This is a genomic window from Streptomyces sp. NPDC034049 (assembly GCF_055575575.1).
On the sequence record NZ_JBVISJ010000016.1, the window covers coordinates 57515 to 115185 of the forward strand.

Here is a 57671-nt window from a genome sequence, read left to right on the forward strand (position 1 = left end):
CTGCCCGGTGACGGTGCGGACGGTGGTGTAAGCGGTGGCCCCGTCCGCGCGGCTCTGGATCGTGAAGTCGACCGGGAAGCCGGCCGTGCCGCCCCCGGCGGCCGGGGTGTCGGTGCGGGGGAAGAGGCGTACGGCGTCGAGGTCGGTGTCGGCACCGAGGTCGACCTCGACCCAGACGGGGTTGGCGCCGATGTCGGCGGAGGAGAAGTCGTTGCTGGTGTAGCCGCGTGCGCCGCTGACACCGGTGAGCTTGCCGTCGGTGAGCCGGCTCCTGCCCCACTCGCCGTTCTCCAGGCTGTTGTTGCTGGTGACGGGGCGGCCGAGCGCGAGGTCGTCGAGCCGGCCCGCTCCGGTGACCGTGAACGTCCACGCGCCCGGCTGGAGGAGGAAGTAGACGTACGAGGCGTCCTTGCCGTCGTAGGTCAGCCCGCCGACGCTGCCGGTGGCGGAGCCGCCGCTGAAGACCGTGGTGTCGCCCGCCTTGACGACGGGCTGCGCGCCGCCGTAGGTGGGCACGCCCACCCGGGCGGTCGTGCCGCCGGGTGACGTGAGCGTCAGCGTCACCTTGGTGCCGTCGCGGGTGATCCCGAAGCGGACGTCGCCCTTGCCCGTCGGCACGACGGAGTTGATCTTCGTCAGGGTGCCGGTCTGCGGGACGACCTCGTACCGGCTCCAGCCGGGCTCGGTGGGGCGGACGCCCGCGGCGTAGGCGGACAGGGCGTACAGGGGGCCGCCGTTCCAGGCGTGGTTGTCGGTGCCGGCGGCCTTGTCCCACAGCTCCCACAGGGTGTGGCAGGCGGGGTCGGTGACCTGGGCGGCGAAGCGGTTGCGCATCCGCTCCTCGGCGACGGTGGCCGCGCCCATGAGGTAGAGCGCTTCGAGGACGTAGAACTCCATGTAGGGGCTGGCGTTGAGGTGCGTGCGCAGCACCTCGGTGACGGCCTTGTACCGGGAGGCGGGGGCCAGGCCGGCGACGACGGCGAGTCCGTTGCCACGGTCGTCGGTGTCACCGGTGTAGCCGGGTGAGCGGTACTCGCCCCGGGAGGAGTTCCACAGGACGCGGTCGAAGTTGGCCTTGATGCTGTCGCGCCGGGACTTCCACCCCGCCACGTCGCCGGTGTTGCCGCTGAGGTCGGCGAGCTTGGCGGCGGTGTCCAGGGCGAGGTAGTACCAGCAGTTGTCGAGGACGCGGGCGTCGATGTTCGAGCCCCAGTCCTCCCAGTCCCAGTCGCCCGCCCGGTGGTTGACCAGGCCGTCGCCGTCCAGGGTCCACAGGTCGAGGTACTTCTTCACCGCCGGGTAGGCGCCGGTGACCGCGCTCTCGTCACCGGTGTAGAGGTAGTACGTCCAGAAGGACCACACCGAGGCGAGCATCTGGACGGGCAGTTCGGCGGTCCAGATCGTCGTGGGGGCCGGGGAGTACAGGGCGCCGCTGGACTTCTGCCAGGCGGCGAGCTGGGCGATGGCCTTCTTGCCGAGGGCGTGGGACCTGGTGTCGAAGGTGTAGAAGCCCTCCTTGAGCTGGTTGACCACGTCACCCCACCACTGGGCACGCTCACGCGTGGGGCAGTCCATGTAATTGTCGCGCATGTTGACGTACATGGTGCGCGCGGCCTTGGTCCACAGGGTGTCCAGGAAGGCGTCGTTGCTGCTGAACGACCCCGCGAAGTCGGTGTCGTAGCCCGACTCCCGGTACTTCAGCTCCAGGATCGTCACATCGGCGGGGATCGTGTACCGCACCGCCGTGCCGCTCATCCACGCCAGCGACTCGAACTCCTGCACCCCGCCGGCGCAGATGTAGGTGGCGCGCATGTTGTACTGCGTGCCGGGCTCGATGCCCACCAGTCCCGCGCCGTCGTCGTAGTGGTCGGTCTGGATGCCGATCACGGCACCGGCCGGTGCGTCCACCTTCAGGAACGGGGTCACCTGGATGTTCGATGGCAGCGTGGCCGAGATCGCGGTGGATCCGCGGCCCGTGGTCGGCAGCGACGAGGCGTTGGCGTACGTCTTCAGTCCGGAGTGGCGGAACTGCGGGATCGGGCGCTCGACGAGGCCGTTCCAGGGCGCGGCGCCCACGGCGCCGAAGTCGGTCGGCGCCGTCCAGGCGCTGTCGTCGAAGCCGGGCGAGCGCCAGCCGGACATGACGGCGGCGGCACGGGCGTCGTAGTGGACGTTCGACTCGGGCAACCGGAAGTTGACCTGCGTACCGCTCGTGTTGTTCGAGTAACCGGGGTGGACTCGGTGCTTCCAGCCGGTGTCGCTGACCAGCCGGGTGGTGTTCGCGCCGGCCTCGATGTCCGACTGGAACAGCAGCCCGCCCTTGCCGCTGCTGTTGTGCGAGAAGCCCTGCTTGCCGAAGTACCACACCAGCAGCGCCACCGTGTTGCTGCCGCTCTTCAGGTACGGGGCGAGGTCGATCTCGTCGTAGTAGGTGTCCGTACGGTTGGGGCCGCGCTTGAGCCCGCCCTCGAAGACCACCAGGGTGCCGTTGACCCACAGCCAGTACTTCGAGTCCGCCGCGATCCGCGTGACCGCCTTCGAGGGTGCCGCGGCGAGGGTGAACGATCTGCGGAAGGCCACCCACTGGTTGGCGGAACCGGCCGGGGCCCAGATCCACTTCGCGCTCCAGGAGACGGCGGCGGACGCCGTGGACGCGAGCCCCGGCAGGACGAGGGAGCCCAGGGTGGGGGCGAGGGCCACGGCTATGGCCGAGCACAGGGTGGACCGGCGGGTGAGGTCGGGCATGGCGGCTCTCCTACGGCGATGACTGAGGGGCGGCTGAGAGGGGCGGCTGAGGGGCGGACTGGGAGGTGGACCTGGAGGTGGACCTGGAGGTGGACCTGGAGGTGGACCTGGAGGTGGACTGAATCGATTCAACCCGAGGTCGCATGCGGCTCATTCGTAAAACGTGCCACACGGGGAACGCCCAAACACTGAGGCGAGGGGGGCCGGATCGTCAAGGACCCTGCGAGTAACGTTCCAAAACGCCGCCGAGGCGGAGCGGTGCGTGACGACGGAGGTGGGAACCCCAGTGCAATCGACCGGCGGCTCGAAGCGAGCCACGATCGCCGATGTCGCCCACACCGCCGGGGTGTCCACCTCGGCGGTGTCGAAAGTGCTCAACAACGGCTACGGGGTGAGCCCCGCGATGCGTGAGCGGGTGCGGACGGCGATGGCCGAGCTGGGCTACCGCCCGCACGCCGCCGCGCGGGCGATGCGGGGGCGCACGTACACGCTCGGCGTTCTCCTCGCGAGTATCCGCAACGCCTTCTACGCCGATCTCCTGGACGGCGTGAACGCGGTCCTGCGGGACACCGAGTACGCGCTGTTCCTCGGCTCCAGCGGCTCGTCCGAGAAGTCCGAGAAGGAGGAGCAGACCCGGCTGATCCACGCGATGGTGGACCGGCGCATGGACGGCATGATCCTGATCGCGCCCGCCGTCCGGCGCTCGGAGGTGGTGCGTCTCGCGGCCGAGGTGCCGACGGTGGTCATCGGCCACCACGACCCCTCACCGGCCTACGACTGCGTGGTCAACCAGGACGGCACGGGCGTCGACCTGGTCATCGACCACCTCGTCGACCTCGGACACCGGGACATCGCCCACCTGTCGCATCCGACGGTGCGCGGCACCCAGTGGGAGCAGCGGCCCGAGCACCACGTCCGCGCCGCCTACCGAGGGGCGATGGCCCGGCACGGGCTGGCGGACCTGGCCCGGATCGTGCACTCCGGCTACTCGGACGAGGGCGGCTACCGGGGCGCGCGGGAACTGCTCACCTCCGAGCGCCCGCCCACCGCGATCTTCGCCGGCGCGGACGTCGCCGCGACCGGTGTCCTCCGGGCCGCGGCGGAGCTGGGCCTGCGTGTCCCCGAGGACCTGTCGCTCGCCGGCTACAACAACACGTCGGTCGCCGCGCTGGCCCCGGTGAGCCTCACCAGTGTCGACCAGGCGGGCGCGCTGATGGGCGAGACGGCGGCCCGGCTGCTGCTGGAACGCGTCGAAGGCCGACGCGACCGCGCGGTCGTGACGGCGTCGACCCCACACCTGGTGACGCGGGGCAGCACGGGGGCGCCTCGGAGTGGGTCGACGGGGCTGCCGGTGCGGCAGCCGACCCGGTGAGTCGCGTGGAACGTGGATCGTTCCACGACGGGAGGTGGGCGTGCCGGAAGTGAACGCACTACTCGAAGCGCACGGCCACTCGCGCCTCCTCGGCTGACGGCCGCAGCTGTCCCTCGCCCGAGGCATGCGTCCGTGGTGCGATGGAAGAGGGCGTGGTGCGATGGAAGGGGTGGGCGCGGAGGAAGGGGGCGGTTGCGACGGAAGGGGGCGGAGAGGAGGGCGATCATGCCCGCGACGAAGCGACCGAGTGTCGCGGCCTCGGTGTCGGTCCGTCCGCTGGCCGAGCAGGATCTGGACCGGGCCGACGAGATCTTCAGGGTGGCCTTCGGGACCTTCCTCGGGAGCCCTGAGCCGGAGACGTTCTTCGGGAGCGCCGACTACGTCCGCACCCGCTGGGCGGCGGATCCGCACGCGGCCTTCGCGGCGACCGTCGAGGGCGAGGTCGTCGGCTCGAACTTCGCCGCCGACTGGGGCAGTGTCGGGTTCTTCGGCCCGTTGACCGTACGCCCGGACCTGTGGGACCAGGGCGTCGGCAGGCGCCTCATGGAGCCGGTCATGGCCTGCTTCGACACCTGGGAGAACCGCCACCTCGGCCTGTTCACCTTCTCGCACAGTCCCAAGCACCTCGAGCTCTACCGCCGGTACGGTTTCTGGCCCCGGTTCCTCACGGCCATCATGAAGAAACAGGTAGCCGTGAGTGCGGCGGTCCCCGGCCGTGTGCTGTACGGCGAGCTGACCGCGGCTGAGCGGCCCGACGCGCTGGGCCTCGGTCGCGCGCTGACGGAAGCCGTGTACGAGGGCCTGAACGTGGAGCGCGAGATCACGGCCGCACAGGAGCAGGGGCTCGGTGACACCGTCCTCCTCGACGGCGCCGCCTCCGATCTCGACGGTCTGGCCGTCTGCCACTGCGGAGCGGGGTCGGAGGCGGGTGAGGACGTGTGCTTCGTCAAGTTCGGCGCGGTACGGCCCGGCCCGGGCGCGGCGGAGAGGTTCGAACGACTGCTGGACGCGTGCGAGCAGTTGGCGGCCGAGAAGGGCCTCGGACAACTGGACGCCGGAATGAACCTGGCCCGCGAGGACGCCTATCGCTCCATGGTCGACCGTGGCTTCCGTACCTGGCTGCAAGGCGTGACGATGCACAGGCCCAACGAACCCGGCTACAGCCACCCGGACGCGTACGTGATCGACGACTGGCGCTGACCTGCACCACCGGCACGGCAATGCCATGTGGTTCGACATACGATGATGCCTCGCGGGCCCTGAGCGCGGTGATCGGCGCAGTGGAGTAAGGACTCGTCACTCCCCCGTGGCGGCAGGCAGGTCGTGCCACCAGTGACCGCATCCGCCGGAGCAGAAGCGGTCGCGGCGCCGTTCGTCCGCGACCGCGAGTACCGCGACCAACAGCCGGAACGCCTTGCGCCGTTCATCGACAGGAGTGAGGCCGGCGATCTTGCCCAGTTGCTGGTCGATCGGGCCCCGGGTGATCAGGACCGCAGGCGTGTGCGTCGGGCGCAGCCCGGCACGCCGGATGCTCTCCGGTCCGTCCTCGGTGACGGCGCGGGCCTGCACGCAGTGATGGCACAGGAACAGGAGCACTTCGGCCTGCTCCTCCGGGCCTTGGGCGTCGAACCACTCGACGCCCTGTGCCATCGGGCGCAGACCTTGGGCGAGTTCGTTGAGGATGATGTCCCGCTCGGTCATGATCACTTCTCCTGGTCCAGCGAGACGAAGGCCTCAGCGGTGTCGTCGACGGGAGCACGGAGTTGCTTCACGGCTCGTCGGCATTGTCACGGGGGTAGGGAGTCGGAGTTCGCGTCGTGACGACGATCTCGGCGTCGAGCCCGGCCGTCCACATGAGCTCCCCCGGAGCGATGTCACCCATGGTCGGCCGGCCCTCGTAGTCGGATGGCCGGACAGAGGTAGAAGAGTTCGGGATCGCCTTCGTCCAGGCCATGGAGCAGGCCGACCGGGCTCCAGCCGACGATCTGCAAGAGGCGCTGCATGGGGTGGTTGGAGACATTGGTCGAAGTGAACAGCTTCGGTGTGGTGCACGCGGCTTCAGTGGCCTTGAGGAGATGCGTGCCCACGCCCTGTCGGCGGGCGGTGGGCGCGACCATCAGCATGGTGACGAAGCCCTGCTCGAAGAACGTGTACTCCAGCACGCTGTAGCCCAAGGGACCGACCGCATCCCGGGCAACGAGGACCCTGCCTTGTTCGCACCAGCGTCGGATACTCACCCCTCGCGCGTGGTCGCCCGCTGCGGCGACGGAGTCGATCCCGGCCAATCCGATCCAGTCAGAGGCAGTCGCACGACGCGTCACCAGCACGCCAGGATTCTCCGGAGCCATGTGGTACATCGTGGCAGCCGAGAAGGCGGGGTGCTCCCCCATGAGGAAGTCGTCTCATTTGGCGAGTCGGCGGTAGCAGATGAGGGTGCAGGCAATGGCGGCGAAAGCGAGGAAGTGTTCGGCTTTGCGCTCGTAGCGGCGGTGGAGTCTCGGCAGCCGGCGAGCCAGGTTACGGACCAGCGGATCGGCGGGATACCCCGCACAAGCGGCTCCAGGGCCTGACTGTCGTGGATGTTCGCCCCCGAGATGCCCACCGACAGTGACGGACCGGTCCGCTGGTAATCAACTGGACCCGCCAAGCTGCTCCGGACCCGCCGTGGGGCGGGCTCCCCGGGTGGCGGCACTCCCGGCCGACCCGGTCCGCCCCTGCACCTGCAACTCTCGACCCGCGCAGATGACTTCACCTCTTCAGCCCGCACGTTGGGTGCCGACACCGAGGCCATCCTGGCGGCCGTTGAGGAGGCCCTGAGCCCAGACCGCCCAAGCGGGGACTGGCCAAGCCCGTTCCGTGCCCTTCAGGATTGCAAGCCGCGGAGCGTGAACAGATACGTACCGCAGGATCCGACAGCAGCGATGTGGGGAGTGCTGGGGGACCAGGCGCAGTCATGCAGGATGTCGTCCACGCCCAGAGACGCCACGCAGGACTGGCCTTCAGAGTTCCAGATGCTCAGCACGCCGTCCATGTCGGTGCAGGCGACGTGGGTCTCATGAGGAGAGAATGCCAGTCCGGTGACAGTCCCCCTGGCGCCGTAAATCAGATATCTGACGCCTTGGAACCCATCCCTGGCGAATACCTGGATAGGTCGCGAAGAACTGGCCCCTGCCATCAACCAGCCATCAGCGGAGGCCGCCACAACATCTATGCCGGCCGAGCGCTCATCCTCTTCCCCGTACTGCTTGTCGTTCCTCAAGTTCACCGTCGGCTGGGAAGTCCAGCAAGTCGTATTCCAGAACCGGATCAATCCGTCCGAACCCGATGCGGCCAGAGTGGCACCGGAGTCGAGCAGGGCCAGCCCGCTGACAGCCCTCAGGACCCGGTCCTTGCCTCCGTCGACATCGTGCATGGTTCGGAGTTTTGCGCCCTCCCGGTTCCATATGGTCAAGGTGTTGTCGATTGACCCGGTGGCCAGCCACGCACCCGCCGGTCCGGCAAGGAGGGCGGTGACGGCCCCCTTGTGTGCCCGGAAGCTTCGGAGAAGCTCTCCTGTTCCGGTCCATATGTGTACGTTTCCCTCCACGTCCCCGCTGGCCAGCCACTGACCTCCCGGCTCGACGGCAACGGTGAGTACCTGCGCGGTATGCCCTCGTAGCACGCTCGGGTCAGCTGAACCGTCGCTAGGGTGGAGAGTTACGTCGCGGCCGGGGCCCGCGGTGACGAAACGGCTGTCTCCGGGAAAGAAGGCCACCTTGTACACCTCGCGTTGAGTTGTCGCGGCGAGGGGGGCGTCCAGCAGTTGCGAGAGTTCCCACTTTCGAATGGGTGCGCTGACCTGGGCGGTGAGGAGAGTGCGACTGTCGCGGGTGAAGCCGATGTCGGACACCGGCGAGGTGAACCCGGTGAGGACCGCGCGAGCTGCGCCGTCGCGCAGGCTCCACACACGAACGGTATCGGCACTACCGCAGGCGACCCATTCTCCGTTCTGGGAGAAGGACACCGAGGGCCAGATGGCAGGGGTCGTGGGGATCGTCTCCTCGGCAAGGAGCCGACCCGAATGCGTGTCCCAGAGTCGGAATGTGTCCGCGAATGCGTCTGCTTGAGCAAGTCTTGAGCCTGTCGAGTCGAGTGCAACACTGCTTTGCAGGACGTCTTGGTCCTGTGCGAAGAATTGCAGGCGGCGCCCGTTCGAAGTTTTCCATAGCGCGATTCCGTCGCCGGCGGCAGTCGCCAACCGTGCGCCATCGGCGGAAAATGCTGCCGCATGGATGTGCTCGTGATGATCCATCAGATGGCGGCCACGACGATCGAGAAAGGGCATGACCCCCAACATGAAGACCAACGTCAGAGCAAGTCCGATGGTCGACAGCAGAACGGTTTGGGTGCGGGACTGTTGGCTGGCCGCCAGCAAGGGGAGCAGCCAAAGAGGGAACGGAGCCCATGAACTGTGGAGCACCCGATGGGTGAGAGCCTGTGGAGTGGGCCGTACGTCACCCGACGCGTCGAAGAACCGCAGCGGGAGGTCACCACCGAGCTCCACCACGCGTGGCAGCGCCGGATCGGCCGTGACAGCCCACCGGCTCTCCGACCCGAACGGGCGAGATCCTGCAACGCTACCGCCAGGCCATAACTGGTCGTTTTCAACCGTTGTCTGTTGCCAGTTCCACAACTGGGCAGGGCCGCCCAGGGGACAACTGACCACGTGGGTGCCGTTACCCAGGATCCCCACGCTCATGACGGGCCTACGATGCAATCGTTCCTGAGCCATGCACTTGCCATCGGCTGTGTCCCAGATGCTGACCGTCCCGTCCCAGTGACCCACCACCAACCACGTACCGTCACGCGAGAGGGCGAAATGCCGGGCGCCGACCTGTGCCAGCGTGCCTCGGAAGGCAGGGTGCGGCAGGTCGGCCGGCGGCCCCATGGGAGCCAGCCAGGCAGTTCCCGTGACAGCCCGCTCAAACCCGGCGACGATCTCCTCCATTCCTTCGACACCGTGCAACCGGGTGATCAGCGTGGCGGCGAAGTGCGAATCGGACTCGCGAGGGGACAGCAGGTGGTAGGTGCGAACCAGCGCTTCGTGGAGCCGACTCGTCGCCTGCCTGGTGGCGTGCGCGAAGTCTCGTGCCAGTCCCGGAGGTCCGGCCCGGTCCATCCGAGCCTCGAGCCATCGCAGCTCGCAGAGCAAGTCATCGGCACCGCCCACCCGGGCTTGGCCGAGGTGGTAGGCGACCCACTCCCACATGTATGGCTCTTCGTCAGGCAGTTGCCACCAATGCTCCTGAGCGTGTCCCTCCAGCAGTCGCCGGTGCAGTGCGGGCAGTCGGGTACCGGTCTCGTGAACTAGATGATCATGGATTACGTCATGCAGCCGGAGCGAGCCATGGGCGCCCAGTTGGAGCTGTTGGACCAGGGAGAGCCGGGCGAGTCGACGGCACAGCACCTCGAGTTCATCCGGGGTCATGAACTCCCGCCAGTGGGTGGCTAGAGTGCGCAGAGGGACTGCGCCGCCCTTGGGGAAGACGGCGAGCTCGACGAAGCGTTCGCGGCCCTGTGGGATCAATGCGTCCAGGTAGCTCAGGCTCCTTTCGGCTGCGAAGGCCAGGCCACGCCGGGTCGGGTGCTGGTCGTCCCAGGCTGTGGGCCCGCGGCTGGCGAAGTCGTCCTGTATGCGGCGGACCGCCCGCGCCAAGGGCTCACCGAACTCGGTCCGTTCACGCAACTCGCCGTGGGCCAATTCGAGCACCAGCGGGCAACGGCCAATGCCCTCCAATACATCGCGCCAATCGATGCCTTCTGTCCCAGCGAGCTCAGAGGTGAGGAGCTGTATCGCCTGCCCCTCTGTCATCTCGTCCACCTCGATAGAGGGTGTTTCTGGTCGGATGTCCCGAGAGCGCGATGTGATCAGGACGACGCATTCGCCCCGTCCTCCGATGAAGGGGGCAAGTTGCTGCTCGTTCCACACGTCGTCGACCACCAGCAGCGTGGGCTTCGCGCCGAGCAGGTCCCGTAGCCGCTCGCCGGCCTGCTGCATGTCCAGCGAGGGTCGATGGTCCGCAACGCCGTCAGCGGACGACGGCCTGAGCAGTTCCACGGTCAAGGCGTTGACCTTCGTAAGGACCTCGACTTCGGCGAGCTGCTCGCCGAGCGACACCCAGTACACCCGTTTCCCGAACCGCTTCCGCACCTCAGGGGATTCGAAGACCATCGACGCCAGTGTGCTCTTCCCGAAGCCACCCGCACCGACCAGTCGCGCGGAGACAGGGGAGCGGCTCGCGCCCCGCGCCGTAACTCGGCGGACCAGGGGCTCATATAGTTCGGGGCGAGCCACCTCGCGGCCGGTCACCGGTGGTCGTGATGATGCCGCCAACAGCAGATCGCTGGCCGATAGGCCGGGCGCAGGGTAGTAGTTGTTCTGAACACCGACGACATCGCCCCAGATGACGCTTTCGCGAAAATCGACATGATCTCCGCCAGTGCTGGACTCTTCCCGATCAGACTCTTCCTCCGACATGGAACCCCCGTTCGGTCAGGGGCGAGTAACTGGCCCCGTTTCCGGCCCTCATCAGGCTCCCACCGTATGCCTGCTCCACCGTGCCATACCCATTCCGTGCAAATCTGCCCGTTCCGGGCAACATCGCACTTAGTGCTTCAGCTGTAGATCGCGATTTTGCTGGTGGGACCACAGGTCAGAGCATTGGCCCCGCCGCGCAGGGGGTTTCTCGCGCTGGGAGGTCAGCCCAGGTCGGGCCGGCGCAGGAGGTTTTCCAGGGTGGCGCGGTCACCCTCGCTTCGCAGGTCGTCCAAGGGAAGGCGGCCGTGCAGGGTGAGCAACACGTTGCTCGCCGATCCGTGCAGGTTTGCGGCCGTTTCGTGGTGGTCATCGATGATGCGCGAGCCCGACGCCGTCAGGTCGAGCAGCCACGATTCGCCCTCGGCGGCGTGCAGGCCGATCCGGGTCGGCTCGTGCGGCCAGGGACCGGCGGTGCCATGACTGACGCCGATGAACTCAGCGATGCCGTCGAGTGCGACAACCGCCGGGACGGGCCGGGGAGTTCCGGTGGTCAGCTGGGCGTCGAAGGTGTGGACTGCGGACTCCTGGACCTGATGGCGCGCCACTGCACCGCTCGTCGTCGGGACGTCGGAGTCGCCCCACCAGGTCGGGCAGATACAAGCGCCACTCGACAGCCGCCGACGCGTCGTCGGAGGCCAGGTGCAGCGAGACTGCGGCCTGGCAGTTGGTGACCTTGCCCGCGGTGCCGGTGTACTGCCGGGCCACACACGCCGAGGCGTCCCCGTCCTTGAGGAAGCCGGTGTCATCGACGATCAGCGCGGTCGGCTTGATCACGTGCTGCATCCGCCAGGCGAGGCGAGCGCGGACATGCGCCGCGTCCCACGGGCTGGTGGTGATGAAGTTCGCCAGGGCCTGCCGGTTGCCGTCCCCGCCCAGCCGGGCGGCCATCGGCTCCACCGACTTGCGCCGCCCGTCCAGCAGCAGGCCCCGCAGATACACCTGGCCCCACCGGTGCTGATCCGCCCGCGCGAACGGCTCGCACATCTCCGCCGCGAAGTCCTCCAGATCACACCGGACCGCGGCCAACTCCCCACCCAGCACACCCGGTCAACGACACCCGATCAAACGGACACGCCACCGGCGAATCAACCTGACCAAGCACTACTAGGAGCTGTTCGCTTTCTGGTTGGGGTGGGGAGCGGTCTTCTCGGGGTGCCACCTCGCGACGTTCCTCCCCGTCCGGCGGTCCATCTCGCGCCACTCCCGCCGCAGTCCCGCGAGGCTCGTGATGAGGAAGTACGCGGCTCCGCAGACGAGCAGTACCGGCACGAGGCCGGTGGAGGACACCACCGCCCCGGCGATCAGCCCGCCGAGCGGGGTGCCCGCCCACGCCAGCGAGTCACCGAGCGCGTTGACCCGGCCCAGCAACCGGCGGGGGATCCGCTCGATGAGGACGGCCCCGATCACCGGGTTGAGGAAACCCGCGCCGAATCCACTGACCGCGAAGACGGCCAGCATCACTCCCAGCGGAGCGTCGACGGCGAGGATCAGAAATCTCGGGGCACCGGCCAGCAGGAACCCGCCGAGGAACACGAGCCGCCGACGCAGCCGGTGTGCGGCCAGGGCCGCTATCAGGCTTCCCGCGACCGCCGCGGCCCCCATCGCGCTGCCGGTGAGACCGATCGCCGACGGCCCGTTGCCGGACTCCTTGGCCCAGACGGGCATGAGAACCGTCATGAACGCGGCGTCGAGCAAGTTGGTGATCCCCACCATGACGATCACCGTGAGCAGCAGCGGCTCGGTCCGCAGAAAGGCGAAGCCCTCGCCGAAGCGTGTCCAGTAGCCCGCCCCCGTCTCCCCTGCCGGCGGCGAGGCGCCCTCGGCGTGCTCCGCCACCCGGCGAGGCAGCGCCACCACGGTGATCACCGACCCGAGAGCGAAGCATCCCGCGTTGAGGACCAGCACGGACAACGGGCCCAGCAGCGCCACCAGCGAGCCACCGACGGCCGGGCCGACGGTGGACGCGAGCCGCTCCGTCGCGCCGGACAGGCCGGTGGCCCGCTCCAGCCGCACCCCACCGCGCTCCGCCGCCTCCGGGACCATGACTTCCTTGGCCAGGTCCCCGGGTCCCCTGGCGGCGCCGATCACCGCGACCAGGACCAGCAGCAGCGGGAACGACAGCAGGTCCAGGGCGTGACACAGGGGGACGGCGGCTACGGCGGTCGCGCTGGCGAGGTCCGTGGTCCAGGAGACGGTCCGGGGACCGGCCCGGTCCACCAGCGGCCCGATGAGCGCCTTGACCACCACGTACGGAGCCGTCTCGGCGAAGGCGACCAGGCCGGTCAGTGTGGCACTGCCGGTCGTGACCAGGACGAACCAGGGCAGTGCGACCGCCGACACCCGCGTACCGGTCAGCGACACCGCCATGGCCGCCAGCACCCCGCCCAGAGGCCGTAAGGACGACCGTCCTCCGGGCAGCGCGCCGTCGGTGCCTAAGGCGTCCCCCGTCACGACGTCCCCCTCCCCGCCTCGGTCTCCGACGCGGCGGGCGCGTCCAGTTCCGGCAGGATGTGGGCGACGACACCGATCCGCCGGGCTCCCTCCGGGGCACTCGCCGCCTCCTCGGGCGTGTCCTTCCGGTACCGGGCGATGACGTCCCGCAGCTCCTGCCGCAGGCCGACGGCCTCCTCGGGCGTGAGCCGCAACGCCCAGTCGCTCATGTCGAAGGTGTCCCGCCACGCGCTGGGCATCGTCTGCAGCTCGTTCAGCGTCTGCTGGGTGCGCAGGGTGTACGTGGTGGCGACGGACTGGAGGAACGCCATGGTGGCCTCGGGCTCACGTTCGACCAGTTCGCGGTCGTTGAGCTCCGTCGTCTGATGCACCGAACGCCACCAGCGCTCGCGCGCGTTGCCGCGCCCCGTGTCCTCCTCGACGAATCCGGCCGCGCCGAGCTGCCGCAGGTGGTAGCTGGCCGTCCCGGAGTTCACGCCCAGCCGCTCGGCGAGCCGGGTGGCCGTCGACGGGCCGTACTTCCGCAGCAGCCCGATCAGCTGCACCCGCACCGGGTGCGCCATCGCACGCAGCCCCTTGGCATCCAGAACGACGGAGGTCTCCTCGACACTCACGCCCTCGGGCCTGTTCATCGCATCGGTCACCCCATGAGGCTAAACCACAAAGAGTTCTTCGCAAAGAGTTCTTTGCGAATATTCCTTTGCGAAGAAATCTCCGCGAAGAGCCCCCTCCCCCCTCCGGTTCAGCGCCTCGGCGCGCGAGCCGCCAGCGCCTCCAGCAGCAGGTCGACCGCGTCCTCGAAGGAGCTCCCGCCCATCGCCCGCAGATCCTGGCGCACGGCCGTCAGGGCGGGGTACGCCGCCGGGTCCAGCCCTTGGTAGACCTCGCTCCACGCCCGCTCGTCGGCCTCCCGCTGCCCGCGCGGGAGCGCCTGGAGCGCCGCTTCCATCGCGGCATGGCTGAGCACGGTGTCGATGAACGTCAGATACAGGCGGGTCGCGTCGGCCGGCCCGAAGCCCGCCGCGAGCAGCAGTCCGATGCCGGTGTCGACGGCGCGGATCTCGTTCGGGCGCCGGGTCACCCGGTACGAGGCGAAGGCGGCCGCCCTGGGGTGGGCGAGGTAGCCGTCGCGGACCCGCAGCGCCATCTCGCGCAGGGCGACCACCCAGTCGTCGCCGGGGACGAAGCCCGCCATCGCGTCGCCGATGATGCGGTCGGCGATGGCGAGCACCAGGTCGTCGGTGCCGTGGAAGTAGCGGTAGAGGGCGCTGGGGTCGCAGCCCAGGGAGGTGCCGAGCCGGCGCACGCTGAGCGCCTCCGGGCCGTGCTCGCCGATCAGCCGCAGCGCGGTCTCCACGATCAGCTCCTCCGAGAGGATCACGCCCGAGCGGGTGGGACGGCGGCGGCTGCGTTCCTGCGGGACACGGCTGGACATCGGGGGCTCCTGTCGGTCGGGACGCGTACCGGCAGTGAAGGGGTGGGGGACCCTTATGTCAACAGCATTGACGCAAGACGAACGCCGGGTGTTCCATCAAAGTCCCGCGCGGCTCTACCCTCGTCACTCTCCCCACGAGGAGCCTCCATGTCATCCACCCCCTTGCGCCGCTCCCTCGGCGTGGTCGACGGCGTTGCCATCGCCGCCTCCAGCACGGCCGCCACCACCAGCATCGCCATCGGCATGGGCACGATCGCGACCATCGTGGGACTCCAGGGCCCGGCCCTCCTGCTCCTCGCCTTCCTGCCGGTGCTCGGCATCGCCACCGCCTACGCCCGGCTCAACCGCTCGGAGCCGAACTGCGGCAACGGCTACACCTGGGTCGGCCGGACCCTGGGCCCCTGGCCCGGCTTCCTCACCGGCTGGGTCACCCTCGTCGGCTCGGTCATCTTCTGCGCGTACACCAGCGCCGTCATGGGCTCGGTCGTCCTGGCCTTCGCCGACAAGGCCGGGCTGCACAGCCTGGCGGGCGTCGCCCTCGATCCGACGTCCACCGGCGTCAGCACGGCCGTCGGACTCGTGCTCCTGCTGGGTCTCACCGCCCTCGCCGTCACCGGCACCCGAGCCACCACCCGCTTCCAGTTCGCGCTGCTGGTCTTCGAGTACGCCGTGCTGATCGGGTTCTGCGGCTGGGCCCTCGTCACCGGCGAACAGTCGTTCTCGCTGTCGTGGTTCAACCCCTTCGAGATCGGCGACGGCACCACCTTCGCCCAGGGCATGGTCCTCGCGGTGTTCTTCTTCTGGGGCTGGGACGCGGCGTTCAGTGTCACGGAGGAGACCAGGAAGCCGGACGACGCCGCCAGGGGCGGCCTGATCGCGCTGTTCGCGATGCTGGGCCTGTTCCTCTTCGCCTCGGTGGCCTTCCAGCGGGAGATGAGCCTCGCCGAGCTGATCGAGAACGGTCCGCAGGCGCTGCCGTACCTCGGGCAGAAGCTGGCCGCCGAGCCCTGGGCCACCCTCCCCCTGGTCGCCCTGATGTTCTCCGCCGCGGCCTCCGTGCAGTCCACGCTGATCCCGACGGCCCGCGGCCTGCTAGCGATGGGCCGGGACCGCACGATGGGCCCGCTGTGGACCCGGGTCCACCCGCGCCACGGCACCCCGGCCGCCGGTACGGTCGTCGTGCTCGCCGTCGCGTCCTCGATCGCGCTGCTGGCCGTCGCCCTGCCCAAGCTGAGCGACATGCTGCTGGCCGCCGTCAACGCCATCGGCCTGCTCGTCGCCCTCTACTACGGCCTCACCGCCCTCGCCTGCGCCGTCCGCTTCCGGTCCGCGCGACACGAGGGGCTGCGCACGGCGGTGCTCGCCGTGGGGGTGCCCGCGGTGTCCGGGCTGATCCTGCTCGGCCTCGGCGGCTACCTCGGCTACTCCTACCTGACGATGAGCGACCACTTCGAACTGAGCCCCGACAACGGGTGGTTCATGTTCTCCCTGCCGGCCGTCATCGTCCTGGCGGGTCTGGGGATGGCAGCGGTCGCCAAGTACGTCCGCCGGTCGCCGTACTTCGCCACCGGCCGCGGCACGGACGCCGAGGCCCTCACCCTGCCCATGGACCGCACGCCGGCCTGACCCGCAGGCCCGAGCGGCCCGCACGCCTGTCGCGCCCGCAGGTCCGGCCGGCCCGCACGCCCGCCGGCCCCTCGGACCCGTCCGGCCCCATGCCCGTCCGCCCTGTCCGCGCCCCCGCCCCCACCTCCACATCCGCATCCGCATCCGCCAGGGAGTTCCCCCGCATGCCCCAGCCCCAGGCCACGGCCCCCGCCGACCTCGTCCTCACCGGCGGGCCCGTCCACACCGTCGATCCCGCGCGCAGCCGGGCCACCGCCGTGGCCGTGCGCGGGGGACGGATCACGGCCGTCGGCCACGACGAGGTGCACGCCCTCGTCGGGCCCGGCACCGAGGTCGTCGACCTCACCGGGAAGCTGCTGCTGCCCGGCTTCCAGGACGCCCACGTCCATCCGCAGGGCGCCGGCCTGGAACTGGGCCAGTGCCACCTCGCCGACACGGTCGACCCCGCCGAGTACCTGCGGCGGATCCGGGCGTACGCCGACGCGCACCCGGACGCCGAGTGGATCACAGGCGGCGGCTGGTCCCTGGAGGCCTTCCCCGGCGGCGCCCCCACCGCCGCCGCGCTCGACGCGGTCGTCCCCGACCGGCCCGTCTTCCTGCCCAACCGCGACCACCACGGCGCCTGGGTCAACTCCCGGGCCCTGGAGCTGGCCGGGATCGACGCCCGCACCGCCGACCCCGCCGACGGCCGTATCGAACGCGACGCCGAGGGCCGGCCGACCGGCACGCTCCAGGAGGGCGCCGTCCACCTCGTCGGCCGGCTGGTGCCCGACCCCACCCCCGAGGAACAGCTCACCGCCCTGCTGCGCGCCCAGGCGGTGCTGCACTCCCACGGGGTCACCGCCTGGCAGGACGCCATCGTCGGCGCGTACGCCAACATGACCGACCCGGCACCCTCGTACCGCGCGGCCCTGGACCGGGGGCAGCTCACCGCCCGCGTCGTCGGCGCCCTGTGGTGGGACCGGGAGCGCGGCGCCGACCAGATCCCCGAACTCCTCGCGCGCCGCGAGGAGTTGAGCGGGGGCCGGTTCCGGGCCGGCACGGTGAAGATCATGCAGGACGGCATCGCCGAGAACCACACGGCCGCGATGCTCGACCCCTATCTCAGCGGCTGCGGGTGCGCCTCGGACGGCAGCGGCATCAGCTTCGTCGAACCGGGCGAGCTGAAGAAGTACGTCACCGAACTCGACGCGCACGGCTTCCAGGTGCACTTCCACGCCCTCGGCGACCGCGCGGTGCGTGAGGCGCTCGACGCCGTGGAGGCCGCCCGCACCACCAACGGCCCTCGCGACACCCGCCACCACCTGGCGCACCTCCAGGTGGTGCATCCCGACGACGTACGACGGTTCCGGGCGCTCGGCGCCACCGCCAACCTGCAGATGCTGTGGGCGGCCCACGAGCCCCAGATGGACGAGCTCACCCTGCCGTTCCTCGGCCCGGAACGCGGCGCCCGGCAGTACCCGTTCGGCGATCTGCTGCGCGCCGGGGCCACGCTCGCGGCGGGCAGCGACTGGCCCGTCAGCAGCCCCGACCCGCTCCAGGCCGTGCACGTCGCCGTCAACCGTGTCTCCCCGGACGCCCCGGAGGGCACCCCGGAGTTCCTGCCCGCCCAGCGCCTCGACCTCGGTACCGCCCTCGCGGCGTACACGGCGGGCAGCGCCTACGCCAACCACCTCGACACCCTCACCGGCAGCATCACCGTCGGCAAGGCGGCCGATCTGGTCGTCCTCGACCGTGACCCGTTCGCGCACCCGGCCGACGAGATCGCGGCCACCCGGGTCCTGCAGACCTTCGTGGACGGGATACGCGTCCACGCGGCACCCGACGCCTGACCGTCCCCGGCACGCGGCACCCGAGGACCCGCGCCCCACGGCTCGCGGGCGCGGGTCCGGCCGTACGGAGATGGGTCCGACCCCTTGACGCCGGCCCTATGACTGCGTAGACATGACTACGCAGACATGACAGCGCAGTCAGAAAGGTGATGTCTGACATCATTGGGTCGGTCCGTGCGGTCACCGGGAGGCATCATGACGCGAGGTACAGGGCGGGGCGGGAGCCCCGCGGCACCTAGCAGCACGGATGTGGCACGGCTGGCCGGGGTCTCGCAGAAGACCGTGTCGAGGGTCTTCAACGACGAACCGTACGTCTCCGCCGACGTGCGCAGACGGGTCACGGAAGCCGCGGAGCGGCTCGGTTACCGGCGCAACAACGCCGCCCGGGCGCTTGCCTCCGGGCGCACCCGCTCCATCGGGGTGGTGACGCTGGGAACGGCCCTGTACGGCCCGGCCTCCCTGCTCATGGGGGTCGAACGGGTCGTCCGGGACACCGGTTACGCGCTCCGCGTGGTCAACACCGTGGAGGGCGACCCGGCCGGGATCGCCGGTGCGGTGGACTCGCTGCTCGACCAGGGCGTGGACGGCGTCGTCATCTCCGAGCCGATCGACGAGGCCGGCGAGAACGGCGACACCCCCCGTCTCTCCGTGCCGGTGCTGGTCATCGGCGCCCCGCCGTTCGTCACCGCCCCCGCGGTGCTGAACGCGGGGGACGGGGCCGAACTGATGGCGCGGACCGCCACCGAACACCTGCTGGCGCTGGGCCACACGACGGTCCATCACCTCGCGGGTCCGCAGCGGTGGTACGCGGCCCGGGACCGGCTGGAGGGCTGGCGGGCGACCCTGACGGCACATGGGAAGGACGTGCCCGAGGTCGTCACCGGCGACTGGTCGGCCGCGTCCGGCTACACGGCCGGCCGCGTGCTGGCCGAGAACCGGGACGTCACCGCCGTCTTCTGCGCCAACGACGACATGGCGATCGGTCTGATCCGCGCGCTGGCGGAGGCCGGCCGCCGGGTGCCGGAGGACGTCAGCGTCGTCGGCTTCGACGACATCCCGGTCGCCGCCTATGTGACTCCTCCCCTGACCACGGTGCGCCAGCCGTTCGACGCCGTGGCCCAGGAAGGGCTCAAGCGGCTCGTGCACGCCATCGAGAACCCCGACGCGGACCCGCTGCCGCCGAGCGATCCACCCATCGACCTCGTCGTCCGCGCCTCGACCGCGCCGCCACCGAGCCGGACGCCCCCGGCCCGCGGCCGACGCACCGCACCCCGCCGCCGGGCCACCCCCGCCCCGGTGCCCGCGGACGGAGGTGGCCCGGCACAGCACTGAACCCCGCCCACCCGCACCTCATCACGGCCGTCCCGGCCGACGCGTGACCCCGAGAACGAGCCGCATCACCCCTCACGCCCCGCCGCCCCCGCGCGCCCCGCACCGGGTCGACGCCGGGCCGCCCCCGTACCCCGCTGTGCGTCCCGAGCCGAGTCCCCACACCTGCCTCGGTCGTCCACGCCCCTTTCGCCCGACCTGACGGCGTCGACGCCGGTCGGCGCGTCCTCGCGGATCCCGCACACCTCCGCACGCCTGTGTCCGGCGTGCCACCACCCTCGCCACCAGCCGGAGTTCACCATGCCCAGAAACCCCTTCGCAGCCGCCTCCTCCTCTCCCATGAGCCGTCGGCTGTTCCTCACCACCACGGGTGCCCTGTCGCTCGGGGCCGCCCTGACCGCCTGCGGCGGCGGTGACTCCTCCGGCTCCTCCGGCTCGGCCGCGCCCGTCAGCCAGGCCGACATCGACAAGGCGATGAAGACGCCCACCGAGCTGACGTTCTGGACGTGGGTCCCGAACATCGCCAAGGAGATCGCGCTCTTCGAGAAGAAGTACCCGGCCGTCAGGATCAAGGTCGTCAACGCCGGTCAGGGCACCCCTCAGTACACCAAGCTGCGCACGGCCCTGAAGGCCGGCAGCGGCGCCCCGGACATGGTGCAGATCGAGTACCAGGCCATCCCGACGTTCACCATCACCGAGAGCCTGCTGGACCTGCGCCCGTACGGCGCCGCCGAGCTCAAGGACCGGTTCGTCGACTGGACGTGGGGTCAGGTCAGCGGCGCCAAGGGCGAGGTGTGGGCGATCCCGCAGGACACGGGACCGATGGGTCTGCTGTACCGCAAGGACATCTTCGACAAGCACGGCATCGACGTGCCGGGAACCTGGGACGAGTTCGCCGAGGCGGCCCGCAAGCTCCACAAGGCCGACCCGGACGTCTACCTCACCAACCTCGCGGCCAGCCAGCCCGCCGCCTGGCACGGGCTGCTGTGGCAGGCCGGCGCAAAGCCCTACGCGACCTCCGGCAAGGGCGACATCACCATCAGCGTCGACGACGCGGTCTCCAAGAAGCTCGGCGCGTACTGGGGCGGACTGGCGAAGGAAGGCGTGATCAGCACCGACCCGGACTTCACCGACGGCTGGTACGCCGGGCTCAACAAGGGCAAGTACGCCACCTGGATCACCGCCGCCTGGGGCCCGGCCTTCCTCTCCGGCTCGGCCAAGGCCACCGCCGGCAAGTGGCGCGCGGCCCCACTCCCCCAGTGGGACGCGGCCGAGCCCAGCGCGGGCAACTGGGGCGGCTCGACCACCGCCGTCATCCGCTCCACCAAGAACCCCGTCGCGGCGGCCGTGTTCGCGCAGTTCCTCAACAGCGACCCCGCCACCGCCAAGATGTTCGCCACCGAGCAGTTCTTCTTCCCGGCGACCAAGGCCCTGCTCACCGACGCCGAGTTCGTGTCGGACGCGCCGTCCTTCTACGGCGGCCAGCAGGTCAACCAGGTCTTCGCCGACGTCAGCGCCACCGTGGACCCCGCCTTCCAGTGGCCGCCGTTCCTCGACCAGGCGGCGACCGACTGGACCGAGACCGTGGGCAAGTCCCTCGCCGACAGGAAGGACACCGTCGCCGCCCTCGGCCAGTGGCAGTCACGGCTGACCACGTACGCCAAGGGCCAGGGCTTCACCGTCAAGGGATCCTGAGATGGCCGCCACCACGCCTGCCACCACCACCCCTGCCACCGCCCCGGGCCGTTCGCGGCCCGGGGGCACCCGGCGCCGCCGCTCGGCGGGCCCCCTCTTCGTCGCGCCCTTCCTGGTGCTGTTCCTGCTGCTCTTCCTCGCGCCACTCGTGTACGCCGCCTACCTCAGCCTCTTCCAGACCCGGCTGATCGGCGGGACGGTCTTCGTCGGCCTCGACAACTACGCCCAGGCCTTCGGTGACTCCCAGTTCCTGCACGGAGTCGGCCGTGTCGCGTTGTTCTTCGTGGTCCAGGTCCCCGTGATGCTGCTGCTGGCCCTGCTGTTCGCGCTCGCGCTCGACAGCGGTCTGCTGCGCCTGTCCCGGGTGATCCGGCTGGGCATCTTCGTCCCCTACGCCGTCCCCAGCGTGGTCGCCGCGCTGATGTGGGGCTATCTGTACGGCCCGGACTTCGGGCCGTTCGCCCAGCTGGGCCGCAACCTTGACCTGCCGGTGCCGAACTTCCTCGGCGAGAGCTGGATGCTCGGCAGCCTCGCGAACATCGTGACCTGGGAGTTCGTCGGCTACAACATGATCATCCTGTACGCCGCCCTGCGCACGGTCCCGCACGAGCTGTACGAGGCGGCCGCGATGGACGGCGCCGGTGCCTGGCGCATCGCGTGGTCCATCAAACTCCCGGCGCTGCGCCCGGCGTTGCTGCTCACCCTGCTGTTCTCCGTGATCGGCAGCTTCCAGCTGTTCAACGAGCCGAAACTGCTCAAGGACCTCGCCCCGGACGTGATCAGCAGCTCCTACACCGCCAACCTCTACGCCTACACGCTCGCCTTCACCGGCCAGCAGGTCAACTACGCGGCCACGGTGTCCTTCCTCCTCGGCCTCGTCATCGTGATCGCCTCCTACGGCGTCCTGCTCACCGCCAACCGCAGGAGGACCCCGTGACGACGACCACCCCCGCGCCCACGGTCACCGCGACGGCGAGCAAGCCGGCGCGTGTCGCGAACCGCAGGAGCCGCCCGGACCGTCGCAGCACCCCGCTGACGATCGCCATGCTGGCCGCCCTGGCGTACTTCCTGCTGCCCCTCTTCTGGTTGCTGATCGCCTCGACCAAGAGCACGCAGGACCTGTTCAACAGTTTCGGCCTGTGGTTCTCCGACGCCCCGCAGCTGCTGACGAACATCAAGGAGACCTTCACCCAGAGCGACGGCGTCTTCGTGCGCTGGCTGCTGAACACGGTCCTGTACGCCGGGGTCAGCGCGGTCGGAGCGGCGCTGCTGGCGGCCGCCGCGGGATACGGCTTCGCCAAGTACCGCTTCCGCGGCGACCGTCTCGCCTTCAACCTGGTCCTCGGCGCGGTCATGGTGCCCACGACCGCGCTGGCCATCCCGACCTATCTGCTGTTCGCGCAGGCGGGTCTGGCCAACACCCCCTGGGCGATCATCCTGCCCTCGCTGGTCAACCCGTTCGGCCTGTATCTGATGCGCGTCTACGCGGCGGACTCCGTTCCCGACAGCGTCCTGGAGGCCGCCCGGATCGACGGCGCCGGCGAGGCACGGATCTTCTTCCGGATCGCCCTGCGGCTGATGGCCCCGGGCGTGGTGACGGTCCTGCTGTTCACGCTGGTGGCGACCTGGAACAACTACTTCCTGCCGCTGATCATGCTCAACGACCCCGATCTGTACCCGATCACCGTCGGCCTGGCCTCCTGGGCCGCGCAGGCGCAGAACGGCGGGGCCGGCGCCAGCAGCGACATGCTCGCGCTGGTCGTGACCGGGTCCCTGATCTCGATCGTCCCGCTGGTCGTGGCCTTCCTCATGCTCCAGCGGTACTGGCAGAGCGGTCTGGCCGCCGGCGGTGTCAAGCAGTAGGGCCACCGGCCCTCGTACCACTCCCCCACTCTTTCTCCCGGAGGTTCTTCTTCATGGCGGCTCTGCCTGACCGCGTCCTGTTCGGTGCCGCGTACTACCACGAGTACCAGCCGTACGAACGGCCCGCCGAACGCCTCAAGACCGACCTGGACCTGATGGCCGAAGCGCATGTCTCCGTCATCCGGGTCGGCGAGTCGGTGTGGTCCACCTGGGAGCCGGAGAACGGCACGTTCGACCTGGACTGGCTCCAGCCGGTGCTGGACGGCGCCCACGAGCGCGGCATCTCCGTGGTATTCGGCACCCCGACCTACGCGGCGCCGCCGTGGCTGGCCCGGCAGTACCCGGAGATCACGGCCGAGCGGCGCACCGGCGAGCGCATGGGCTGGGGCGCCCGCCAGGAGATCGACTTCACCCACCCGGCCTTCCGCTTCCACGCCGAGCGGGTCATCCGCAAGGTCGTCGGCCGGTACGCCGACCACCCCGCCGTCATCGGCTTCCAGGTCGACAACGAGCCCGGGCTGCACCTCTTCCACAACCACGGTGTCTTCCAGCGCTTCGTGGACCATCTGCGCGAGAAGTACGGCGACGTGGAGACCCTCAACCGGGAGTGGGGACTGGTCTACTGGTCCCACCGGCTCTCCACCTGGGCCGACCTGTGGACGCCGGACGGCAACGAACAGCCCCAGTACGACGTCGCCTGGCGGGAGTTCCAGGCCCGCCAGGTCACCGAGTTCATCGGCTGGCAGGCCGACCTCGTCCGCGAGTACGCCTCGCCCGAGCAGTTCGTCACCACCTGCATCTCCTACACCCGTCAGGGCGTGGAGGACGACGAGTTGACCGACCGCCTCGACATCGCCTCCGGCAACCCGTACTACGACATGCAGGACGGTCTGCTGCTTCCCGATCCCACCCCCGACGGCCACGAGCAGAAGTGGAAGACGACCGGCGTGTGGGCGCTGTACCAGACCGCCGACTGGATGTTCTCCTCCCGTCAGGAGCCGTTCCTCGTCACCGAGACCAACGCGGGTTCGATCGGCATGGCCTGGGACAACCGCCCGGGCTACGACGGGCAGTGGCGCCAGGCGGCCTGGGCTCTCGTCTCGCGCGGCGCCCGGATGATCGAGTACTGGCACTGGCACACCCTGCACTTCGGCGCCGAGACGTACTGGGGCGGCATCCTCCCCCACACCGGGCAGCCCGGCCGTACGTACGCCGAACTCGCCCGGCTCGGCGCGGAGTTCGAGACGGCCGGACCGCTCGTCGCCGGACTCGAACCGGACGCCGACATCACCCTGGTGTACTCGACGCCCAGCAAGTGGCTGATGCAGAAGTACCCGCCGCTCGCCACGCCGGACGGCGAGCCGGACGCGGCCGCCTACCACCGGATCCTCGACCCGTTCTACCGGGGCGCGTTCGAGGCGGGCCGGCAGGTCCGGATCGTCCACGCACGTCAGCTGCACGACCCGAGCGGGGAGCGCGGGGGCCTCGCGCCCGAGGAGGCCGTCCGCCGCCATCCGGTGCTGGTCGTCCCGGCGCTGTACCTCGCCGCCGACACCACCCTCGACTGGTTCGCCGCGTACGCGGAGGCCGGCGGCCATCTGGTCCTCGGCCCGCGCACCGGCTACGCCGACCACGAGGCCAGGGCCCGCACCGAACCGGCCCCCGGCCGGCTGACGGAGCCGGCCGGCGTGCACTACGACGAGTTCAGCAACCTGACCCGCGAGATCCCGGTGCGCCCGGCACCGGGCAGCCCGCTCCGGCTTCCGGACGGCGCGGCGGCGACCCGCTGGGCGGACGGGCTCACCGTCGACGACGCCGAGGTGCTGGCCGCGTACGACCATCCGCACTTCAGCCGCTGGCCCGCGCTCACCACACGCCGGCACGGGGCGGGGCGGATCACGTACGTCGGTACGGTGCCCGACCGGCGCCTCGGGCGCGCGCTGGCCGAGTGGCTGGCGCCGACCGCGCGTCACGGCTGGGCGGACCTGCCGGAGTCGGTCACCGCGACCACCGGAACGGCGGCCGACGGGCGGCGTGTCCACATCGTCCACAACTGGAGCTGGGAGCCCGCGAGCGTCCCGGCCCCGACCGACCTCGCCGACGCGCTCGACGACACGTCCGTCGCGGCGGGCACCGCAGTGGAACTCGGCCCGTGGGACGTACGGGTCCTCGTCGCCACCGACCTCGACTAGGAGAGACCATGCACAGAAGACGAGCCGCGAGAGCGCTGGGGACCTTCACGGCGGCGTCCGCGCTGCTGCTGGTGCCCCTGGCCGGTGCGGGGGCGTACAGCCCGACCGGTGGGGTGATGTACCAGCTCGGCGGCGAGGCCTGTCTGAAGGGGCGGGGCAACTGCGCGGTCTACCCCAAGTCGGCGCAGTTGCCGACCGGTCGGCTGGTCGCGTCGTTCGAGAAGTCCACCGTCGTGAAGTCGACGGGCAGCGCCGACCGGCAGACCCTCCCGGTGTACAAGAGCGACGACGACGGCACGACCTGGCAGCCGCTGTCCGAGGTGAAGGCACCGGCGTATCTGTCGAAGGACCCCCGCTACGCGAAGTACACGAGCAACTGGACGAACCCGTACCTCTACGTACTCCCGCAGCGCGTCGGCACGTTGCCGGCCGGCACGCTGCTGCTGGCGAGTGTCGTGTCGGGCGACGACGCGTACTACGAGGAGCACAAGGCCGCCGACCCGGACTGGACGCCGTCCAACGACGGAGACCGCGCCGACATGGCCATCGCGCTGTACTCCAGCGCCGACGACGGCAGGACCTGGAAGGTGGTCAACGTCGTCGCGACCGGCGGCTGGCAGGGCGGCAGCGCGGGCGCGGTCGGACAGAACATCGCCGACGCCAACACGCACCGGCAGGTGGATCCCCTCTGGGAGCCGTACCTGATGGTCCACAAGGGCAAGCTGGTCTGCTACTACTCCGACGAGAACGACTACCTCGGCTTCGACCCGGTCACCGGCGTCCCGAAGCTCGACCCGGCGAACGACACGGCCGAGGACTCGCACGGGCAGATCCTGGTCCACAAGACCTGGGACGGCCGCAGCGCCAAGTGGAGCGCTCCGGTCGTCGACATCGCCGGGTCGACCGAGGACATGGGCGGCGGGAAGTCGGAGATCGGCGGTGGCCGGCCCGGCATGACGAACCTCGTCCCGACGGCGGACGGCAAGTGGCTGCTCACCTACGAGTACTGGGGCGGCGGGGCCAACACCCGCTACCGCGTGGCGTCCGACCCGCTGACGTTCTTCCGCGGCTCCCCCACCGGCATGGGTGTCGACGCGCTGCCGGTGGTGGCCGGCTCCCGCCCGCTCGCACAGGGCGGCAGCCCGGTGCTCATCCGCCTGCCCGACGGGCGCCTGGTCTACAACGCCGCCGGCAGCGGCGACGTCTGGGTCAACGACAGCGGGCGCGCCGACGGCGTGTGGACGCAGTACCAGACGACGTCGCGGGCGGGCTACAGCCGCAACCTCCAGTACGTGAAGGACACCGGCCGGGTGGTGATCCTCAACAACCAGGGCACCTCGACGATCGCGTTCGCCGAGGTCGACCTCGGTGGATCCGCCGGTGCCTACCGGAAGCTGGTGAACCGGAGGACCGGTCAGGTCATCGGTACCGGGAACAACCCCACCGACGCGAACATCGGCAACGGGGACGTGCCCGACGTCGTCCTGGAGGACGCCGGGGCGGCGGCGGACCCGGACACCCAGTACTGGCACGTCGTCACCAAGTCCGACGGCGGTGTGACGCTGCTCAACAAGGCGGGCGGCCGGTCGGCGGCCGTCTGGACCGGCAACGCGACGGCGGGGCAGCGGATCGGCCAGTGGGTCGACGACAGCGCCACGGGCACCTGGGACGTCGTCAGGACCGGGGACGGTCACATCAGGCTGCGCTCGGCGAAGAACAAGGACCTCTACCTGACCGGCGGTTCCGCCGACGCGCCGCTGACCCTGCGGACCGCGTCCACGGACGGTTCGCAGGACTGGAAGCTGGTCCGGTAGCCGGGCCGGCGACCGGCTCCATGGCGGGCCCGGAGCCTTGACCGGGTCCCGGCGGTGACTGTCAGGATGGTCCGATGACCGACGGACTCCGCTGGGTGTGCGAGGCGTACCCCTTCGGCCACACCCTCGTCTTCTGTGAGGGTGTGGCCCCGGAGCAGGTGCTGCTGCGGCTCGGTGCGCCGCGCGAGTCGCTCTTCCCACTGACGCGTGTCGAGGCCCAGGAGATCGAGGTCCGCAACGCCGCCGACGAGCCCTACGACCTCGACCACCTCGACGGCCTGGACGTGGGGGCCGTCGAGGAACGGGGGTTCCTGCGGCCGGAGGTCGACGCCGTGCTCCGGGCGGGGGCGATCGAGGGGTGGGGCTTCGCCGTCCAGACCTCCACCTCGTACGTCTCCGCCCGGGACTATCTGCCCGCGCTCTCCCGTGGGACCCGTGTCGTCACCGCCTGCCGGGACGTGAACGCCACGGAGCGAGTGGAGTACGCCGTCGACGGGCGGGTCCTGTCCTCCTTCGACCCCGGGATCCCCGCCTACGACGACGGGGTCGACCCCTCGGCGACGGGCCGGTCGGCCGTCGCCGGGCCCATGACCTCGCCGCAGGTCATGGAGTGGCTGGAGCACCGCTTCGGGCTGTGGCTGCCGCGGGACTCCGAGCACCGGCGGCTGCCGGCGGCTGCCTTCGTCACCGGCCGCCCAGCCAACCCCGGAGCACGGTGAAGTCCGCCGCGGTCAGGCCCACTTCGGGTTCGACACGGTGCAGGAGGGCCCGTCCGGGGTGATGCCGTGCCACCCAGGCGCGGTCGAGGCCGGTGATCTCGTCGTCGAGCCAGATGAACGGGCGCCCGGCGGCGGTCCGGACGAGGGCCCGGGTCTTCCAGTGCAGCAGATCCGCCCGGTCCTCCTCCGGTGCCTCCGGCAGATCCACGACCGGCAGCCGCGGCAGGCCGAGCAGCGGGGCGATCACCTCGTTGGCGTCGTCCATCCACGCGGTGGCCCACATCGGTTCGCAGAGCAGCCGCAGCAGGCGCGGTCCGTGCGCGCGGTCGATCCGCGCCAGATGCGGATTCGACGTGTGCTGCCAGTCGACCCACTCCTCGGCGGCAGCGGGGAGCCGTGCGCCGCCGTAGGGCAGAAGGGTGCCGTCGACGTCCAGGAAGAGCAGCGGGCGTGGCGTGGAAACGTTCATGGCCGCGCTCCGGCCGTGGCGTCGTCGGGGGCCACGGTGTGGTCGGTCTCCCAGCGGAGCAGGTCACCGGGCCGGCATGCGAGTACCTCGCGGAGCGCGGCGAGGGTGGTGAAGCGGACGGCCTTGGCGCGGCCGTTCTTGAGCACCGCCAGATTGGCGGGGGTGACGCCGACGCGTTCCGCGAGTTCACCCACGGACATCTTCCGCCTGGCCAGCATCACGTCGATGTCGACGGCGATCGGCATCAGATCACCTCGGCCGGCTCGGCCCGCATCCGCGTCGCCTCGATGTCACGGTCGACGGCCTTCGCGAGCGGCATCCGCAGCACGAGGACGATGAGCGCCATCCCCAGCACCGCCAGACCGACGCCGCCGAGCAGCAGCACGATCCCGGGGGCCACCGCCTTGCCCGGGGCCAGGACCACACCGAGCGCGAACACCATGGCAGCCTCCTTCACCCCTTACTCGACCAGCGATAGAAATCTATCGAGTTCGATAGGGCGGGCAAGGTGTGGCCGTCAGAACGACACGTCGAAGTAGTCGATGTCCTGGAGGGCGACCTCCAGGCCGGCGGCGCGGCGGCCGCCGTCCTTGAAGTACACCTCCTGCAGTCCTTCGGCCACGATGTCGCGCAGGCGCTGGTCACCCGCCCCCTGGGCCTGCGCGTCGAACAGACGGCGCGCGTACTCCGGGGGAAGGTGCACGGTCAGGCGCCGGAAGCGGGCGTCGTCGGTCGTGCCGATCGGTGCCGTGTAGCCGAACTGGGCGCGCGTCTCCACGGTGATCCCGCCCGTGGTGGCGGCCTGCCGCTGCCGGCGTCGGCGCACCACGGGTTGCCAGCGGGAGCGGACGGCCGCGTCGATCCGCTCCTGGATGTGCCGGGGCGGATGTCTGCGGGCGCCGCGCCGGTAGCGGTTGACCGAGTCGGCGGTGATGCCGAGTTCGGCCGCGACGGCCTTGGCCGACTTCAACTGCCTGATCAGATAGCCGATCTGGCCCTTGAGGGTCTTGGGCGGCGCCTTGGTGAACGCCTCCTGGTCGGCGCGCTCCAGGGCGTCGTCGATGTGGCCCACTGTCTATTCCCCTTCGTCGAACCGGGCGTCGTGACCGTCGCCCTTGATGTGGCGGGCGGGGTTGTGACCCTGCTCCATCAGATCGACCGCCCAGGCCGTCTCCTGCACACCTTCCAGCTTGCAGAAGCCGGGACTCGCGCCGATCCGGAAGGTGCCGTAGACGGGGGTGCCGTCACCGTTGGAGGGCAGGAAGTGCAGGGGTGAGGGGCCTCGGGAGGCGTAGACGACGCAGTCGGAGAGGACCGCCAGCGGATGGAGGCCGGTCAGTGCGGCGAGCCGGGCGGCCTTGCGGTGCAGATTCACCCGCGCCTTGGCGATGACGGCCGCGCGGATGTACGGGTTCCAGGTGGGGCGTTCCAGGGCGGGCCAGCGCTCTCCGTCCCTGTAGTGGCGGCCCTGGGGGCGTTCACGGAGCTTGCCGATGCCGCCCTTGACCGTCGATTTGATCGCCGCCAGCACCATCGCGCCCTGCCGGTGCCTACGGACCAGGGTCGCCAGTTCCCCGTCGCTCACGTCGGCCCGTGCGCCGGGCAGTTCGGCGAGGGCGGCACGCAGCGCGTCGAGCCGGGTCTCGTCGGCGGCCGCGTACGTCCGGTGCAGGGCCATGGCGTCCAGGTATGCCGCCGGGTCGGCGTCCTTGTGGACGGGGATGCCCATGTCCGCGCTGGTGGTGAGGTAGGCGTCCTTGAGCCGGTCGTGCCACGGGTCCAGGTACGCGCCCGTCTCGCGCCGCAGGTACGCCTCGACCGGGCGGATCTCGTGGCCGAGTTCCTCGGCGTAGGCCAGGGTCGGCGTGCTGTACCAGCCGGGGCCCTCCGGGCGCCAGCCGGTGGAGGTGAAGGGGTTGGGCAGGCGGGGGTCCAGCTCGATGAAGGAGAGGTCGACGAGCCAGGTGCCCGGGGCCTTCTTGTCGAACGCGGGCGCGGTGTGGTGCTCCGGTTCCGACAGGCCTACGGTGAGACGGGAGGCGGCGGCGAGGAAGGCGGTGTTGACGTCGATGCCCACGGCCCAGGGCCGCAGGCACTCCTCGTCCGACAGGAGCGCCGGATCGCGCACCCACTGGTGGGCCTCCTCGTCGAGGAAGCCACGGTCCCAGCCCTGCGCCACCGGGTGTTCGAGCGGCGCCTCCGGCGGTGCCGGGTCCAGCGGCCGGGTCAACGCGCCGGGGTTCGGGCCGGAGACCCATTCGCCGGTCGTCTCGTCCTTGACGGGGCGGGTGGGCGGCCGTGTCGCCGTCATCAACTCCAGGCCCGTCACCGCCGTCGAGCCGCGCGGCGTGAGCACCCGGGTCGCGAACACGCCGAGGACGCGGGCCAGATCGGCCGGGTGCAGCCGGGCGGCGTCGCCCCAGGCCCGGTTGTCCAGGGCGTCCCACGGCAGGATCGCCAACTGCACGCACTGCCGCAGGCCGCCCTGAGCGGGCCGGTAGATCCGCGGCCACGGACCGAAGCCGCGCTGGGTCAGCTTCCACTTGGCCCCGGTGATCTGCCGGACGACCGGGTGGTCGTCCGCCAGCCGCAGGCCCCGGCGGTCCTCCAGTCGCTGCGGCAGGCCGAACCGCTCCGCCGCCGAGGCGGTCAGCACGATCAGCGGATCGGCGTCCTTGCCGTGCCGGTGCAGCCGGGCCGCACCGATCCCGGACTCCCGCAGCACCCACTCCGCCAGCCCCGGGATCGTGTCGGCCGTGCACTCCAGCAGCACCCCGCCGAGGCAGTGGACGGTGCCGTCACCGTCCAGCACGCCGAGGGGGCCGTGCGGGAAGGGAGCGTCGGCGGCGGGCGCGGACACCCGCGTCCGCGAGGGCCGCCGCGCCGCGGGCGCGGGCTGCCGCACCGGCACGGCCTGCCCCACCGGCTCGGCCTGCCCCATCGGCTCGGGCGACAGGGCCTGGCCCGACGGCTCGGCGGAGGGGGCTCGCACCTTCGGCTCGGCGGACGAGGCCTGCCCTACCGGCTCGGTGGAGGGGGTCTGTCCCACCGGTTGAGAAGGCAGGTCCTGCCGCTTCGGCTCGGTCGCCGACTCGGCCGGGTACTTCGCCGCCCAGCCCTCCAAGAGCCGCAGATACGCCTGGCGTTGGGGCGGGCGCGGCTCGGATCGTCCGCTCTCCCAGTTCTTCACGGTCTGTTTCGTGGTCCGCAGCACCTGCGCCAGCCGGGCCTGACTGACGCCGGCCGCCTCCCGCAACCGCCCCCGCTCGTCGGGCGCGGGCAACTCGGGCTCGCCCGCGAGCAGTTCGTCCACCGCCGCGAACAACTCTTCCTGACTCGGCTTCTGCTGCACACGTCACCTCCATCCGTCACGCTAGCAGCAATTAACCTCGAATTAGCCCTCTTCCTTATCCCTGAAACAGAATTCTCCCGCCTTCCACGGCCATGGACGCAGAACGAACGGGCACATGGCCCGGAAGGCCAAGAACAAGCGCCGAACGCGCCCGGGAAAGGCCCCTGCACGCCCCTCGAAGGGACCACTGCCGCGTTCCGGAGGAGGCCGCCGGACGCACGGCCACCCGACCCCACACCGCCGCTCACGGGCCCGCCCAGCCATTCACCAAACCGGCTCTGACCTGGTGCTTTATCAGAAATCGCCTAGGCTGAAGTCCTCTGCCCGACTCCCTCGGAGGGGACTTCGTGAGTGAGGAAGCCGTGGTGTACGACGCCACCCGTATCGAGGTGCTGGAGTGGCCGGAAGCCGTGCGGAAGCGGCCCGGTATGTACGTCGGATCAACCGGTGAACACGGAGTGCACCAGTTGGTGTTCGAGATCGCCGAGCGGTCGGTGCGCGACGTCGTGGCCGGCCGTGCCCGGTCCGTCGGGATCACCCTCATGGCCGACGGCGGTGTGCGGGTCACGGACGACGGCCCGGGGGTGCCCGTCGAGGCGGCCGGTCACACGGACGGCCCCGGTCTCGAAACGCTGCTGACCGGTTCGACCGGAAGGACCGGGCCTGTCGACCGTCATGCCCCCTACCTGGGCCTCTTCGGCGTCGGTCCCAGCGTCACCAACGCCCTCTCCAGCCGGCTGACCGCCGAGGTGCGGCGCGACGGGATCCGCTGGGTCCAGGAGTACGCCCGCGGCCGTGCGAGCACCGAGCCCACGGCCGTCGGTGCGGCGACCGGCAGCGGGACGACCGTCACCTTCTGGCCCGACGCCGACATCTTCCCGGCGGTGCGGTGCTCGTCCGCCGTCCTGACCGAGCGCTTCAGGGAACTGGCCCTCCTGAACCGACGCCTGGACCTGCGCCTGACCGACGAACAGTCACCGGGCGGGTCCCGCTCGGAGCGGTTCCGATTCCCGGGCGGGGCCCTGGACTTCGTCGCGTTCCTCGACGAGGAGTGCTCGGGGACCCCCCTCCACCCGAACGTCATCGGTGTCGAGCGGGAGGACGCGCGCATGGCGGGGACCGTGGAAGTGGCCTTGCGGTGGTGCGAGGGTCACGGGGAGGAGATCCGCGGCTTCGCCAACAGCCGGCCCACTTCCGAAGGCGGCACCCACCTGACGGGCTTCCGCGACGGGCTGACGGCCGCGATCGACGCCTACGCACGGGGGCGGCGGTTGCTCACCGCGTCGGACCCCGATCTCGGCGCCGACCAAATCACCGAGGGCCTGACGGCGGTCGTGTCGGTGAAGCTGGACCGGCCCGAGTACGTCGGCGCCACCCGCGGACGGCTCGGCGGCGCGGACGTGCGGGCCGGCGTCGCGGAGGTGGTCCGTGAAAGCCTGGGGGCCTGGCTGGAGGCCCATCCGGAACAGGCCCGAGCCGTCGTCGGCCGCCTTCTGCGGCGGGGCCGGTAAGTGGCTTTGCGTGATCGGCTGCGCAAGGGGCGGGCGGGCTGACCCGGGCGGGCGGGGAGGCCGGGTGGGGGTGGTTGGATGCGGAGGTCGGATGATGATGTCTGAGCATGTCGTCGAGGACCTGGTGGCGGAGTCGATTCGGCTGCTGGACCGCCACGCCGCGTCGGACGACCCCCGTGTCCGGGACTGGTTCGCGGCTCTGTACCGCTTCCAGCCCGGGTACGACTGTGCGTTCACGCACTTCCGTGTGATGGACATCCTCCTGCGCCGCGGACACACGTACCGTTTCCCGCTCGCCCGGCACCCCGACCACGCCGCACGGTCCGCGCACTTCGACGCGCTCACGGTGGTCGAGCACGGTCCGGCACGCACTCCCCCCTGTCTTGGACACACGTCAGCCCCTACGGGCGGTTCGGGCTCGACATGGACCGGCGCCTCGCCTGGACATGACGGCCCGCACCATGCCGGGCCCGCGCACCCCCGCCGATGAACCGGCCGCGGTCTCGGGGTGTTGGCGCAGCATCACCCCGGAGTACGCCATCGCCTTCTGAACCCTCGTCTCGCTGAAGCGGTCAGACTTCCCTCTTGTTGTCCGGGCCGCCAGGCACCGGTGAGTGGTCCGGACCTGCCCTTGGACCGGACCACTCACCGCGTGCTACTCCTCGCTAGGGCCCGCCGGGTGGAAGTTGATGCGTTCACTGATGACGGGGAAGCCGGCCTTGGCGAAGTTCGCGGCCATGGGGAAGTTGCCGCGGTCCGTGGCTCCGCTGACGGACTCCGCGCCCTGCTCGACGAGGAAGTGGGTGCACTCCGCGAGGAGGTCGTAGGCGTAGCCGTGGCCGCGCTGTTCCGGCACGACTCCGATGAAGCCGATGGTCGGGCCGGACGGGTTGTGGGCCGGGATGTGGATGCCTGCCAGGTCGCCCTCCGGGGTGTGCGCGACCTGCCACCACTCCCGCGGGGAGGGGCACCAGTGGAAGAAGTCGAGTTCCTCCTGGGCGGCCCGGTCGAGGCCGCCCTTCTCCGCGGCCCTGAGCGCGTGGGCGTCCAGGGTGACGGAGTGGATGCGGCGCAACGCGTCGAAGAACACGGCGTCGTCGGGTTCGGCGCTGAAGCGCAGCCGTCCGGGCCGCTCGGGCAGGCCCTGCTCCGGGCTCCAGCGGTAGAGGAAGCGTTCTACCAGGAGTTCGTACCCCGCGGCGCGTGCGGCGGCGAAGCGCGTCTCGGCGGTGGCGCGCAGGTCGTTCCTCTCGCTCCAGCCGCCGGGCAGGTTGATCTCGAGTTCGACCTGCCAGGGAGCGGTGCGCAGGAGTTCGGCTCCGGCCTCGTCCTCCCCCTCGGCCACATCGAACCAGTTGATGTTGACGGGCTCCGAGTCGCCGGGGCCGCCCCACCATGCGCCGCGTGCGACGACCTCGCCGTCGCGCAGGGCGACGCGCTTCCAGTCGGGGCGGAACCGGGTACGCCGGTGGGCTTCACGGGCGCCCAAGGGGTCGGGGAGTGCGTCGAAGAGATGAGCATCGCTCGCGGAGAGCGCGCGGATGACCAGATCGGTCATGGATTCCTCCGGGCTACAGGCTGCTTGGAGCGCTCCCGGTCAGAACTGGCGAACCACGCCGGGACAGCGGAAAAGGGAGCGCTGGAAAGTTGTGAACTGCACGGCACTCGCCTCCTTCCGTCCGTCTCAGGGCGTGGAACCACACCGTACGTGATCTTCCGCGGGTCCGTCCACGGATTTCCGTACCCCTTGGAGGGAGGGGTGGGCGGGACGATGCAGAGCGCTCTCGGCGGCCCGCGAGGCCCCAGCCAGGCGGACTGCACCCTTCTAGCTGTACGGGAACAGGGCCTCCCCTGATGTCCGGGTCAGGACATCAGGGCGAGGAGTCCGATCTCCGGGGCCAGGGCTCCGGGCTGGGCGAGGGCCCGGAAGTCGTGCTCGACCGAGGCCAGGTCAAGGACGCCGGCGCGCACGGCGCCGTAGCGGACCAGCGGCCACGGGAAGACGTCGAGGTTGTCGTACTGCGTGTCGGCCTCGATGACCTGCTCCTCGTGGAACCACACCGCGAAGCGGCCGTTGGTGAGGACGACGTAGTAGTTGCCTCCGCCGTCGCAGCCGACGGACCACACGTCGTCGCCGGAGAGCTCCGTCTCGTAGTCCGAGTCGAGGATCGCCTCGTCGTTCTCGGCGAACTCGAAGGCGTCCGCCCAGTCGTCGATGTCGAGGAACCGCGGCATGGCTCCCGAGCGGACCCTGCGGTCGAACGCGGCCGGCGCGGTCGCGGCTGCGGGCGGGAGCCGGGTGAGGAACGGGGCGACCGGGCGGGTCGACGCGGGCAGGTCGACGCGCTCCTCGTCGGGGAACCAGCGCGCCAGATCAGCGTCCAGCCCGCGCTCCACATACCCGGCCAACTGATCGACGGTGAGAGGCATGCGGCGAGGCCAACCGAGGGAGGCGGACCGGCGAGTGCCTGTTCAGCGGGTTACGTAGGCCAGTACGTACTTCCACCGACCTGCGGCCCGCGCGTCAGCCGGCCGGTCCCCCGGCCGCCCAGTCGCGGATGAGCCGGATCGTGCGGTCGGTCCGCTCCTCGTGCACATAGTGGCCGGTGTGGGGCCAGTGCTCGACGCGCGAGCCGGGCACGCGCAGCGTGCCGCGCTCCCACTCGGCGTACTCCTCGAACGACCACACCGTGAGCGCCGGTTGGGTCCGGCGGCGCAGATGCGTCTCGCTGTCCGGGCGGACCCCCACCGCGCCGGGATCGGTGTACATACCGGCGTACGCCTGGGCGATGACGTGGTCCGGTGTGCCGAGTACGGTGCGGATGTGTGCGGTACGGAGTCCGGCCGGGGCCTGCGAGGAGAAGGCGCCGGCCACGAGGTCGGCGGCGGCGCGGGCGCCGTGCTCCTGGTACGTGGCGAGGCGGGCGGGGATCCGGGCGGCCTCGGCCGCGTCGGCGCCGTGCGCGGGGTCGAGGGCGATGACCGAGCGCACGGCCCTCGGGTGGCGGACGGCGAGCAGGTTGACGACCTGGACGCCCATGGAGTGGCCGACGGCGACGACCGGACCGACCTCCAGGGAGTCGAGCAGCGCGGCCAGGTCCTCGGCCATCTCCGTCGGGGTGTTGCCCTCGTCCGGGACCTCGGAGCGGCCGTGGCCGCGCAGGTCGGGGACGAGGACGCGGAACCGGTCGGCGAGCGCCTCGGCGTGCGGCGACCACTCCCGGCCGTCGCCGCCCCAGCCGTGCACGAGCAGCAGCGCGGCGGCGCCCTCGTGGGCCTGAGAGCCGAGGGAGGTGCAGAAGAGGCGGATGCGGCCGAGGTCCAGCAGGGTCATGAGGGGTCGTCCGAGGTGGGGTCGTCCGAGGTGGTGCGGTGGGTGGCGTGCGCGCATCCGCGCGGGACGGGGGCGTGGGTCACGGGGCACTCCGCCGGGTCGGTGGTTCAGAGCGTGCACAGCAGTGTGCCGGACCCGGCGGGGTCGCACCGGTTCGGCGCGCCCTCGGGCCGGAGCCGGACCGCCGCCCGGGGCGGTGCCGGAGGGGGACGGACCCTCGTAGCGGAGCGCCGACGCGGTCTCCCGTACCGCGCCGGCGCCCCTGGTCGGTCAGCGGCCCCGGTGGAGGACCAGCGTGCTGCGGGGGCCGAGCCTGGGACGTTCCCCGGCGCCGATGGTCCTGCCGGTGGCCAGGTCGCGGGCGGGGCCGAACCCGCGGCGGGCGGGCAGGGTGAAGGTCCGGTCGATGGTGGTGTTCATGGCGATCAGATAGTCGCCGTACTCGCAGAGGTAGAACGGCGCGCGGCCGACGAGCATGGTCTCCACGCCGTCGAAGTGGACGCCGGGGGTGGGGTCGGGGATGTCGTCGGGGATCGGCGCCAGGCGGTGGACGTCGCCTTTCTGGGACTGGTGGAGGGTGTCGCCCGGCGGTGGGAAGCCGCCCGGCGGGAGGTGGGCGGCGCCGGGGTCGTTGATGGCGTAGTCCCAGAGGATCCAGTCCCGTGCCATGAACGTCTCGTCGGTGGTGCCGGCGCTGCGCTGGCGGATCGTGGCCGAGCGCGGGTCGACGGGGGTGAGGTGGTGGACGCGGGCGTAGTCGTTGACGCCCTAATGGGACCGCCAGTAGAGGGAGGCGAACAGCAGTTCCTCGCCGTTCTTGACGGCCAGGCAGCCGTTCTCCTCGTCGGTGAGGACGAAGTCGGGCTCGTTCCAGGCGGTGGGGATGCGGGCGGGCCGGGCGGCGAGGGCCTGGAAGGTGTCCCAGTCGCGGGAGACCAGGCGCAGCGCGGCGAGGCCGACGCGGGTCCAGGAGTGGTGGACCAGCAGGTCGAGCTGTCGGTGGAACGGGCCGTCGGCCACCATCTCCTGGGTCCAGCCGACGATGTCGGGGTCCTTGAAGACGGCCGCGGACATCACGGGATGGGAGTCCCAGGCGGTGCGGGAGGCGTAGGCGATCTCGCCGGGGTAGACCTCGTTACCGGGCCACTTAACGACCCTCTGGAGTGGAAGCCGTTTACTCCGCCGAGTGCCGTCCGGTCGCCGCCGCACCGCCCCGCAGCCCCGGCGAAGATGGGGGCATGACTCGGGACCCCGAAACCCGCTATCTCCTCGACAACCGACGGTCCGAGGCCGGCGAGCGGTTCGTCGCCCTCTCCACGCTCTTCGACGCCTCCACCTTTCGCCATGTCGACGACCTCGGCATCGCGGCGGGCTGGCGCTGCTGGGAGGTGGGGGCCGGGGGCCCGTCGGTGGCCCGGGGGCTGGCCGAGCGGGTGGGGCCCGCGGGGCACGTCCTCGCGACGGACATCGACACGTCGTGGATGGCCGACGCGTCGGCGCCGCAGATCGAGACGCGGCGCCATGACGTCGCCGCCGACGACCCCCCGCCCGGCCCCTTCGACCTGGTCCACGCCCGGCTGGTGCTCGTCCACGTCGCCGACCGCGAACGGGCCCTGCGGGCGATGGTGGACTCGTTGCGCCCCGGCGGGTGGCTGCTGCTGGAGGACGCCGACCCGGCACTGCAACCCCTGATCTGCCCCGACGAGTCCGGCCCCCGGCAGCGTCTGGCGAACAAGCTCCGCCACGGCTTCCGCGCCCTCCTCGCCGAGCGTGGCGCGGACCTCTCCTACGGCCGCCGCCTCCCTCGTCTGCTGCGCGAGGCCGGGCTCGTCGACGTCCAGGCGGACGCGTACTTCCCCGTCACCGGCCCGGCCTGTGCCGCGTTGGAGGCGGCCACCGTCCGCCAGGTCCGCGGCCAACTGGTCGCCAGGGGCCTCGCGACACCGGAGGAGATCGACTCCCATCTCGCCGCCGTCGCGTCGGGCGACCTGGACCTGGCGACCTCCCCGATGATCTCGGCCTGGGGACGCAGGCCCGATCCCCGGGACGACCTGGAGGCGGGCCGGGAGGCGTCGGCGTAGCGCGGTCTCTGGGTACCGGCACCCGCGAAGTTGAGTACGCGCACTCAAGATCCGGTGCCGGGGTCGCCCCGACGATGGGGGTCTTCCTCGTCGAGATCGGGAGAGACCACATGTTCAGCCGCCTCGCCGACGTCCTGGTGCCCGCCGTCGGACGTCTCACGGTGACCGCCGATGCCGGATCCGTCTGGACGCCGGGCAGCATCGTCGTCGCGAACCACACCTCGCTCGCCGACCCCGCGATCGTGCTCGCCGCGCTGCACCGCCTCGGCGTCGAGCCCGTCGCGATGGGCGCCGCCGGGCTGTGGCGGATCCCCCTGCTGGGCCGCGCGCTCACCCGCGAGGGGTACATCCCGGTGTACCGGAGGGACCCGCGCGCCGCCGACGCGCTGGATCTCGCCGCCGACGCGCTGGCGCGGGGCCGGACGGTGCTCATCTACGCCGAGGGGGGCATCCCGGTCCGCAAGGACGCCGCCGAAGCGGCGCCCGGGGAGTTCCGCAGCGGCCTGACCCGGCTCGCTGCACGCACCGGAGCGCCCGTCGTCCCGGTCGGCCAGGCCGGGGCCCGCCGGGTCACCTCCGGCAGCACGGTCAAGCAGGTGGCGGGGCTCGTCACCGCGCCGCTGCGCCGCCCCGCACTCCATGTCCACGTCGGCGCGCCGCTCTCCCTCGTCGCCGATCACACGTCGAACACCCGTCAGGCGCACGCGGCGGTGACCGCGGCCTGGCGCACGGCCGCCGCCCGCCTCGGTGAACCGGCCGCGCTCGCCGCGTGAGGGGGCGAGCGGCCGCCGTACCACGGCCCGCCGCGCCCCATCGATGCTGTCGTCGGCATCCACGTAAGGTCGGCGACGGTTGTCGCGAGGCGGGGTCGAGAACGGTGATCGCGGCACGCGCGCCGTACGGCTGCACCTCCTGGGGCAGGAGTCGCCGCCTGCGTCCCGGCGACGGGCCCGTGACCTGTACGAGTCGCACACCGGGCGGCTGGTGAGCACCGGGGTCCTCGCGGAGGGCGAGGTCGTGGGGCTCGGGACGCTGGGTCTGCTGACCTCCCGAGAGGCCGGGAAGCCGGTGGCCGAGCTGTCGACGGGGCAGCAGCGGCGTCGCGACCTCGCCCAAGGCGCTGGCGCTGGCGCTGGCCACCCGGCCCCACGTCCTGCTGCTGGACGCGCCGACCAACCACTTGTCCATCGCCCTCGTCGACGAACTCACCGAGGCCCTGCACACCACGGACGCGGCCGTCGTCGTCGCCACGCACGACCGGCAGCAGCGGCGCGACATCGAAGGCCGGCCCCGTCTGGCGCTCTCCGCGCACGAGGGGGCGGGCGCCATGGGCCACGTTCCCGCCTGACCATGGCCGGCGCGGCGGGCACGGCCTGCCGCGCCGTCACCACCACCGGTGGCGGTCGCCGACGACGCGCCGGTCACCGAGCGGCTGTACGGCGCGGGCGTTGCCCTGGGGGAAGACCGTCCGGTAGTGGGCCAGCGCGGTGGCGGAGGCCTGGACGGGGTGGGTGAGCAGGATCCAGCGCACTCCGGAGGTGTAGGGGCAGACGGTGGTGGAGCCGAGGTAGCGATACGACTCGGTACAGGACGGCAGCAGGGCGTCGAGCTCGACGCCGGGGACCTCCCAGGGTTCCGCCGAGCGGCGGGCCGAGGTGAGCAGGCGGTCGAGGGAGTCGTTGGCCCGGCCCGGGTGCACGAAGGCGCCGACGACCGCGAACCCGCTGTCCTCCCCCGCTCCGGACGCGTCGGCGTCCTCGGTCACCCGCCGGTACTTCATGTGCTGTTCCATCGGGAACGCCACGCCCGAGACAGTGTGTTCGGACGGCGTGTGCCAGTGCACGTCGACCAGTTCGTAGCGGTCGGAGCCCACCCGTGTCAGACACTCCTCGCCGGGTGGCGGGGTGGCCTTCACGGTGCCCTCGTCGTCCCGTACGCAGTCGGGCCGGCCGCCCTGGGCGGGGCTGGGCTCGGGTCGCCGATGGTTCCCGGGGTCGTCGAAGTGCAGTTCCAGGTCGAGCGCGGTCGGGTGGGTGAACCGCAGGGGCGGCAGCGCGGAGGGGTGGACGTCGTGCGGTCGGATGTCGACAGGGCTCTGCTTCCCGTGCGAACGGCCGACGGTCACCGTCGCGGGCGCGGGCGCGGGCAGGGACATGGGCGAACACCTTCGGCTGGGGCGGGGGTCGGGGTCGGACGCACCGCATCCCTCCCCCTGCCACCGCGCCGAAACGCACGGGCTCGCCCGGACTGATGAACGGGCGCCACGGCCTTGACGCCACACGCGTCCACGTCCACAACCACGTGCGCGTCCCTTTCCGCGTCAGACGAGGGTGTCCTCGGTCGGCGAGGGCACGGCGCACGGGCGCAGGACCATGAGCGGGCCTTCCCGCGTCGCGACCATGGCGAAGGGGAACCGGTCGAGTTCCAGACAGAGCGCCACGTCGTCGGGGTGGACTCCCTGACGCACGCCCTCCGCCAGTTCGGCCGCGGCTCGCGACCCGGCGGCACGGCGGAGGTAGTCGTCGGAGTCCGTCCCGGAGCCGGACCCGGCCCCGGTCTCGGCCTCGGTCTCGGCCGCTCTCCGGGCGATGTACTGGGCGCAGGCGAGATCCTCGTCGGCCCGCCCGTCCTCACCGGTGACCACGAACGTCACGCTGTCGCTCCCGCGCGTCCGCAGGACCGACGCCGTGGCCTCCGCCACCACGAAGGCGGCGCACAGCACCAGGGAAGCGTCCTTCACGGCGAGCGCGCCGACCGTCCCCGCCGTGGTCTTCTGGACGACGGTCCGTCCGCCGAGATCCATGGACCGCATCAGCCCCGGCGAGTTGACGGCGTCGAACCCGGGCGCGGGCGGACCGTCCTTGAGCGCCACCCAGTCCGGGTGAGCGGTCTTGAGCGCCAGCGCGTCGTCCAGCGACTCCGCGAGGACGATCTTCTCCGCGCCCTGGGCGAAGGCCCAGGCGGCCACGGTGTAGGCACGCATGACGTCGATGACGACGGCGACGGACGGGGCTTCGCGCACCTCGGGGATGCCGACAAAACGAGGGTTCATCCGGATCATGATCACGTACGCGGGCCACGAGGTGCCCGGGGAGTGGCACACGCCACAGCGGCAGTCGGCCCCTCCCCCGCCTCAGCCCCACAGCGCCCGTGACGCGGCGTTGATCATGGCGCCGACCACCGGGTGCCCGGCGAACGCGGAGGGCTGGATCAGGGTCAGGGAGCGCACGAGGTCGGGGCGGCGCCCGGCGGCCGGCATGGCGACGAGGCCGCCGTCGGCCCCGGCGGTCCACCAGGAGCAGACGGTGGCGGCGGGCCGACGGCCGCTGGGCGGCGAAGCCGTACGTCTCGTCGCTGCCCCAGGTGAAGATGTTGTGCGCGAAGACGGCGGGGACGCCTGTGCCCCCGGTCTCGTCCCACACCGTCACAGGGACCGGTGTCGTCGGCGGACTCCCTTCCGTCACGGGAGCGGGTCCGGGGCCGGAACGAGAACGCGAACGCGAACGCGAACGGGAACAGAAGGGGGAGACGTGCGAGCGTCGGAGGGTTCGGAGTCGGTGGAGGGCGCGCCGGTGACCGGGGGCGCGCTGGAGAGTGGGGGCGACTGGCTCGGCGATCCGTGGCAGGGGGTGGACCGGGAGGAACTGACGCGGGCCGTGCGCGAGCAGGCCGGGCGCGCGGTGGCCGGGGTGGACGACATGGCGTCGTATCTCGCGGCCCAGGTGGCGGACGTGTCCCATCGGGAGGTGGTGGGGCCGCTGCTCGACGGCGGTGGTGCCAGTGGTGTCGTGGTGCGGCGGGGCGAGGTCATCGCCTCGTGGGGCGATCCGACGCGCACGGAGATGGCGTACAGCGCGACGAAGAGCGTGCTGTCGCTGGTGGCGGGCGTCGCCTTCGACGACGGCCTGTTGCGGCTGGACGAGCCCGTCGCCGACTCCGTCGCCCTGCCCCAGTTCGCCGACTCCCACGGGCGCGCCATCACCTGGCGCCATCTGCTCGACCAGACCAGCCAGTGGGAGGGCGAGCTGTGGGGCAAGCCGACGCGCGTCGACGCCCAGAGCACACGTGAGGGCACGGAGTCGGCGGGCGGTCCGCCCGGCGCGGGCTGGGCCTACAACGACGTGCGGGTCAACCTCACCGCGCTCGCCCTCACGGCCCTGACCGGCCGCTTCCTTCCCGACCTCCTGCGCGACCGCGTCATGACACCGATCGGCGCGTCCGACGGGTGGTCGTGGCACGGCTACGGCACCTCCGAGGCCGACATCGACGGCGTACGGGTGCCCGTGGTGTCCGGCGGCGCGCACTGGGGCGGCGGCCTGTGGATCAGCGCCCTCGATCTGGCCCGCCTCGGTCACCTCTGTCTGCGGGGCGGGGTGTGGGGCGAGCGGCGGGTCGTCTCGCGGCGGTGGATCGAGGAGTCGTGGACGCCCTGCCGGGTCAAGCCGAACTACGGCCTGTCCTGGTGGCTGAACGACGACCGCACGGTCTGGCCCTCGGCGCCCGCCACCGGACGCTGCGCCCGGGGCAACGGCGGCAACCACCTGCTGTGGGTCGACCCGGCGCGTGATCTGGTGATCGCCTCACGCTGGGGCGCGGAGGTCGAGACGCTGCTGGCGCGGGTGTCGCGGGCGGTGACGCCGGAAGCGTGAGCTGCGGCGCTGCTCTAAATTCGGTGGGCCCGGAGCCTCTTGGCACGTGACAATCAGGGGCCATCCAGGGGAGGAACACATGAGCCAGGCACACCTGACTCTTCATGAGCTGCTGCCGTCCGAGGAGCTTTCGGCGGCGCTCGAAGCGGGCCACGTCACGCGTAAGTCGCACCCGGAACTGCCGCTGTCCATCTACACGTACACGAGGACGTGCCAGTACGAGCGGGTGTGGAACCGTGTGACGACGCGCTGCCGGGGTCTGGTGGCCGACGACACCACCGGGGAGATCGTCGCGCTGCCGCTGCCGAAGTTCTTCAACGTCGGTGAGCACGAGTCCGGTCAGCCCTACGCCCCGCGCCTCCCGGACGAGCCGTTCGAGGTGTACGACAAGGTCGACGGCAGTCTGGCGGTGGTGTTCCACTACGCGGGCCGGTGGCGGGTCGCGTCCAAGGGGTCGTTCGTGAGCGTTCAGGCCACCTGGGCGCAGCGGCTGCTCGACGCGAAGGACACGTCCGGTCTCGTGCCCGGGGTGACCTACCTGGCCGAGATCCTCTACCCGGAGAACCGGATCGTCGTCGACTACGGCGACCGCCGGGACGTGGTGCTGCTGGCCGCGTTCGCCCAGGACGGCACGGAGGTCGCCCTGGCGGAGGCCGCCGTGGGATGGCGGGGCATCGGCTCGGTCGTCACCGTCCGGCCCGCCGTGCCGCTCGCCGAGCTGCTGGCGATGACGGAGGGCAACCGGCTGCCCGGCGGCCGGGCGGCCACGGGCACCGACGCGGAGGGCTTCGTGCTGCGCTTCGCCTCGGGGGTACGGGCCAAGGCGAAGTTCGCCGAGTACGTGCGGCTGCACAAGGTGCTGACCGGTGTGACCGAGCGGGACATCTGGCGCGGTCATGGCATCCAGCGGTTCGCGGGGCTGCCCGCCAAGCAGCTGGCGCAGGCGCTGAACTGCTCGGCCGAGGACGTCGTCGCGTCCGGCGGCCGGCCCCTGGACGCGCTCCTGGAGCAGGTGCCCGACGAGTTCGACGCCTGGGTGCGCGGGGTCGTCGCGGGCATCGACAAACAGGTCGAGGACCGGGAGCGGGCGATCGACGAGGCGTTCCGCTCGCTCGCCCATCTCGCGGGCGACCGGGGCGCGTTCGCCCGCGCGGTGCGCGAACTGCCCGACGCGGCCGTGCGCCCCGCCATGTTCCTGCGCCTGGACGGGCGTTCGACCGTGCTCGTGACGTACCGTTCCACCCGGCCGGAGGCGTCCGACCCCTTCAAGAACGACGAGGAGAACTGACCGTGCCCGTGGTACACGTCATGACGGGGCTGCCCGCCTCGGGGAAGACGACGGCCGCGCGCGGGCTGCAGGCGGAGTCCGGGGGCCGGATGCGCCGTGTCAACCTCGACGATCTGCGGCAGATGCTCGACATCCCCCTGCCCGAGGGGGCCGAGCGCCGGTCGTACGCGCACGAGCAGACCGTGCTGGCGATCCAGGACGCGGCGGTACGGGCGGCCGTCGACGGCGGGTTCGACGTCGTCGTGGACAACACCCACATGACCCCGCACATCCCGAAGCGGCTGAAGGCGGCCGTGGCGGGGCTGGCCACGTTCGTCGTGCACGACTTCACCGACGTACCGGTGGAGGAGTGCCTGCGGCGCGACGCCGCGCGGGAGCGGCCGGTCGGCGAGGAGATCATCCGGATCCTCGCCGACAAGCACGAGAAGTCCCGCAGGGGTGGCTGGCGGCTCACGGCGGAGTGGCTGAACGACGAGCCCGCCGTCGAGCCGTACACCGCCGACCCGGCGCTTCCCTCGGCGGTCATGTGTGACATCGACGGCACGCTCGCCATACGCGGCGACCGGGGCGCGTACGACTTCACGCGCTGCGAGGAGGATCTGCTCAACGTGTCGGTGCGCGGTGCGCTGCGCTCCTTCCGCAGCGCCGACGGCGATGTCGTCGTGCTGCTCTCCGGGCGCGGTGAGGAGCACCGGAGCCGGACGGAGGCGTGGCTGCGCGCGCACGAGGTGCCGTACGACGAGCTGTGGATGCGGGCGGCCGGCGACCACCGTCGCGACGACGTGGTGAAGGCGGAGCTGTTCGACCGGCATGTGCGGCACCGCTTCGCCGTACGGGTCTCCCTCGACGACCGGGACCGGGTCGTCGCGGTGTGGCGCCGGATGGGACTGCCGACCTGGCAGGTGAACTACGGCAACTTCTAGCCGCCGGGGCGAGGACCGGCGGGCAGGTCGGCCCGCCGGGGTCCGCTGGTAAAATGGGGGCACGCTTCGACACCGCCGGGGCCCGTACCGAGGGGTACGGGCCCCGGCGCGTTCCGGGCGACACACCAGGAAAGGTTCCCCATTGAACGCACAGCCGTCGTCCGCCACCGAGCCCCAGAGTGACTCCTCGGCACCGGAGGAGGCGTCCCGGGAGCTGCCGCCCGCGGAGTCCTTCGACGCGCTCGGGCTGCCGCCGGAGCTGCTGCGGACCATGACCGAGCTGGGGGTGCGGGAGCCGTTCCCGATCCAGGCGGCGACGCTGCCGAACGCGCTCGCCGGACGGGACGTCCTCGGCCGGGCGCGGACCGGCTCGGGCAAGACGCTGGCGTTCGGGCTCGCGCTCCTGGTCCGGACGGCCGGGCGGCGCGCGGAGTCCAAGCGGCCCCTGGCACTGGTCCTGGTGCCGACCCGGGAGCTCGCGCAGCAGGTGGACGACGCGCTCACGCCGTACGCGCGGACCCTGGGGGTACGGCTGACGACGGTGGTCGGCGGGCTGTCGATCAACAAGCAGCAGGCGGCGTTGCGGGCCGGCGCCGAGGTGGTCGTCGCGACTCCTGGGCGGCTGGCCGATCTGGTGTCGCGACGGGACTGCCACCTGGACCAGGTACGGATCACGGTGCTGGACGAGGCGGACCAGATGTGCGACCTGGGGTTCCTGCCGCAGGTCTCGGAGATCCTGGACCAGGTCCGCCCCGACGGGCAGCGGCTGCTGTTCTCCGCCACCCTGGACCGCGATGTCGACCAGCTGGTGCGCGGCCACCTGAACGATCCGTTGCTCACCTCCGTCGACCGGGTCGCGGGCTCGGTCACCACGATGGAGCACCATCTGCTGAACATCCACCCCGCCGACAAGTACGCGACCGCGACCGAGATCGCCGCGCGGGACGGCCGGGTGCTGATGTTCCTCGACACCAAGGCCGGGGTGGACCAGTTCACCCGCCATCTGCGCGCCAGCGGCGTACGGGCCGCCGCCCTGCACAGCGGCAAGTCGCAGCCCCAACGCACGCACACGCTCGGGCAGTTCAAGGACGGCGCGGTCACCGTGCTGGTGGCCACCAACGTCGCGGCCCGGGGCATCCACATCGACGCGCTCGACCTCGTCGTCAACGTCGACCCGCCCGCCGACGCCAAGGACTATCTGCACCGCGGCGGGCGCACGGCTCGGGCCGGGGAGTCCGGGAAGGTCGTCACCCTGGTCACACCCAACCAGCGGCGCGACGTCAACCGGATGATGTCGGAGGCCAAGATCCGGCCGACGGTCACCCAAGTGCGGTCCGGCGAGGCGCAGTTGACCGCCATCACCGGGGCGAAGCGGCCCCCGGCCGGGACGAAGTCCAACAGCGGCAACGCGCCCTTCCGGGGCCTCGGCACCCGGCCGGGCCGCCCTGCGAAGGAGTCCCGCAAGACCGCCGAGGCCCGCAAGACGGCGGAGGCCCGCGCGGCCGCCCGGGTACGCAAGGGCCGCTGACGCCTGCGCGCCACCGGTGCGCCGCGGTGAGCGGACCGCGCCGGGGCGGCCGGCTCACCCGGGTGCGCGGCGACGCTCAGGAGCCGGGGGCGAGGCCGAGGGCAGTGAGGGACGCCGTGCCCGTGGCGGTGTGCTCTCCTCCGGCGAGGAGGTGGGTGCGGGCCGACTGGTAGGGGCAGCCGGCTGCGTCGAATGCCGTGGCGGCCGCGAGCAGGCCGGGCAGGTCGCCGTCCAGGAGCGCCTGCGCGCGGTCCAGTTGGGCGGTGGCGACCGGGTTGCCGGCGACGAGGTGCCGGGCGGTGGCGACGCGCGCCGGGGCCTGGGGGTGACCGGCGAGGACGGAGGCCTCGGCGCGCAGGCCGACGTACCAGTGGTGCCAGATCCAGGAGACCCACTTCCACACCTCGTCCGGCTCCGGTGCGACCCGGGCCAGGGCCGCGTCCGGCTCGCCGTGCTGGAGGAGCACCATGGCGTCGAAGACCGCGCCGTAGCCGTGGTGGTGCTCCGCCGCGGTACCGGCCTCCGTGACGACCGCCAGCCAGCTCTCCCGCGCCGCGTGGTCGCCGCGCAGACCGTGGATCATCGCGACGCCCGCGGCGGCGGGGCCGAGGGAGTACGACCGCTGCCGGCCGCTCCGGCGCCATGCGTCGAGGAAGCCCTCACTGGCGGTGAGTACGTGCTTGCCGTTGCCCGCGAACGCGTCCGCGACCATGAGCCAGGACGTGGCGTGGTGTTCCACCTCGGCGAACAGGGGGTGGTCGGCGAGCTGCCTGCCCCACCGGCGGGCCTGCGCCAGCTCGCCCACGCCGAGGGCGGTGCCGGCCGCCATGGCGAGGGCGTCCATCAACTCCTGCGTGGCGGCGGGTGCTGGCGGCAGCGGGGTGAGGATCGCGATCCGGCGCCGGGCGGCCGCCGCCGCGCCGAACGAGTCACCGGCCCAGGTCCGGGCGCCGGACAGCGCGTCCAGAGCGGCGGACTCGGCCACCGGGTCCCCCGCCGCCCGAGCCAGCCGGACCGCCCGCTCGGCACAACCGACCGTCTCCCGCGCACTGTTGTCGACGTCCCCCTGCACGGCCCCGAAGGCATCCATCACCACTGCGGCTTCGGCGAGCGCGAGAGCGGCGACGAGGGAGACGTCGGCGGCAACTGCCGGCTCGGGCGAGGGGGTGGGGGGTGAGGAGGCCGACGGGTGGGGTGTTGGGGAGACCTGCGGGTGGGGTGTTGGGTCAGTGGCCATGGACGGCAGGTCGGGGGCGAAGGAGGTCGGGCCGACAACAGGCAACGAGCCGGTGGCACCGGGCGGTGGATCCGTGACGCCGGACGGCAACTCCTCGCCACTGGACGGCCGGTCAGCAGCAGCGGGCGGCAGACCTGCGGCTCGGGCGGGCGAATCCGCGGCGGCGGGCGGCAACTCCACGCCACCCGAGAGCACACCGGTGGCACCGGGCGGCGGATGCGTGGCGCCGGACAGTTGGTGGGCCGCTGTCAGGAGCGCGGTCGCTTCGGCCGGAGTGGGCAGGTGCGCGAACTCGCTGGAGAAGCGGTACGCGACGGTGGCGGCGGCCGCCAGATCGCGAGCCGCGCCGGTGTGGTCGCCTGCGCGCAAGGCGGCCTCGGCGGCCGCGCGGTGCAGACGGTACATGTCATCGCCGAGCCGCCGGCAGCCGGCCACCCCAGCGGCCTCCCGCAGAGCCTCGGCAGCGGCGGCGGCACCGTCCGCACCACGAGCCCGACCAGCCGCCTCACCTACCGCACCGGCCGTACCCACACCAGCCGCGCGCCCCATCGCACCGGCCACGTCCGCAACCGCGCGGTTCGTGCCGCCGCCGTGGACAGTCTCGCCGGTGACGCCCGCGGTCCCGGCGATCTCTGCCGCGCCGAGCGCACGCACGGCCTGGTCGGTGCCGTCAGCCAGCCCGGCAGCGTCAGCCGCGCCGGTCCCAGCCTCAGCCCCGACCCCAGCCCCAGCCTCAGCCCCGACCCCAGCCCTCGTGTCTGTTTCCCCGGCCATGTCATCGGCAAGCGCCGCCGCCTGTTCGTAGCGTTCTTGGCTCTCGCCGAGCAGGTTGCGGGTGAAGGCCAGGCCCGCCAGGGCGACGGCGAGGCGGTGGGCGGTCGTGCGGTGGGGCGGGTGGGTGGCGGCCCAGGCCAGGGCCGCTCGGAGGTCGTCGGCGACGGCGTCGAAGCCTGCGCGGAAGTCCGGGCCCTCGGCTTCGGCGAGAGCGGTCGCACCGGTCAGGCACCAGGCGGCGTGGCGCGACCGCACAGCCGTCAGCTCGTCGGCGTCGGCGAGCCGCTCCGCCCCGTACTGGCGGATGGTCTCCAGCGCCTGGTAACGCGTGCCGGTCTCGGTCGGTGTCGCGGCGAGCAGGCTCTGTTCCGCGAGCCGTCCGAGCCCGTCGGCGACCGCTGCCGGATGGAGCGGCGCGAACCCGGCGACGGCTCCGGCCGCCTCCGCGCTGAACGGCATCACGAACACCGAGATCCGCCGCAACAGCGCCCGGTCCGCCGGCTCCAGCAGATCATGGCTCCAGTCGAGCGCGGCCCGCACCGACCGGTGCCGGTCGTCCGCACGCGGCCCGCCCGCGAGGATCCGCAGCTGGTCGGAGAGGCCCGCCGTGAGACCGTCCAGCCCGAGCGTGGGCCAGCGCGCCGCCGCCAGTTCGATCGCGAGGGCCATGCCGTCGAGGCGTTCACAGATGTCCGCGATCCGGTCGCGCAGGGCCGGTTCCGGTGGCCGGCCGACCGCCGCCGCCCGTTCCAGGAAGAGCGTCACGGCCTCCGAGTCGGCGCCGCCGTCCGAGGACAGCGGCGGCACCGGGAAGACCCATTCGAACGGAACCATCATCCGGGCCCGGCTCGTCGCGAGCACCCGTAGCCCAGGGCAGGCGATCAGCAGTCGCTCCAGGAAGGGCACGACGCCGTCGCGTATCTGCTCGCAGTTGTCCAGGACCAGCAGCGCCTCGCGGTCCGCCAGTGCGGCCAGCACCGACTCCTCGACGTCGCGCCCGGGCTGTTCGCCCGCTCCGACGGCCGCCGCGACCGCCGCGCCCACCCGCGCCGGGTCGGTGACCGGGGCCAGGTCGACGAACCACACCCCGTCGGCGAAGTCACCGGCCGCGTCCGCCGCCACCGCCAGGGCGAGCCGGGTCTTGCCCACCCCGCCGGGACCGACCGCCGTCACCTGCCGACGGGTCTTCACCGCCTCGGCCAGTTCGGCGCGTTCACGCACCCGGCCGATGAACGCGGTCAGCGGTGCGGGGAGGGCCGGTGCCGGGCTGCGCCGGTCGGCGCGGGCGAGGTCGGCCGCGCGCCGGGAGAGCGCCCGCCGGTCCGGTTCGTCGAGCTTGCGCAGCAGGGCGGAGACATGGGACTCGACCGTGCGCACGGAGATGAACAGGCGCGCGGAGATCTCCGCGTTGCTGAGGTGCTCCCCGAGCAGCGCGAGCACTTCGGCTTCCCGAGCCGAGACCACTGGACTGGACACCGGGTCATTATCCGCTGCTCGGTGGTCTCTCCGTGGCTTGTCAGTGGTGGATTCCGTGCTCACCACGGAGGCGGCCCGTGGCCCCCTCGGGGGAGGCTGTGACCACGGCGATCGCACCCGGCGGACACACCGGACGGGGTGCGGCCCCGTCCCCCGTGAGCCCGAGCGATTCAGGAGTGACCATGCCCGGTTCGTCCGCCACCCAGCCGGCCCACCGGCCTGCCGACCAGCTTGCCGACCTGTCCGCCGCCCCGCCCGCCGGCCCCCGCCCCCGCGCGGTGCGTCGCCGGGACACGGAGCACCGGCTCACCCACGACGCCGATGTCTGGGTGGCCAGCGCCTCGGTGGACGGTGTGCCGTATCTGGTTCCGCTGTCCTTCGACTGGGACGGCGAGACGTTGTTGCTGGCGACGCCGGGCGACAGTCCGACGGGCAGGAACCTGGCCGCGACCGGCACCACCCGGCTCGGGCTGGGCCCCACCCGCGACGTGTCCATGATCGAGGGCGAGGTGGAGACGCTCCCGATCGACGCGTTGCCGGCGGAGCGGGCGGACCGCTTCGCCGCGCGCACCGGTTTCGACCCCCGGGTCTCGGCGACGTCCTACCACTGGTTCCTGGTCACCCCGACCCGGGTGCAGGCCTGGCGTGAGGCGAATGAGCTGACGGGGCGTCAACTGATGCGCGAGGGCCGCTGGTTCGACTGACGAACATCATCACTGTGCTGTGCGAGGAAGGAAGACTGCCATGACGAACACACGGAAGACCCCCCGGAGCTCCGCTACGGCTGAGAAGAAGTTCGACGGGTTCTCGGCCGAGGAGCGCGAAGCGATGCGGGAGCACGCGCGGGATCTGAAGACGTCCGCCCGCCGCGGGGCGCGTGCCACCAAGGCGGACGGGGAGAGCGATGTGCGCGCGAAGATCGCCGCGATGGAGGACGCGGACCGCGTTCTCGCCGAGCGGGTGCACCGGATCGTCGCCACCGCCGCACCCGACCTCTCGCCCAAGCTCTGGTACGGCATGCCCGCGTACGCCAGGAACGGCAAGGTCGTCTGCTTCTTCCAGAGCGCGCAGAAGTTCCGGACCAGGTACGCCACCCTCGGCTTCAGCGACCAGGCGCAGCTCGACGAAGGCACCCTGTGGCCGACCACGTACGCCCTGACGGAGCTGACGGCCGAGACGGAGGCACGGATCGGCGAACTCGTCCGGAGGGCGGCGGGCTGAGAGGAGAGGGGCTCCCCCCGCACACACAAAGAGGCCGACTTCCTTCACAGCAAGGCACCTTGACCCCGGTCCCGCTCACTGGTTCCGTGGGGAGGCTGCTCATGGGAGCGCTCCCAACCGGTGAGAAAGGATCCCCATGCTGACCTTCCCCCACAGGTCCGGCAGAGGCGGCGTGGCCGCCGTCCTCACAGCGGTACTCCTCGCCTGTCTGCTGTCGCTGGCCGGCGTCACCCGGGCGCAGGCCGCGCCGGGTGACGGCTCGGTCTCCGACCCGAACATCGTGTACGTCGGCCGCTGGGACACCGGTTCCGGTACGACGGCCGTCGCCAACTGGACCGGCGCGTACGTGCAGACGTCCTTCACCGGCACCACGGTGAAGGTGCGTGCCAGAGACGCGGTCAACTTCTACGTCAGCGTCGACGGCGGCCCGGACGTCTTCCACGCCGGCGTGCGCGGCACGGTGAACCTCACGCCGCGCCCCCTGGCGCCGGGCACGCACTCCCTGCGGATCGCCTACCGGTCCGGCGACACGGTCTTCCAGGGCCTGGTCCTGGACCCCGGCGCCCGTACGGTCGCGACGGGCGCGTCACCGGGACTGATCGAGTTCGTCGGGGACTCCATCACCGCCGGGGCGCTCACCGACCGGCTGGCGCTGGACTCGTACGCGTGGAAGACGGGCGAGCGGCTGGGCATGCGGCACACACGGATCGCGCGTGCCGGGTACTGCCTCGTCGCCCGGTCCGGCTGCACGGGTCTGAGCGGACAGTTCTTCAAGGTCGGCAGCACGGGTGGCGCGGACTGGGACTTCTCCCGCTACCGGGCGAACGCGGTCGTCATCAACCTGGGCACCAACGACATCGGCCACGGGGTGACCGGCGCCGAGTTCCAGGCGGCGTACACCGCCCTGCTGCGGGACGTCCGGGCCAAGTACCCGGACGCGTTCCTGTTCGCCGTGCAGACCCTGAAGAAGCGGTACGTCACCGAGACCAGGGCGGCCGTCGCCGCGCGCGGCAACGCCGGGGACAGCAGGGTGCGCTATGTCGACACCACGGGCTGGCTCACCGACGGCGCCGACTACGAGGACGGCAACGGCCATCCCAACGAGGCGGGGCACACCAAGTTCGCGGACCGGCTGGCGCCGATCGTCAGCGGCGCGCTGAACGGGACGGCGACCGCGACCGCGTCCGCCACCGCCCGGGCCGCCGCGCCCGGCCAGCCCGGCGACCCGAACATCAAGTTCGTCGGACGCTGGGACACCACGGGTTCGGCCACCGCGTACACGCCCTACTGGGCGGGTGCCTACTACCGCGTCGGCTTCACCGGGCGGACCGTCCAGCTGAAGCAGCGGGGCACGATCGACTTCTGGGCGCGGATCGACGACGGGCCCGTGAAGTTCTACGACGACGTGAAGGGGACGGTGAATCTGACACCGGCCGCGCTGCCGGCGGGGCGCCACACCCTCCAGGTCAACTACCAGGTGGTGGCGGGCTCCTACCGCGGTGACGCCGTCTTCCAGGGGCTCGTCCTGGACAGCGGCGCGACGACCTTCGCCCCGTCGGCGCCGACCCGGACGGTCGAGTTCGTCGGCGACTCGATCACCGTGGGCACGACGACGTCGCAGAACGCCCGTACCGCGTACGGCTGGCTGATCGGGGAACGGCTGGGCACCGAGCACACCCAGATCGCCCAGGGCGGTGCCTGTCTGGTGGCCGCGGCGGACGGGTGCGTGGGGCTGGAGCGGCAGTACGGCAAGCTCAACCCCAACGCGGCGACGCCCGACTGGGACTTCGGGCGCTACCGGGCGGACGCCGTCGTCATCAACCTGGGCACCAACGACGTGGGCCACGGCGTGAGTTCGGCGCAGTTCCAGACCGCCTACGCCAGTCTGCTGCGCAAGGTCCGCGCCGCGCACCCCGGGGCCTGGATCTTCGCGTTGGAAACCTTCCGGGGACGGTTCGTCCCGCAGACCGAGGCTGCCGTGCAGGGGGCGATCGCGGGCGGCGACTCCCGGGTGTCGTTCGTCGACACCACGGGCTGGCTGGGCTCCGGCGACCTCACGGACTCCGTCCACCCCAACGACCGGGGGCACCGCGCCGTCGCCGACCGCCTCGCCCCGGTCATCGCCGCCCGGATCGGAGGCTGACGCACACCGTGTGAGGGCACGGGATCCGCTCGGTGCGCCGCCGTCCAGGCCACCGAGCGGCGGGCCCGCGACAGGATCACGTCCACCCCGGGGCGGCCAGTGGCCCCTACGATGGCAGCATGGCCGTCGTCCTCTTCGCAGGTATCCCGGTGAACGACTACGCAGCGGCGCTCTCCTGGTACGAGCGCCTGCTGGGCTCCCCGCCGACGTTCTTCCCGAACGACACGGAGGCCGTGTGGGAGCTGGCGGAGCACCGCTATGTCTATATCGAGCACCGGCCCGGACGGGCCGGCCACGCGCTGCACACCGTCTTCGTCGACGACCTCGACGCCCGGATCGCCGGGATCACCGGCCGGGGTCTGGAGCCCAGCAGCCGCGAGACCTACGCCAACGGCGTACGCAAGGTCACGTACCACGACCCGGACGGCAACGAGATCGGGCTGGGCGGCGGCCCGCTCTGAGCCGTCATCCCGCCGGGGCGGTGATCTCCCGCTTGAGGATCTTGCCGCTGGGGCCCGTCGGCAGGCTGTCCATGAGCCACACCTCCCGCGGGTACTTGTACGCGGCGACCCGGTCCTTGACGAACTCCCGCAGCTCGTCGGGGGTGGCGTGGGCGCCGGGCCGCAGGACGACCGCCGCCGCGATCTCCTCGCCCAGGCGGGCGTGCGGCACCCCGACCACGGCGGCCAGGGCGACGGCGGAGTGCTCGTGCAGGGCCTCCTCGATCTCGCGCGGGTAGACGTTGTAGCCGCCGCGGATGATCATGTCCTTCTTGCGGTCGACGATGTAGAGGTAGCCGTCCTCGTCCTGGCGCGCGAGGTCGCCGCTGCGCAGCCAGCCGTCCGGGATCGCGGCCGCCGTCTCCTCGGGCCGGTTCCAGTACCCCTTCATCACGTTCGGCCCCCGCACCGCGAGCTCGCCGACCTCGCCGGGCGCGACGTCCTGGCCCTTGTCGTCGAGCAGACGCACCTCCACGTCCTGGATCGGGGTGCCGATGGAGCCCGCCTTGCGGGGGCGGTCGGGGTGGTTGAACGTGACCACCGGGCTGGTCTCGGACATGCCGAAGCCCTCCAGCACCGCGCAGCCGAAGCGTCGTTCGAAGCCGTGCAGGACCTCCACCGGCAGCGAGGCCCCGCCGGAGACGCACATCCGCAGCGTCGACACGTCCGCCCCCGCCGGGTGCTGGAGCAGCGCCGCGTACATCGTCGGAACGCCCTCGAAGACCGTGGCCCCGTCGCGGGCGATGGCGTCCAGCACGGCCTGCGGCTCGAAGCGGGGGATCAGGGTGAGCGAGGCACCGGCGCGCACGGCCACGCTCATGGTGCAGATCTGGCCGAAGATGTGGAACAGCGGCAGACAGCCGACCACCACGTCCCGCGCTGTCATCCGCTGGACGTGGACCGTGTTGACCTCGGTGTTGTGCCGCAGTCCGCCGTGGGTGAGCGTGGCGCCCTTGGGGCGGCCGGTGGTGCCGGAGGTGTAGAGCAGCACGGCCACGTCGTCGTCCGCCGTCTCCGCCACGCCGGGCAGCGGCTCGTGCCCGGCCAGCGCCTCCGCGAAGGCCGCGGGCTCGACGGCCGTGTGCCGCACACCGGCGGCGGCGGCGCCCTGCGCGCCCTCGCCGGGTGCCTGGTGCCATTCGAACAGCAGCACCGCCCCGGAGTCGGTCAGGTGGTACTCGGTCTCCCGGGTCTTCAGCAGCGGGTTCATGGGGACGACGACGCCTCCGGCACGCAGCACGCCGTAGTACAGGACGACGAACTCGGGCACGTTCGGCAGCATCAGGGCGACCCGGTCCCCCGGCCGTACGCCCTCGGCCCTCAGCAGCGCGGCGGCGCGGGCACTGCGCTCGTCCAGCTCACCGTAGCCGGTCACCCGGTCCCCCAGACGCAGCGCGGGACGCCCCGGCTGTCGCTGTGCCGTCTCCACCAGGTACTCCGCCAGATTGGCCATGACCCGTCCTCCACGAAAGTCGCCGTCGAAATCCGCTGTTCACCTGCACGACATCGTGCTGCCGCACCTGGCGGCGGCCTATGGGCCGTACGACAGCGCACGCCCCACACGGTTGTCCGGGTGCACAAAACAGGGGCGTTAAGCTGCGGTGATGGACATCTCGGGCGTGGCCGCGGCGCTGCATTCCAGGCTGCCGGAACTGGGCGAGCGGATCGCGGGGCGCATCCGGTCGGACGTCGACGCCTACGACGACGAGTCGCTGATCCCCTTCGACTCGCTGCGCCGCTCGTGCACGGCCAACGCGGACCTGATCCTCAACCATCTGCGCGCGGGTGCCACCGCGGACCCGAGCCCGGCCCGGGAGACGGGGCGGGTCCGCGCCGAGCAGGGCGTGCCGCTGGCGGACACCCTGCACGCGTACCGGGTCGGCTTCGAGCTGCTGTGGACGGAGATCGTCGCGGAGGCGCGTACCCATCCGGAGGTGTCCGCCGACCAGTTGGTGGCGAAGTCCGCGGAGGTCTGGGCACTCTTCGGGCTGTACGCGGAGGCGGTCGCGGCGGCGTACCGGGAGACGGCGGCCGAGTTGACCTCGCGGGGGCAGGCCCGGCGGTCGGCCCTGGTGGAGGCGCTGTTCACGGGTGTGATCGCCGACCGGACGACGCTGTGGGAGGCCGCCCGTGAGCTGGGGCTGCCCGAGCGGGGGCCGTACGCGGTCGCCGCGGCGGCGGCCGGGGCTCCCGGGGAGGAGCCGCTGGCGGGGGTGGAGGCCGGGCTGCGTCAGGCGCAACTCCCTTCTGCCTGGCGGTTGTTGCCCGACCAGCAGATCGGTCTGATCGCCCTTCCGACGGCCGCGGCCGAGGGCGCCTGTCTCGGTGTCCTGCGGCGGACCCGGGCCCGGGTGGGGGTCAGCCCGAGCTTCGACTCGCTGCGCTACACGCCTCAGGCGCTGCGGTTCGCCCGGCTGGCGCTGGCCGGGCTGCGGGGCGACGGCCCCGGCGTGGCGCGCTTCGACGACGACCCGCTGGCCATGGTGGTCGCCGCCGCGCCGGCCGAGGCGGCACATCTGGTGGGGGTGGTCCTCCGGCCCGTGCTCGACCTTCCTGTCGTGGAGCGTGCGCGTCTGCTGCGGACCCTGGAGCACTGGTTCGCCGCGGCGGGCTCGGCCACCGCCGCGGCCCGGAGCCTGTTCGTCCACCCCAACACCGTCCGCTACCGGCTACGCCGCATCGAGGACCTCACGGGCCGCTCCCTCTCCGACCCCCGAGCGGTGGCCCACATCGGCACGGCCCTCCTGGCCGCCCGCGTCCCCGGCACCGGCACCGGCACCGGCACCGGCCACATGGACCACCCACCGACCGAGGAGAGCTGAACGCGGGGCGGGACCGGGGGGTGGGTCGGTGGGGCGGTGGGGCGGTGGGCCGGTGACTCAGACATCGCTCAGTGCCCCGCCCGCCGGTCGCCCCATCCGTATGCTGCCTCCGCACCGTGGGCGTATGGTCCGCATATGGGTGGCGTTCGGCGGATCTCCGCTCGCCCCGTCGGTGTGGTCCGGGGCGGGTGAGGACGTGTCTGGTGGCGGCTCCGTCGGGCCCGAGCTGCTGGAGTCCGCGCTGATCGAGGTCGCCAAGGAGAGCGGCACCTCGGTGACGGCGGCCTATCTGCTGCTGCCGGACGAGCCCGTCCTGCAGTTGGCCGTGCTGGGCGGGGTCCCCTGGGAGATCTCCATGCCCTGGGCGCGGGTGGCGCTGAAGGCCCCCTCCCCGGTGTCCGAGGCCGTACGGGAGCGGCGGCTGGTGTGGGTGAGCGGCCAGGAGGAGCTGGCGCGCCACTACCCACGGATGGCGCTGATCGTGCCCTACCGCTTCACCCTCGCCGCCGCCCCCATCACCACGGGCCCGGACGTCTGGGGAGGTCTGGTGCTGCAATGGCCGGCCTCGCACCCGCCCCGGCCGAGCCCCCGGGAGCGGGAGGAGATCACCGGCGCCTGTCATCGGCTGGGCGTGCTCCTGCGGAAGGCGGCGGACAGCGGTCACCCGGTCAGGCCCGCCGCCGAGCCGCTGATGCTGCCCCCGCTGCGGCGCA

48 protein-coding genes and 2 pseudogenes (2 of these 50 running past the window's edge) are annotated in these 57671 nt (G+C 71.7%); 26 read left to right on the forward strand and 24 right to left on the reverse strand.

All coding sequences use genetic code 11. From position 1 onward, the window contains the following. Positions 1–2745 carry the 5' portion of an alpha-L-rhamnosidase-related protein gene (locus tag ACZ52C_RS34435; RefSeq protein ID WP_469078468.1) on the reverse strand. Its footprint begins 618 nt before the window's first position, so the window shows 2745 of its 3363 coding nt (coding positions 1–2745); its start codon is at positions 2743–2745; its stop codon lies beyond the left edge, outside the window. A gap of 286 nt (positions 2746–3031) precedes the next feature. On the opposite strand from ACZ52C_RS34435, the gene ACZ52C_RS34440 reads away from it, so the two are divergent. Then, positions 3032–4117, forward strand: a complete 1086-nt coding sequence (locus tag ACZ52C_RS34440) for a LacI family DNA-binding transcriptional regulator (RefSeq protein ID WP_469078469.1) — start codon at positions 3032–3034, stop codon at positions 4115–4117. Between the two features lie 225 nt (positions 4118–4342). Further along, positions 4343–5317, forward strand: a complete 975-nt coding sequence (locus tag ACZ52C_RS34445; RefSeq protein WP_469078470.1) for a GNAT family N-acetyltransferase — start codon at positions 4343–4345, stop codon at positions 5315–5317. Positions 5318–5413: 96 nt separating this feature from the next. Here the strand turns inward: ACZ52C_RS34445 and ACZ52C_RS34450 are convergent, their stop codons facing one another. From ACZ52C_RS34450 to ACZ52C_RS34485, 8 genes and pseudogenes are all read right to left on the reverse strand, one after another. Beyond that, on the reverse strand, positions 5414–5818 hold the full coding sequence (locus tag ACZ52C_RS34450; protein ID WP_469078471.1) for a DUF5958 family protein: 405 nt from the start codon (positions 5816–5818) through the stop codon (positions 5414–5416). Between the two features lie 173 nt (positions 5819–5991). Beyond that, positions 5992–6465 (reverse strand): GNAT family N-acetyltransferase, encoded by a 474-nt coding sequence (locus tag ACZ52C_RS34455; RefSeq protein WP_469078472.1) that lies wholly within the window; start codon positions 6463–6465, stop codon positions 5992–5994. A 515-nt stretch (positions 6466–6980) separates the two neighbouring features. Further along, complete coding sequence (locus ACZ52C_RS34460) at positions 6981–10634, reverse strand: NB-ARC domain-containing protein (RefSeq protein ID WP_469078473.1); 3654 nt, start codon at positions 10632–10634, stop codon at positions 6981–6983. Between the two features lie 221 nt (positions 10635–10855). Beyond that, positions 10856–11239 (reverse strand): hypothetical protein, encoded by a 384-nt coding sequence (locus ACZ52C_RS34465; protein ID WP_469078474.1) that lies wholly within the window; start codon positions 11237–11239, stop codon positions 10856–10858. Beyond that, positions 11217–11735: pseudogene (locus ACZ52C_RS34470) on the reverse strand (IS701 family transposase); the annotation flags it as partial. The pseudogene ACZ52C_RS34470 and the gene ACZ52C_RS34465, both read right to left, overlap by 23 nt. 63 nt (positions 11736–11798) lie before the next feature. Further along, positions 11799–13145, reverse strand: coding sequence for an MFS transporter (locus ACZ52C_RS34475; RefSeq protein ID WP_469078475.1), 1347 nt, complete (start codon positions 13143–13145; stop codon positions 11799–11801). Continuing rightward, on the reverse strand, positions 13142–13777 hold the full coding sequence (locus ACZ52C_RS34480; RefSeq protein WP_469078577.1) for an ArsR/SmtB family transcription factor: 636 nt from the start codon (positions 13775–13777) through the stop codon (positions 13142–13144). The genes ACZ52C_RS34475 and ACZ52C_RS34480 overlap by 4 nt, the downstream gene beginning before the upstream one ends. Before the next feature lie 110 nt (positions 13778–13887). After that, on the reverse strand, positions 13888–14580 hold the full coding sequence (locus ACZ52C_RS34485; protein WP_469078476.1) for a TetR/AcrR family transcriptional regulator: 693 nt from the start codon (positions 14578–14580) through the stop codon (positions 13888–13890). Between the two features lie 147 nt (positions 14581–14727). Between ACZ52C_RS34485 and ACZ52C_RS34490 the strand changes: the two genes are divergently transcribed. The 9 genes from ACZ52C_RS34490 to ACZ52C_RS34530 all read left to right on the forward strand — a co-directional run bounded on the left by ACZ52C_RS34490 (position 14728) and on the right by ACZ52C_RS34530 (position 27650). Then, a complete protein-coding gene (locus ACZ52C_RS34490; RefSeq protein ID WP_469078477.1) occupies positions 14728–16206 on the forward strand; it encodes an APC family permease in 1479 nt (492 codons plus the stop codon). A gap of 164 nt (positions 16207–16370) precedes the next feature. Next, entirely contained in the window at positions 16371–18038 is a 1668-nt protein-coding gene (locus ACZ52C_RS34495; RefSeq protein WP_469078478.1) for an amidohydrolase, read from the forward strand. 195 nt (positions 18039–18233) lie between these two features. Beyond that, a complete protein-coding gene (locus ACZ52C_RS34500; RefSeq protein WP_469078479.1) occupies positions 18234–19370 on the forward strand; it encodes a LacI family DNA-binding transcriptional regulator in 1137 nt (378 codons plus the stop codon). A gap of 297 nt (positions 19371–19667) precedes the next feature. Further along, positions 19668–21062 (forward strand): ABC transporter substrate-binding protein, encoded by a 1395-nt coding sequence (locus ACZ52C_RS34505; RefSeq protein WP_469078480.1) that lies wholly within the window; start codon positions 19668–19670, stop codon positions 21060–21062. Between the two features lies 1 nt (position 21063). After that, positions 21064–21999: a carbohydrate ABC transporter permease gene (locus ACZ52C_RS34510; RefSeq protein ID WP_469078481.1), complete on the forward strand. Its 936-nt coding sequence runs from the start codon at positions 21064–21066 to the stop codon at positions 21997–21999. Further along, a complete protein-coding gene (locus ACZ52C_RS34515) occupies positions 21996–22925 on the forward strand; it encodes a carbohydrate ABC transporter permease (protein ID WP_469078482.1) in 930 nt (309 codons plus the stop codon). Before ACZ52C_RS34510 ends, ACZ52C_RS34515 begins: the two co-directional genes overlap by 4 nt. A 53-nt stretch (positions 22926–22978) precedes the next feature. Then, positions 22979–25117, forward strand: coding sequence for a beta-galactosidase (locus ACZ52C_RS34520; protein ID WP_469078483.1), 2139 nt, complete (start codon positions 22979–22981; stop codon positions 25115–25117). Positions 25118–25125: 8 nt separating this feature from the next. Beyond that, entirely contained in the window at positions 25126–26931 is a 1806-nt protein-coding gene (locus ACZ52C_RS34525; RefSeq protein WP_469078484.1) for an RICIN domain-containing protein, read from the forward strand. Between the two features lie 74 nt (positions 26932–27005). Then, complete coding sequence (locus tag ACZ52C_RS34530; protein ID WP_469078485.1) at positions 27006–27650, forward strand: DUF6461 domain-containing protein; 645 nt, start codon at positions 27006–27008, stop codon at positions 27648–27650. On the opposite strand, the gene ACZ52C_RS34535 is transcribed toward ACZ52C_RS34530, so the two are convergent. The 5 genes and pseudogenes from ACZ52C_RS34535 to tap all read right to left on the reverse strand — a co-directional run bounded on the left by ACZ52C_RS34535 (position 27616) and on the right by tap (position 31471). Continuing rightward, positions 27616–28119 carry an HAD domain-containing protein gene (locus tag ACZ52C_RS34535; protein WP_469078486.1) on the reverse strand — a complete coding sequence of 168 codons (504 nt, stop codon included), beginning with the start codon at positions 28117–28119 and terminating at the stop codon, positions 27616–27618. The genes ACZ52C_RS34530 and ACZ52C_RS34535 overlap by 35 nt on opposite strands. Further along, complete coding sequence (locus tag ACZ52C_RS34540) at positions 28116–28364, reverse strand: helix-turn-helix domain-containing protein (protein ID WP_469078487.1); 249 nt, start codon at positions 28362–28364, stop codon at positions 28116–28118. Before ACZ52C_RS34540 ends, ACZ52C_RS34535 begins: the two co-directional genes overlap by 4 nt. Then, positions 28364–28567, reverse strand: a pseudogene (locus ACZ52C_RS34545) (DUF2975 domain-containing protein); the annotation flags it as partial. The gene ACZ52C_RS34540 and the pseudogene ACZ52C_RS34545, both read right to left, overlap by 1 nt. A 69-nt stretch (positions 28568–28636) precedes the next feature. Further along, positions 28637–29191 (reverse strand): telomere-protecting terminal protein Tpg, encoded by a 555-nt coding sequence (gene tpg / locus ACZ52C_RS34550; RefSeq protein ID WP_469078488.1) that lies wholly within the window; start codon positions 29189–29191, stop codon positions 28637–28639. A 3-nt stretch (positions 29192–29194) separates the two neighbouring features. Further along, a complete protein-coding gene (tap, locus tag ACZ52C_RS34555; protein ID WP_469078489.1) occupies positions 29195–31471 on the reverse strand; it encodes a telomere-associated protein Tap in 2277 nt (758 codons plus the stop codon). 347 nt (positions 31472–31818) lie between these two features. On the opposite strand from tap, the gene ACZ52C_RS34560 reads away from it, so the two are divergent. Further along, positions 31819–32982 (forward strand): DNA gyrase subunit B, encoded by a 1164-nt coding sequence (locus ACZ52C_RS34560; RefSeq protein ID WP_469078490.1) that lies wholly within the window; start codon positions 31819–31821, stop codon positions 32980–32982. A 91-nt stretch (positions 32983–33073) separates the two neighbouring features. Then, a complete protein-coding gene (locus ACZ52C_RS34565) occupies positions 33074–33472 on the forward strand; it encodes a hypothetical protein (RefSeq protein ID WP_469078491.1) in 399 nt (132 codons plus the stop codon). 165 nt (positions 33473–33637) lie between these two features. Here the strand turns inward: ACZ52C_RS34565 and ACZ52C_RS34570 are convergent, their stop codons facing one another. The 5 genes from ACZ52C_RS34570 to ACZ52C_RS34590 all read right to left on the reverse strand — a co-directional run bounded on the left by ACZ52C_RS34570 (position 33638) and on the right by ACZ52C_RS34590 (position 37390). Then, positions 33638–34540: a GNAT family N-acetyltransferase gene (locus ACZ52C_RS34570; RefSeq protein WP_469078492.1), complete on the reverse strand. Its 903-nt coding sequence runs from the start codon at positions 34538–34540 to the stop codon at positions 33638–33640. 305 nt (positions 34541–34845) lie between these two features. Further along, positions 34846–35412 carry a hypothetical protein gene (locus ACZ52C_RS34575; RefSeq protein ID WP_469078493.1) on the reverse strand — a complete coding sequence of 189 codons (567 nt, stop codon included), beginning with the start codon at positions 35410–35412 and terminating at the stop codon, positions 34846–34848. 94 nt (positions 35413–35506) lie between these two features. Then, on the reverse strand, positions 35507–36316 hold the full coding sequence (locus ACZ52C_RS34580; protein ID WP_469078494.1) for an alpha/beta fold hydrolase: 810 nt from the start codon (positions 36314–36316) through the stop codon (positions 35507–35509). 270 nt (positions 36317–36586) lie between these two features. After that, complete coding sequence (locus ACZ52C_RS34585) at positions 36587–36985, reverse strand: hypothetical protein (protein WP_469078495.1); 399 nt, start codon at positions 36983–36985, stop codon at positions 36587–36589. A gap of 99 nt (positions 36986–37084) precedes the next feature. After that, entirely contained in the window at positions 37085–37390 is a 306-nt protein-coding gene (locus tag ACZ52C_RS34590; protein WP_469078496.1) for a hypothetical protein, read from the reverse strand. A 164-nt stretch (positions 37391–37554) separates the two neighbouring features. Between ACZ52C_RS34590 and ACZ52C_RS34595 the strand changes: the two genes are divergently transcribed. The 3 genes from ACZ52C_RS34595 to ACZ52C_RS34605 all read left to right on the forward strand — a co-directional run bounded on the left by ACZ52C_RS34595 (position 37555) and on the right by ACZ52C_RS34605 (position 39745). Then, the gene (locus ACZ52C_RS34595; protein WP_469078497.1) at positions 37555–38397 is read left to right on the forward strand and encodes a methyltransferase domain-containing protein; all 843 of its coding nucleotides are present in this window, start codon (positions 37555–37557) and stop codon (positions 38395–38397) included. 110 nt (positions 38398–38507) lie between these two features. After that, positions 38508–39170, forward strand: coding sequence for a lysophospholipid acyltransferase family protein (locus tag ACZ52C_RS34600; protein ID WP_469078498.1), 663 nt, complete (start codon positions 38508–38510; stop codon positions 39168–39170). A gap of 407 nt (positions 39171–39577) precedes the next feature. Continuing rightward, positions 39578–39745 carry an ABC transporter gene (locus tag ACZ52C_RS34605; protein WP_469078499.1) on the forward strand — a complete coding sequence of 56 codons (168 nt, stop codon included), beginning with the start codon at positions 39578–39580 and terminating at the stop codon, positions 39743–39745. Between the two features lie 36 nt (positions 39746–39781). Here ACZ52C_RS34605 and ACZ52C_RS34610 read toward each other — a convergent pair whose 3' ends face one another. The 3 genes from ACZ52C_RS34610 to ACZ52C_RS34620 form a co-directional block, all read right to left on the reverse strand. Beyond that, positions 39782–40552 (reverse strand): carbonic anhydrase family protein, encoded by a 771-nt coding sequence (locus ACZ52C_RS34610; protein ID WP_469078500.1) that lies wholly within the window; start codon positions 40550–40552, stop codon positions 39782–39784. 165 nt (positions 40553–40717) lie between these two features. Beyond that, on the reverse strand, positions 40718–41449 hold the full coding sequence (locus tag ACZ52C_RS34615) for a 2-phosphosulfolactate phosphatase (protein WP_469078501.1): 732 nt from the start codon (positions 41447–41449) through the stop codon (positions 40718–40720). An 81-nt stretch (positions 41450–41530) separates the two neighbouring features. Then, positions 41531–41656, reverse strand: coding sequence for a hypothetical protein (locus ACZ52C_RS34620; RefSeq protein ID WP_469078502.1), 126 nt, complete (start codon positions 41654–41656; stop codon positions 41531–41533). Between the two features lie 271 nt (positions 41657–41927). On the opposite strand from ACZ52C_RS34620, the gene ACZ52C_RS34625 reads away from it, so the two are divergent. The 4 genes from ACZ52C_RS34625 (at position 41928) to ACZ52C_RS34640 (ending at position 46785) form a co-directional block, all read left to right on the forward strand. Next, the gene (locus tag ACZ52C_RS34625) at positions 41928–43046 is read left to right on the forward strand and encodes a serine hydrolase domain-containing protein (protein ID WP_469078503.1); all 1119 of its coding nucleotides are present in this window, start codon (positions 41928–41930) and stop codon (positions 43044–43046) included. Between the two features lie 79 nt (positions 43047–43125). Continuing rightward, positions 43126–44334, forward strand: a complete 1209-nt coding sequence (locus ACZ52C_RS34630) for an RNA ligase (RefSeq protein ID WP_469078504.1) — start codon at positions 43126–43128, stop codon at positions 44332–44334. A 2-nt stretch (positions 44335–44336) separates the two neighbouring features. Continuing rightward, complete coding sequence (locus tag ACZ52C_RS34635) at positions 44337–45257, forward strand: phosphatase domain-containing protein (protein ID WP_469078505.1); 921 nt, start codon at positions 44337–44339, stop codon at positions 45255–45257. 214 nt (positions 45258–45471) lie between these two features. Continuing rightward, positions 45472–46785, forward strand: a complete 1314-nt coding sequence (locus ACZ52C_RS34640; protein ID WP_469078578.1) for a DEAD/DEAH box helicase — start codon at positions 45472–45474, stop codon at positions 46783–46785. 76 nt (positions 46786–46861) lie between these two features. On the opposite strand, the gene ACZ52C_RS34645 is transcribed toward ACZ52C_RS34640, so the two are convergent. Next, a complete protein-coding gene (locus ACZ52C_RS34645) occupies positions 46862–50272 on the reverse strand; it encodes an ATP-binding protein (RefSeq protein ID WP_469078506.1) in 3411 nt (1136 codons plus the stop codon). A gap of 182 nt (positions 50273–50454) precedes the next feature. Between ACZ52C_RS34645 and ACZ52C_RS34650 the strand changes: the two genes are divergently transcribed. The 4 genes from ACZ52C_RS34650 to ACZ52C_RS34665 all read left to right on the forward strand — a co-directional run bounded on the left by ACZ52C_RS34650 (position 50455) and on the right by ACZ52C_RS34665 (position 54097). Then, complete coding sequence (locus ACZ52C_RS34650; protein ID WP_469078507.1) at positions 50455–50976, forward strand: pyridoxamine 5'-phosphate oxidase family protein; 522 nt, start codon at positions 50455–50457, stop codon at positions 50974–50976. A 40-nt stretch (positions 50977–51016) separates the two neighbouring features. Next, complete coding sequence (locus tag ACZ52C_RS34655; protein WP_469078508.1) at positions 51017–51493, forward strand: iron chaperone; 477 nt, start codon at positions 51017–51019, stop codon at positions 51491–51493. A gap of 136 nt (positions 51494–51629) precedes the next feature. Beyond that, positions 51630–53636, forward strand: coding sequence for a GDSL-type esterase/lipase family protein (locus ACZ52C_RS34660; RefSeq protein WP_469078509.1), 2007 nt, complete (start codon positions 51630–51632; stop codon positions 53634–53636). 119 nt (positions 53637–53755) lie between these two features. Beyond that, positions 53756–54097 (forward strand): VOC family protein, encoded by a 342-nt coding sequence (locus tag ACZ52C_RS34665; RefSeq protein WP_469078510.1) that lies wholly within the window; start codon positions 53756–53758, stop codon positions 54095–54097. 4 nt (positions 54098–54101) lie between these two features. On the opposite strand, the gene ACZ52C_RS34670 is transcribed toward ACZ52C_RS34665, so the two are convergent. Continuing rightward, the gene (locus ACZ52C_RS34670) at positions 54102–55589 is read right to left on the reverse strand and encodes a long-chain-fatty-acid--CoA ligase (protein WP_469078511.1); all 1488 of its coding nucleotides are present in this window, start codon (positions 55587–55589) and stop codon (positions 54102–54104) included. A 151-nt stretch (positions 55590–55740) separates the two neighbouring features. On the opposite strand from ACZ52C_RS34670, the gene ACZ52C_RS34675 reads away from it, so the two are divergent. Beyond that, complete coding sequence (locus tag ACZ52C_RS34675) at positions 55741–56958, forward strand: PucR family transcriptional regulator (protein WP_469078512.1); 1218 nt, start codon at positions 55741–55743, stop codon at positions 56956–56958. Positions 56959–57082: 124 nt separating this feature from the next. Continuing rightward, on the forward strand, positions 57083–57671 hold the start of the coding sequence (locus tag ACZ52C_RS34680) for a SpoIIE family protein phosphatase (protein WP_469078513.1). The gene runs 1628 nt beyond the window's last position; only the first 589 of its 2217 coding nucleotides appear in the window; the start codon lies at positions 57083–57085; its stop codon lies beyond the right edge, outside the window.

What these genes read in the sequence shown, in the direction of transcription:
- ACZ52C_RS34445 (WP_469078470.1), top strand. Translation starts at nt 4,343, where the DNA reads ATGCCCGCGACGAAGCGACCGAGTGTCGCGGCCTCGGTGTCGGTCCGT.
- ACZ52C_RS34450 (WP_469078471.1), bottom strand. Translation starts at nt 5,818, where the DNA reads ATGACCGAGCGGGACATCATCCTCAACGAACTCGCCCAAGGTCTGCGC.
- ACZ52C_RS34455 (WP_469078472.1), bottom strand. Translation starts at nt 6,465, where the DNA reads ATGGCTCCGGAGAATCCTGGCGTGCTGGTGACGCGTCGTGCGACTGCC.
- ACZ52C_RS34460 (WP_469078473.1), bottom strand. Translation starts at nt 10,634, where the DNA reads ATGTCGGAGGAAGAGTCTGATCGGGAAGAGTCCAGCACTGGCGGAGAT.
- ACZ52C_RS34480 (WP_469078577.1), bottom strand. Translation starts at nt 13,777, where the DNA reads ATGAACAGGCCCGAGGGCGTGAGTGTCGAGGAGACCTCCGTCGTTCTG.
- ACZ52C_RS34485 (WP_469078476.1), bottom strand. Translation starts at nt 14,580, where the DNA reads ATGTCCAGCCGTGTCCCGCAGGAACGCAGCCGCCGCCGTCCCACCCGC.
- ACZ52C_RS34490 (WP_469078477.1), top strand. Translation starts at nt 14,728, where the DNA reads ATGTCATCCACCCCCTTGCGCCGCTCCCTCGGCGTGGTCGACGGCGTT.
- ACZ52C_RS34495 (WP_469078478.1), top strand. Translation starts at nt 16,371, where the DNA reads ATGCCCCAGCCCCAGGCCACGGCCCCCGCCGACCTCGTCCTCACCGGC.
- ACZ52C_RS34500 (WP_469078479.1), top strand. Translation starts at nt 18,234, where the DNA reads ATGACGCGAGGTACAGGGCGGGGCGGGAGCCCCGCGGCACCTAGCAGC.
- ACZ52C_RS34505 (WP_469078480.1), top strand. Translation starts at nt 19,668, where the DNA reads ATGCCCAGAAACCCCTTCGCAGCCGCCTCCTCCTCTCCCATGAGCCGT.
- ACZ52C_RS34510 (WP_469078481.1), top strand. Translation starts at nt 21,064, where the DNA reads ATGGCCGCCACCACGCCTGCCACCACCACCCCTGCCACCGCCCCGGGC.
- ACZ52C_RS34520 (WP_469078483.1), top strand. Translation starts at nt 22,979, where the DNA reads ATGGCGGCTCTGCCTGACCGCGTCCTGTTCGGTGCCGCGTACTACCAC.
- ACZ52C_RS34525 (WP_469078484.1), top strand. Translation starts at nt 25,126, where the DNA reads ATGCACAGAAGACGAGCCGCGAGAGCGCTGGGGACCTTCACGGCGGCG.
- ACZ52C_RS34530 (WP_469078485.1), top strand. Translation starts at nt 27,006, where the DNA reads ATGACCGACGGACTCCGCTGGGTGTGCGAGGCGTACCCCTTCGGCCAC.
- ACZ52C_RS34535 (WP_469078486.1), bottom strand. Translation starts at nt 28,119, where the DNA reads ATGAACGTTTCCACGCCACGCCCGCTGCTCTTCCTGGACGTCGACGGC.
- ACZ52C_RS34540 (WP_469078487.1), bottom strand. Translation starts at nt 28,364, where the DNA reads ATGCCGATCGCCGTCGACATCGACGTGATGCTGGCCAGGCGGAAGATG.
- ACZ52C_RS34565 (WP_469078491.1), top strand. Translation starts at nt 33,074, where the DNA reads ATGATGATGTCTGAGCATGTCGTCGAGGACCTGGTGGCGGAGTCGATT.
- ACZ52C_RS34570 (WP_469078492.1), bottom strand. Translation starts at nt 34,540, where the DNA reads ATGACCGATCTGGTCATCCGCGCGCTCTCCGCGAGCGATGCTCATCTC.
- ACZ52C_RS34575 (WP_469078493.1), bottom strand. Translation starts at nt 35,412, where the DNA reads ATGCCTCTCACCGTCGATCAGTTGGCCGGGTATGTGGAGCGCGGGCTG.
- ACZ52C_RS34580 (WP_469078494.1), bottom strand. Translation starts at nt 36,316, where the DNA reads ATGACCCTGCTGGACCTCGGCCGCATCCGCCTCTTCTGCACCTCCCTC.
- ACZ52C_RS34585 (WP_469078495.1), bottom strand. Translation starts at nt 36,985, where the DNA reads ATGGCACGGGACTGGATCCTCTGGGACTACGCCATCAACGACCCCGGC.
- ACZ52C_RS34590 (WP_469078496.1), bottom strand. Translation starts at nt 37,390, where the DNA reads ATGTCCGCGGCCGTCTTCAAGGACCCCGACATCGTCGGCTGGACCCAG.
- ACZ52C_RS34595 (WP_469078497.1), top strand. Translation starts at nt 37,555, where the DNA reads ATGACTCGGGACCCCGAAACCCGCTATCTCCTCGACAACCGACGGTCC.
- ACZ52C_RS34600 (WP_469078498.1), top strand. Translation starts at nt 38,508, where the DNA reads ATGTTCAGCCGCCTCGCCGACGTCCTGGTGCCCGCCGTCGGACGTCTC.
- ACZ52C_RS34610 (WP_469078500.1), bottom strand. Translation starts at nt 40,552, where the DNA reads ATGTCCCTGCCCGCGCCCGCGCCCGCGACGGTGACCGTCGGCCGTTCG.
- ACZ52C_RS34615 (WP_469078501.1), bottom strand. Translation starts at nt 41,449, where the DNA reads ATGAACCCTCGTTTTGTCGGCATCCCCGAGGTGCGCGAAGCCCCGTCC.
- ACZ52C_RS34620 (WP_469078502.1), bottom strand. Translation starts at nt 41,656, where the DNA reads ATGCCGGCCGCCGGGCGCCGCCCCGACCTCGTGCGCTCCCTGACCCTG.
- ACZ52C_RS34630 (WP_469078504.1), top strand. Translation starts at nt 43,126, where the DNA reads ATGAGCCAGGCACACCTGACTCTTCATGAGCTGCTGCCGTCCGAGGAG.
- ACZ52C_RS34650 (WP_469078507.1), top strand. Translation starts at nt 50,455, where the DNA reads ATGCCCGGTTCGTCCGCCACCCAGCCGGCCCACCGGCCTGCCGACCAG.
- ACZ52C_RS34655 (WP_469078508.1), top strand. Translation starts at nt 51,017, where the DNA reads ATGACGAACACACGGAAGACCCCCCGGAGCTCCGCTACGGCTGAGAAG.
- ACZ52C_RS34660 (WP_469078509.1), top strand. Translation starts at nt 51,630, where the DNA reads ATGCTGACCTTCCCCCACAGGTCCGGCAGAGGCGGCGTGGCCGCCGTC.
- ACZ52C_RS34665 (WP_469078510.1), top strand. Translation starts at nt 53,756, where the DNA reads ATGGCCGTCGTCCTCTTCGCAGGTATCCCGGTGAACGACTACGCAGCG.
- ACZ52C_RS34670 (WP_469078511.1), bottom strand. Translation starts at nt 55,589, where the DNA reads ATGGCCAATCTGGCGGAGTACCTGGTGGAGACGGCACAGCGACAGCCG.
- ACZ52C_RS34675 (WP_469078512.1), top strand. Translation starts at nt 55,741, where the DNA reads ATGGACATCTCGGGCGTGGCCGCGGCGCTGCATTCCAGGCTGCCGGAA.